Origin of the sequence: Aquabacterium sp. OR-4 (genome assembly GCF_025290835.2) — a bacterium.
Taxonomy (GTDB): Bacteria; Pseudomonadota; Gammaproteobacteria; order Burkholderiales; family Burkholderiaceae_C; genus Pseudaquabacterium.
Genome location: NZ_JAOCQD020000001.1, coordinates 625477 through 681254, shown reverse-complemented (window position 1 = coordinate 681254; position 55778 = coordinate 625477). Strand labels below are relative to the sequence as shown.

The window sequence follows — 55778 nt, the reverse complement described above, 5'->3', positions numbered from 1 at the left end:
ACGGTGTCAGCTCAGGCGGCCGGCCGGCCATCGCCACAGGCAGAAGCACATTCATCAGCGCGGTGCCGGCATTGATCAGCGCAGCACTCAGCAGGTACAGATCCGACCCGATGCTGTGGGCGTAGATCGTGGACGACAGGCTGGTGGCTGCCGCCAGCAGCGTGGAGCGCCGCAGGTTCAGCCGGCCGGCCGGCCGAGCACGCCACAGCGTGCAAAGGTGGTCGACCAACCGGATGACGGCCAGCACCACCGCGATCAAGCCCAGCGGGCTGATCCAAAAACTGTTCATTGACGACCTCACAGACGCAGCGACTCCCATCGAGCCAAAAGAGCCGCGCCGGCACCGACGGGGCGGCCTACGCGGCCAAGGACCGTGGTCTGCTTATGAGGTGGTGGTGAACGTGCATGTGGGAATGGGTGCGATGTGCGTGTGCAGCAGGGGCAATGTAGGGCGTCGCCCGGCAGATCACCAAGACTTTTCATGCGCCGGCCATGGTGCAGATGCAACGCAGCGGCGGCCTCGCATTTCGTGACGTTTCCAGCGAATCGTGATAACGCTCTTCATGAGCGTCACGCTGATCAAACGCAGCAACACACGACGCCGCAAAACTTGCCACCGGCCGCCGGATCCTGGACAGTGACTGCCATCAACGACAACGCCAAACGCGAGGCCGCATGTATTCAACCCTGGGCGATCAGACCAACTTCCTCAACGCCACGCAAGGTGCCGATGCTCTCGTGAACGCTTTCGATGCCGCCATCGCCAACCTCGTCTTCGACAACGAGGACGAGGACGGCTTCGTCTACGTGTCCGACTACAACGCGCTGGTAGAACGGTTCAATCGGCTGGCACAGCACACGGCGTGGCTGCAGCAGCGATGCGCGCAGCTGTCGGTCGAGGATGAGCAAGCGCGACGGAGGTTGGCTGCGGTGCGTGGACGGTAGGCCGGGGCCTCTGAACCACCCGTGACGCATAGTTTTCGATCTCGCTCCAACCAGCAGGTTCGGCTGGGGCAGCTACGCAGCGGTTGCCGCCGGTCGACTCGGACGCGTGAACTCACGCTGACGGCCATCAAGCCGACCTTCGATTTGGCAGCCGGGTCCGCCGTGAATGTCGGCGAACTGTTGGGCAGCGGCTGTTCGCGTTGCCTGGTAGCAGTGTGGCGCTGTGAACGACCGATCCCTGCCGGTGCGGCGGATCCGAATCGACCCTTCTGCGACGTTCGATCCCCTGCATCGGTCGCCGCGAAGCAGTCGCTGTGCCGCGACGGCTTGCTGAAGATCCCCCGGATACTGATGCCTCGCTCAAGCAGATTCGGGAGACCCGATTCGTAGTCCTCATCTAGATTCGATACAACGAGCAGGTCCGACGTGCTTATGTCTGCGACCGCAAGTGGTTCCAGTGGAACCACCGGCCTCGATTGTTGTTCTCATGCCCGCAGTCAATCATCGTCGTCCACGCAAGTCCGTCGTGGGCGCTCTTCAGCAGTGCGCAAACGCCGTGCTGCACGTCGAAGATGGTCAGGCGGTGGTCTGTCACTGCGCTTGCGTCGTTAGTACAGCAGGCCGACCCTGTTTTCCCAGCGAAAGAGAATCCCTCCGTCATCGCGCGTAGTCATCACGTAACGCATGTTCTGTCCGCGCACGTTCGGAACGCCGCGGGCCTGGCAGTAGTAATACGGCACCGTCTCCTGCGACTGGTGCCGCTTGGCGCAGTCCGAGATGATGACAAGCTGCGGCGAACAGCCTTGTTCGTTGAACATTGCTAACGTCTTCGTCGAACGGTTGCGCGGCAGTGCGGGCTGCGGCAGCCGAGCGGGTTGGGCCGGTGCCGGTCGAGTGCCGATGTTGTCGCCCGCCTGGGATACGGCGGTGTGAACCGCCCCGGGTTTTGAGGAGGCTCCAACTCTTGAGAAGATGGAGCCATGAAGAAGTCGAGCAGGTTCTCACCTGAGGTCCGTGAGCGGGCCGTTCGGATGGTGCAGGAGCACCTTGGGGAGTACCCCTCGCTGTGGGCGGCGATCGAGTCGATAGCGCCCAAGATCGGCTTTGTGCCGCAGACGCTGCTGGAGTGGGTCAAGCAAGCTGAGGTGGATACCGGTGTGCGCCCGGGCGTGAGCACGGCCGAGGCGCAGCGGATCAAGGACCTGGAGCGCGAGGTCAAGGAGCTGCGCCGGGCCAACGAGATCCTGAAGCTGGCCAGTGCGTTTTTCGCCCAGGTGGAGCTCGACCGCCGGCTGAAGTGATGTGCGGGCTCGTTGATGAGCACCGCGGTGTCCATGGGGTCGAGCCGATCTGCGCGGTGCTGCAGATCGCCCCGTCTGCGTATCGCCGGTATGCCGCCCGGCGCCGGGGTCACGCCCTGCTCAGCGCCAGGGCGCAGCGCGACGCGACGTTGATGCCCGTGGTCGAGCAGGTGTGGAACGCCAACCTGCAGGTCTACGGCGCCGACAAGGTCTGGAAGCAGATCAACCGCGAGGGCACCGAGGTCGCGCGCTGCACGGTAGAGCGCCTGATGCGGCGCCTGGGCCTGCGAGGCGTCAAGCGCGGCAAGGTGGTGCGCACCACCGTCAGCGACAGCAAGGCGTCATGCCCGCTGGACAAGGTCAACCGGCAGTTCCGTGCCGAGCGGCCAAACCAACTTTGGGTGTCGGACTTCACCTATGTCTCGACCTGGCAGGGCTGGCTGTATGTGGCCTTCGTGGTCGACGTGTTCGCCCGGCGCATCGTGGGCTGGCGCGTGAGCACGTCCATGACCACCGACTTCGTGCTCGATGCGCTGGAGCAGGCGCTGCACGACCGGCAGCCAGAGCGCGACAGCAGCCTGATCCATCACAGCGACCGCGGCTCGCAATACGTGTCGATCCGGTACTCCGAGCGGCTGGCCGAGGCCGGCGTCGAGCCGTCGGTGGGCAGCAAGGGCGACTTCTACGACAACGCCCTGGCCGAGACCATCAACGGCTTGTACAAGGCCGAGGTGATTCACCGGCGCAGCTGGAAGACCCGAGAAGCCGTCGAGCTGGCGACCCTCACCTGGGTCTCCTGGTTCAACAACCACCGCCTCATGGGGCCACTGGGCTACATCCCACCGGCTGAGGCCGAGGCAAACTACTACAGGCAACTCGCCAGTCAGGCCACCGCGGCGGTGTCCTGACTCAACCCAACGAGCCTCCGCGAAACCCGGGGCGGTTCAGTGCCCAGTTTGCCTGCTTGGTTGATTTGCAGGCTGGCCTGCGCACTTGGCATGGGAACTGCGGGTTGCAGCGCCGGATCGAGTTGCTTGGCCCCTGATCTTGCACTGCTCATGGTCGTCCTCCTGCACTCCGAGACCGCACGGGACGGATGCCGACAGCAGCCCTCCCACAGCCTGGTCGCCGACATTCTGGGTCGACATCCGCCCTCGACAATTGCGACTCATCAACCTTGCCGCAGCGCTGCTCCGCCAGCGGTGCGACGCATCAAGGCCGAAGCGGCACGACGAAGCGGCTGTCAGGCCCCAGCGTGGCCCAGTGCAAGGCCTGTCCCACCAGCAGCAAGGTGGCGCCCATCTGCGCAGGCTCGGGTTTTGTGCTGGACATGGCACCGCGCAGAAAGACGAAGTGCATGCGCCGCCCTTCGCGCTTGATCGTCAGTTCGGCCCGCGGCCAGTGCGACGGCAGGCAGGGGTGGAAGCTCAGCGTCTGCGCACCCAGCTTCAGGCCGAAGACCGACTCCACCGCGGCGCGGTGCATCCAGGCCGCTGCGCCGGTGTACCAGCTCCAGCCGCCGCGCCCGGCCTGCGGCGCGGCACTGCAGATGTCGCCCGCCATCACGTAGGGCTCCAGGGCATAGAGCGGCCCGTGCACGGGGTGCGCGGACCGGTGGGCCGGGCTCAGCCAGGTGAACCAGCGGTACACCGTGTCGCGCGCTTGTGTGTCGGCTTGGGTGCCGGCTTGTTCGATGCTCGCTGCCGCCGCCCCGGAGGCCAGTTCCGCCTGCGCCATCAGCGCCCACACCGCAGCGTGGGCATACTGCCCCCCATTTTCTCGCACCCCCGGCGGGTAGGCTTGGATGTAGCCGGCATTCGGCCGGGCCTGCTGCAGCGGTGGGTGCAGCAGGCGCAGCAGGCCGGCATGCTCGTCGGCCAGATGGGTCTGCACCGCGGCCATGGCCTCGCGCTGGCGCTGCGGCGGTGCCACGCCTGACAGCACCGCCCAGGCCTGGGCAATGAGGTCGATGCGGGCTTCCGCACCGGCGTGCCCGCCCAGGGCCCGGCCGTCGTCAAAGAAGGCGCGCAGGTACCAGTGCCCGTCCCAGGCCTGGCCCAGCAGCGCGCCCTGCCAGCCGGCGGCGGCGTCTTCCCAGCGCTGGGCTCGTGCACTGTCACCGCGTTGGCGTGCCAGCGGCGCGAAGCCGGCCACCAGCGCGCAGGCGAACCAGCCGAGCCAGACCGATTCACCCCGCCCGCCGTGGCCCACGCGGTTCATGCCGTCGTTCCAGTCGCCACTGCCCATCAGCGGCAGGCCGTGCACGCCCACGCGCAAGCTGTGGTCGATGGCCAGCGCGGCGTGTTCGTACACGCTGGCCACTTGGTGGCTGACGCGCGGGGTGTCGTAGGCGTCCTCGGCGCCTTCGGGGATGGCGCCGCCTTCGATGAAGGCCACCTGCTGGTCCAGCAGGGCAGCATCCCCCCCGGTCTTCAGGTGGTGCAGCAGCGCGTGCGGCAGCCACAGCAGGTCGTCGCTGATGTGGGTGCGCACGCCCGCGCCGCCGGGCGCGTGCCACCAGTGCTGCACGTCGCCGGCCGTGAACTGGCGTGACGCGCACAGCACGATTTGTTCACGCAGCATGTCGGGCGCGGCCCAGGCCAGGGCCAGCGTGTCCTGCAGCTGGTCGCGAAAGCCGGTGGCGCCACCCGCCTGGTAGAAGCCGGCCTTGGCCCACAGCCGGCACGACACCGCCTGGTACAGCAGCCAGCGGTTCACCATCACATCGAACAGCGGGTCGGGCGTGGCCACCTGGGTGGCGCCCAGCAGCGCGTTCCAGCGCTGGCGCACCGTGCCCACACGCTGCGTCGGTGACTTGGCCGCGGTGCGCGCGGCCAGGTCGCGCGCGGCCTGCGGGTTGTCGGCATGGCCCAGCAGGAACACCCGCTCGGCGGTGCAGCCGCTGGCCAGGCGCAGCCGCAGCGACAGCGCGGCGCAGGGGTCCAGCCCCTTGCCGCTGCGCTGGCCGAGGTGGTCGGGGAGCACGCGGTGGCCGCGTGCGTCCACGGCTTCGCGGCGGTCGCAGGTCCAGTCAGTGTCGACGCCACCCGCAGCTGGGTCGCGCTGGTCGGTGGCGCTGGCCAGGAAGGCGGTGCTGCCGCCGAACCCCCCGGTGCGCTCTCGCTGCGTGCACAGCAGCACCAGGCCCTGCAGCTTGTCGCTTCGCAGTGCGTGCATGCGGGTGGTGGTGGTGGCGCGGTCGGCGCGGCTGGCGCCCATCATCCATTCGACCAGGCCCACCAGGCGCAGGTGTCGGGTGCGTGGGCCGTGATTCACCAGGCGCAGCCGTACTTGCTGCACCGACGCATCGGCGTCCACGCACCATGACGCCAACACCTCCAGGTCACCGCAGCGGTGATGGAAGGTGGTTTCGCCCTGGCCGTGTGTCACGGTGTAGGGCAGGCCCGGCGCGGCCCACGCCGACGGCGTGACGCTCCAGGTCTGGCGCGTGGCTTCGTCCTGCAGCAGCCACCAGCAAGAAGGCGGGTCGGCCACCGGGTCGTTGGACCAGGCGGTCAGCTGGTTCAGCCGGCTGTTGCCGGCCCAGGTGAAGCCACCGCCAGCTTCGGTGACCAGGCTGCCGAAGCGGCGGTTGGCCAGCACATTGGCCCAGGGGCGCGCCGGCCGCTGCGGCGAAGCCACCTGGAATCGGAAGGCGCCATCGGGCGCGATGAATTCACCTTCGGGCGGCGGCATCGGCGCGTGCCCGATGGGCGCGGGCAGCAGCGCGGCGGTGGACACGCCCTGGCGCGCCTGCAGCGCCTGTTCGTGCAGGTCACGCCATGCCTGAACATGGTGCTGCAGCGGCCGCCCGTCGGCATCCAGTTGCACCCGGGCCAGGTGGTGCAGGGTGCTGGCCTCGTCCACCGACAGCTCTTCGGCGCGCAAGACGAACAGGGCTGTGCGGCCCGTGGTACCGGCCGCGGCCAGGTCGGTGGCCAGGTGGTCGCGCAGGGACTGCAGTTCGCCTTGCAGGCCGCTCAGGTAGGACGTGGCTTCGGCGTTCACCACCACCATGTCGCAGGCCACGCCGCCCCAGGCCCACACTCTCAGCGCCTGCGCCAGCGAGCGCAGCAGGCCCAGGCCCTGCGGCGCGCTGGCGGACACCAGCAGCAGCGGGCGGTCACCGGACAGCCCGAATCGCCACAGCAGGCTGCGGTCGCAGATCTCGCCCGCCGCGGCCTGCTGCGGCCGGGTCAGGTTGAACAGCAGCGCGGTGCTCAGGGTCTGGATGTCGGCCCAGGGCTCGGCCGCCAGGCGCAGCGCGCGCCAGCGCACGTCGCTCATGGTGGCCGACATCAGCGACGCGCGCTGCACATGGCTGGGCTGGCGGTACTTGTCCACCACCGCGTTCAGCACCCCGGCGTCGTCGGACGCGGCGGTGCCGAACACCACGCGCACCTGGGCACCCGGCGCCAGCCGCAGCCGCAGGCCCAGCGCGGCCATGGGGTCCAGTCCGGTGTCCAGTGCCACGCCGGGTTCCCCCGTGAGTGCGTCCGGCGGCGGCTGCACCAGCGCCAGCGGGTGGCTGGCCGCGTGGTTACGGCCAGCCCAGCGCTGGCGGTCCGCTTGCACCTGCAGGCCCAGCACCTGGGGGTCGCCCTCGGCCAGGAAGTGCACCACGTGAAGGGGGCTTTCGCGGTCCAGGCGCGGTGTGCGTTCAAACGCCAGGGCCTGCTGCGCGGCGCACCAGGCCGCGCGCACGAACAGGTTGGAAAAGGCCGGGTGGGCTTCGTCCGCGCGCGGCTCGGCCAGCGTGGGCTCGAACGCCGAGATGAGGTCAATGTCCAGCACCCGCTCGCCCAGGTTGTGCAGCTCGACCTGGCGGAACTCAATGTCGTCTTCCGGGCTGACCCACACCGTCAGGCGGCTGTGCAGATCGGGCCAAGCGGCGTCCAGCACCAGGCGGTCGGCGTGGAAGTGGCTGCTGTAGTGCGCCGCCGAATCGGGCGCCGGGTGCTGGGTGATGGACACCGCCTGCGGCTGCCGGTCCCAGCGCAGGTAGAAGAAGTGGCCGCAGGCGTCGGCCAGCGCGTCGTCGCGCCAGCGCGTCAGCCCGAAGCGCCCCCAGCGGCTGCTGCCGGCGCCGTTGGCGCGGAGGTCCACCTGGTAGCGGCCATTCGACAGCAGGTGCGTGGGTTCCACCGCAGCAGCACCGGGCAGCACCTCGCGCGGGCCCCCCGCGGTGCGCGCGCTGGCCGCCGGCACCGGGCGGGGGCCGGGCGGGTCAGGCAGCGCCGGCACCTCACGCGGCACGCGTTCGTGCAGCAGCGACGCCACCGCCTGCACATGGGCGTTGGCCATGCCCCAGCGGCGCGCCACGCCGTCCAGCAGCACATTGGCCAGCGCCACGATGCTCATGCCCTGGTGGTGTGACATGTAAGTGGCCACCGGCACGGCCGACGGGCCGCCGGTGGCGGACGCGGCTGAAAAGTCCAGTGCTTCGATCAGCCCGTAACGCCCGCGCCCTTGCAGCGCCTGCAGCGCCATCAGATTGCGCTGCGCGGCGCGCAGGTCGATCTGTGCCGCCAGCACGCTGGCGTAAGGGGCCATCACCAGTTCGTCCGGTGGGGTGCGGCGCAGCGCCAGCGCCGGCACACCGTGCGGTGCGTACTGGTAGGCGAGCGCATGGTCGCGCCCGGCGTGGGCCGATTCCGACGTGCCCCAGGGCACGCCATGCGCCAGGCCGAAGGCGCGTTGCAGGCCCAGCGCAGCCACACCGGCCTGGCACAGCACCGACTGCGGCGGCTCGTCCAGCACCAGGCTGGGCATCAGGTACTCGAACATCGAACCCGACCAGGACCGCAGGCCCACCCGCGCGCCGTCGGCGAAGAACGGCCGGCCGAGCGCGGCCCAGTGGTTCACCGGCACGTCGCCCTTGGCAATGGCCAGCAGACTGGCCAGGCGCGACTCGGACGCCAGCAGGTCGTAGAAGCCAGAGTCCAGTTGCTGCTCCGCCAGGCGCCAGCCGATGTGGAAGAGGTGGCGCTTGCGGTGGTACAGGAAGCCGAAGTCGGCCTGCCAGGCCAGGGCTTCGCAGGCCCCGGCTGCGGCCAACAGACGTTCGGCGGCGCCCGGCGGGCGCCGCAGCGGCGCCGTGCCGCAAAGGGCAGCGGATGGCGGCAGGGCTTCCAGGGCCCATGCCTGCTGGTCCAAGGCGGCCGAGCGCAATGTGGCCAGGTGGTCGGCCAGCAGCCAGGTTTCGCGGTGCTCGGGCGTGGGCTTGGCCGGCGGCAGGGGCTGTGAACGGGCCACCGGGTCGGCGTCCAGTTCGGCCTGGGCCGCGGCCAGCCAGCTCAGGAAACCCACCGGGTCGGCCCGGCAGGCGGCCAAGGGGTCGGCCTGCGCCAGCAGGCTGGCCATGGCCGGGCCTGGCACGCACTGCCCCGCCCGCGCGGCGTGCGGCGCGCGCAGGCGGGCGTGCGACGCGGCCAGCGCACGCTGGCCGGCGCCTTCATCGAAGGGTGCCGCAGCCAGCGCACGGCAGGCCTGGGCCACGGCCAGCAGGTGGCCGCTCAAGTTGCCGCTGTCAACCGTGGACACATAGGCTGGCAGCAGTGGGGCGCCGCTTTGCGTGTCGTACCAGTTCAGGAAGTGGCCGCGGTGGCGCTGCAGCGTGGCCAGGGTGGCCAGCGTGGCTTCCAGCCGGGCCAACAGGTCCTGTGTGCCGATCCAGCCGAACTGGCGCGCGCAGGCCGCGCTCAGCAGGTACAGGCCGATGTTGGTGGGTGAGGTGCGGTGCGCCAACACGTCCTGCGGCAGCACCTGGAGGTTGTCCGGCGGCAGGTGCAGGTCGTCAGGGCCCACGCAGCGCTCGAACAGGCGCCAGGTGTCGCGGCCCAGCGCTTCCAGATGCTGCTGCTGCGCCAACGACAGGGCCTGGCGCGACGCGGGCCGCCGCACGCGGCTGACCCACCAGTTGCCCAGCGGCGAGCTGGCCCACCACAGTGCCAGCAGCAACGCCCAGCCCATATGCGGGCTGTCCACGGCCCACAGCACGCCCAGCAGGGCCGCGGCCAGCAAGGGTTCGTTGGCATGGCGGCGCAGCAGCGGGCCCAGCTGCCCGCGTGCATCGGCCTGCACGGCGGCGAAGGGTGTCCACTGCAGCAGGTGGCGGCGGCTCACGCCCAGGCGCCACAGGCTGCGCAGCACCGCGTCCATGGCCAGCAGCGCCTGCGCGCCCAGCTGCCACATCCACCACAGCCCGCCGCATAGTGCGCGCAGCCATTCGGTGCCGGCCTGGCCGTAGAAGTGGCGCCTCGCCACGTCGTGGCGGCTGGGCACCAGGCCGGCCAGCGCCCCCATCAATGGGCCCGCGGTGTAGGCAGCGAACACCAGCACCAGCGCCAGGGCCGGCGCCACCGTGCCGCCGGCCAGGGCCAGCCCCAGCAGCGCCAGCGAGGCCGGTGCCACCAGCGAGCGGCGCAGGTTGTCCAGCATCTTCCAGCGGTGCACGGCGCGCAGCGGCCAGCGTCGTGGCTGGAACAGGAAGGGCAGCAACTGCCAGTCGCCCCGTGTCCAGCGGTGCACGCGGGCCGACGCCACGTCGACCTGGAAGGGCTGGTCTTCGATCAGGCTGATGTCGGTGACCGCCGCGCAGCGCGCGAGCGATCCTTCCAGCAGGTCGTGGCTGAGCACGCAGCCTTCGGGCAGGCTGGTGCCCAGCACCGCGTGCACCGCCTGCACCTGCAGCAGGCCCTTGCCGCAGAAGCTGCCTTCGGCGAACAGGTCCTGGTAGACCTCGGAGCTGGCGGCGCTGTAGGGGTCGATGCCGCTGTGGCCGGCGAACAGCCAGTGAAAGGGCGTGGCCTCGCCCTGCGCGGGCAGCGGCATCACCACATGCGGCTGCAGGATGGCGTAGCCGCTGTCCACATGCCGGCCACCCGCACCCAGGCGCGGCTGGTTCCGCGGGTGGGCGGCCACGCCCACCAACGCGCGCAGGCGGCCGGGGGGCAATTGGGTGTCGCTGTCCAGCGTGAGCAGGTGGCGGGTGCCGGGTTCGATGCGTGAGCGCTCGCCCAGCGCGGCAAACGCCGTGCTGTGGCCGGTGGCCAGCGCGGCCAGCAGTTCCAGCAGCTTGCCGCGCTTGCGTTCCCAGCCAATCCAGCGCTGTTCGGTGTCACAGAAGCGGCGCGGCCGGTGCAGCAGCACGAAGCGGGGTGCCGAATCCGGTGGGACGGGGTGTTGGACGTTCAGTGCGTCGATCTCGGAACAGGCCAGGGCCAACAGGGTCGCATCGGCCGGCAGATGTTCCTGGTCAGCGTCTGCATGGTCGGTCAGCAGCGCGAACTGCGAGTGGCGCTCGGGGTTGGCCAGGTGGTGCAGGTGCAGCCGGTGCGCCAGTTCGCGAACTGCGGCGGAGTCGCTCAACATCGTCGGTATGGCCACCATCACCCGGTGTTCAAGCGGGATGCCCGCCATCAACGCCAGGCGCGGCAGCCGGGCGGGCCGCACCCATTCGCTGACCAGGCGGTTCACCACCGCCACCACCGCTTCGCTTGCGGGCAGCAGCATCAGCAGCACGCCCAACGCAGCCCAGAGGCTGTCCGTCAGGCCGGCCCAGGCCAGCGCCACGCCCGGGCTGGCATCGGCCCGCAGCACGGCCAGCACCAGCGCGGCCGTTCCTGCCCCCAGCGCGCCCAGGTAGACCGGCAGCACCGCGTGCTGGCCCACCCGCAGGGCCAGCGACCGCAGGGGTTCGCGCAGCCCCAGGGCGCGGGCCAGCGTGTCGCGGCCAGCGCCTTGCAACCAATGGCCGGGGGTGTGCTTCGGTGTCGCGGTGTCGTGGCCCGACCCGGGCGGGTCGGGGCGCATCAAGGTGAGCAGGGCCTGGGCCACCGCCAGCTCGCTGCGGCCGCTGCGCCGCGCCAGACGTTCGATGGCGTGCAGGGTCTGGTCACGGGTGCCGGCGTGTTCGGCTTCGAACAGCGGGTGTGCCAGCATCAGGCGCATCAGCGTGCTGGCGCGGGCGACCAGGTCGGACCAGTCGGTGTCGCCGATGGCCCGCAGCGAACTCACCGCGTTGCTCATGCTCAGGTTGTCGGCCGCCTGGTCGGCACCGTGCTGCGTCTGCAATGCGGCAGCGTTGGGCAGCGCCTGGTCCAGCCAGGCCCGCACGGCCGCTGCCACCGGGCGGCCGCGCAGGCGCTGCGCCAGGCGGGCCAGGAACGCGTCGCCAACGCCGCGGCGCTGCAGCACCTGCAGCCAGGCGCCCAGCGCTGCCACCAGGGTGGCGGGCCCCTGCGTGCCGGCAATTGAGCCAGCGTCGTCGTGCGCCAGCACGCGGTCGCTGCACAGGTTGGCCACCTCGCGTGCGGCCATCTGCGCGGCCTCGCGCTCGGCCAGGCGGCGCAGGTTTTCCAGCAGCAACACCCGCAAAGTGGTAGGCAGGGCCCACATTTCGGCCAGGGTCAGCGCGCGGCTGTCCTGGTAGGCGCTGAGGAACTGCACCAGCAGGTCCTCGTCGAATGCGCCGTCGGTGTGGGCCACGAAGGCCCAGGCCACGCCATAGATGCGCGGCAACCCGGCCAATGGCGGCTGCTGCAGCACCGGCAGCGCACGCACCGCGTTGCGCGGCAGTTCCCGGTGGATCTGCTCCAGCTGGGTTTCAATGAGTTGGAAGTTGTCCAGCAGCCATTCGGCGGCGGGGCTGACGGCGTAGCCCGCGGCGGCCTGGCCCCCGATGTAGGCGTGGGCCGCGCGCAGCGTGTGCACGTTGTCGGCCAGCCGCGGAAAGAAGGCCACCGAGCGCAGCCCGGCGCGCACCGCGCTGTGAGTGGCGCCCAAGCTGCGGCCGTGCTGCGCAAAGCGCTGCGGCCCGAATGTTTCGGCCCGTATGGGCGGCTGCACCGGCCCGCCCTTGGCGTCCAGCAGGCCGTGGGTGGCCCGTGGCGCGCGGGGCTGCAAGCGCCGCCAGGCGGTGCCCAGCATGGGTCAGGCCGCCCGGGCTAGAGCAGCAACCAGACGCCGCCAACCAGCAGCGCCAGCACCACCAACACGGTGCTGATGAGGCGCGCCGCCACGAAGCCCTGTACCGCCTCGGCGCCACAGCGCAGCGCGAAGTGGCGCCCGGCCACGCAGCGGCAACGCTGCAGATGCTCGCCCAGCGGCGCCAGTTCCGCTGCTTCTGTGCCCTCGCCGCGGCTCAGGGCCGACGTGCTCCAACTCGGTCCGTTCATGCGCATGGCGGGCGCTCAGCGGGTGCCCACCACGTCCACATCCACGCGGCGGTCGGGTGCCAGGCAGGTGACCAGTTGCGCCGTGGCCTTGCTGCCCACGCAGTCCTGCGGCTTGGTCACCGGCGACGATTCGCCCTTGCCGCTGGCCGTCACCTTCATCGGGTCCACATGGCCGCGGGTGACCAGGTAGTTCTTCACCGCGTCGGCACGCTGGCGCGACAGGGTCTGGTTGTAGTCGTTGCTGCCCAGGCGGTCGGTGTGGCCTTCGACTTCCACCATGTCGAACTGCGTGCCCTCCAGCTCACGGGCAAACGTGTCCAGCGCGACCCTGCCCACGTCGTTGACTTCCGAACGGTCGAAGCCGAACTGCGACTCGGCCGAGAAGGTGACGCGGCGGCGCGGCGGCGCCACCGGCGCGAGCGTGGGTGCCGGCAGCACGGGTGCGGCCTGCACGACGATGATGGGGGCCGGGGCGGGTGCCGCAGCCACCGGTGGCACCACATAGGGTGCAGGTGCCTGGGCACGCGGGGCCGGCGCCGGGGCGCTGCCGAACGGGAACACCAGGCCCACCGACACCAGGTTGGTGTTCACATGGCTGCCCACCGCGTCGTTCATGCGGTAGCGCTCGACCTCGGCTCGAACCAGCATGTTCGAACCCATCGCGTACTGCACGCCCAGGCCCACCTTGGCGTTGGTGCCGCGCTTGGACACATCGTTCAGGGTCACAGCGCCCGTGGTGTCATAGCGGGCGCGGGCGCGGCCCGAGGCCATGCCCACGCGGCCCAGCAGCGCGAAGTTGGTGGTCAGCGGCAGCGTGCCCACCAGGTCCAGGCTCAGGCCGTTCAACTTGAACCTGGCGCCCACCGTGCCGGCCGGCGTGGTGGTGGCGTCGTAGCCCAGCTTGCCCAGATCGAAGTAGCCGCCTTCAACGGCGACGTTGCGGTTGAACTGGTAGCCGCCGAAGATCTTGTAGCCGGTGTCATTGCTGTCGCGGGCGAAGCCGGTGACGCTGCCACCCGCACCCACGCCGGCTGCCACCTGCGCCTCGGTGCCGAAGTCACCCTGGGAACGGCCCAGGCCCAGGCCGACGTAGCCATATGGGGCTTCGCGCACCTGTGCCTGTGCCGGCACCGCCGCCAGGCAGGTGAAGCCGGCCAGGCTGGCCAGGCCCAGATTGCGCAGCGTCAATGTTGAAGTGAATGTCATGGGATTCTTTCGAATGTGAGGGGATGGCGTGCTGCCGTTGTGCAGCGTCAACGACGTGGTTTTACGTGGCCGCACGCCCGTCGTCTGTGCGCTGGCGAACTTGGGGCGCACCCCCTGTTGTCCGCCGCCAATGGCCCGGCGCAATGCATTCGTGCGCTGCCGCACCAACGGAGTAGCCTGTGACCACCAAGCTCACGCGCCGCGGGCTGCATCCAGCATCCGGAGCGCCGCAAAGGGCCACCCTCGACCGCACAAAAGGCCCACCATGCCCGCCCCAACGCCATCACCTGACGCCGACGCCCTGCAGAACCAGCTGCTGGCCGCGCTGCCTCCCGCCGAATGGCAGCGCTGGCTGCCGCTGCTGGAACCCGTGGACCTGAAGCTGGGCCAGGTGCTCTACGAATCCGGCAAGCGCATGGGACACGTTTATTTCCCCACCACCGCCATCGTGTCGCTGCTGTACGTGCTGGAAGACGGCGCATCGGCCGAGATCGCCGTTGTGGGCCATGAAGGCGTGGTGGGCATATCGCTCTTCATGGGCGGTGAATCCACGCCCAGCCGAGCGGTGGTGCAAAGCGCGGGGCTGGGCTTTCGCCTGCGCGGCCAGGCGGTGAAGGACGAGTTCGACCGCGCCGGGCCGGTGATGCACCTGCTGCTGCGCTATACCCAGGCGCTGATCACGCAGATGGCGCAGACGGCGGTGTGCAACCGCCACCACACGCTGGACCAGCAGCTGTGCCGCTGGCTGCTGCTGAGCCTGGACAGGCTGCAGGGCAACGACCTGGTGATGACGCAGGAACTCATCGCCAACATGCTGGGCGTGCGCCGCGAAGGCGTGACCGAAGCGGCGCTGAAGCTGCAGGCGGCGGGGCTGATACGTTACGCCCGCGGCCACATCTCGGTGCTGGACCGCCCCGGCCTGGAAGCACGCACCTGCGAGTGCTATGCGGTGGTGAAGGTGGAATACGACCGCCTGCTGCCCCCACGTCTGGCCACCTGAGCCTGCCACCGCGTGGGCGGTGTGCAGGACGTGGGCGTGCTGTGTTCGCTGGCAGACAGTGGCGCGCCGCTTGCCGCCACACACTGGCAGGCCCACCGCAGCGGAGACACGACCTTGGCCGCCACCCCCCAGAACCACCTGATCGAACTGCTGCCGCGGCGCGACAGGGCTGTGCTGCTGGCGCTGTGCCAGCCGGTGGTGTTGAAGCTCTCGGACGTGTTGACCGAACGCGGCCAGGCCGTGCGCCATGTTTGGTTTCCGGTGGACGCGTTTGTGTCGCTGGTGGCGCAGATCGACCAGCACCCGGGCCTGGAAGTGGGCATGGTGGGGCGCGAGGGCATGCTGGGCGCCTCGCTGGCCTTGGGCGTGCAGGTGGTGCCGCTGCGCGCGGTGGTGCAGGGCGGCGGCAGCGCCTGGCGCTTGGGCGCGGGCCCTTTCAAGGCCGAACTGGTGCGCAGCGCTGCCCTGCGCCAGGTGCTGGGTCGCTACCTGTACGTGCGCATGGCGCAGCTGGCGGCGTCGGCAGCCTGCCTGCGCTTCCACCAGATCGGCCCGCGCCTGGCGCGTTGGCTGCTGATGAGCCAGGATCGTGCGCATGCCCAGCACTTTCACGTCACGCACGAGTTCCTGGCCTACATGCTGGGCGTGCGGCGCGTTGGCGTGACGGTGGCCGCGGGTGCCCTGCAACGCCGCGGGTTGATCCGCTACCACCGTGGCGAGCTGACCGTGCTGGACCGCCCCGGGCTGGAGGACGCATCCTGCCCGTGTTACGGCATTGACCAGAGGTCCTACGCCGACCACATGGCCTGAGGCCCAGGTCCCGGCGCTGTGCCCCGCACCCCTCTGTACGACAGCGCACAGAAAGCGGGCCGCCACACGGTTTCAATGTGACGATGGAAAACCGCCCCATCGATCACTGCGAACCCGCGTCCTCACTGGCCAGCCATTCCGGCAACGGCAAGCCTGCCGCGTCCACGGCAAAACCGCCGACGCATTGGCGGGATGGGCGGGACCCGAAGCCGCCGCGATCCTGGACAGACCCATACGCATCGCTCCCGCTGTCCGGGCCGGCCTGGGGCGATCTGCTGGCGGCGGTGTCCTCCCAGCTGCGCAGTCTGTCCGGCGCTCCCGGGCAGGCGCTGGTCTTGAGGCCCAGCGAGCTGACCGAAGGCGTATGGCAGTGCGCCAATGCCTTGGACCGGTTGGAGCGTTCGCTGCGCCATGAAATGGGCCGCGCGCGGCGAATGGAATTGAGCCTGTTCGACGCCCGCGTGGCGCTGGCACGGGCGCGCATGGCGCTGAAGGGCGCACAGGACAGCGAACGCGACGCACGCCGGCGCGCCTTGGAAGACAGCCTGACCGCGCTGCCCAACCAAGAGAGCTTTCGCGGGCGGCTGCACCTGACCATGGGCCGCGCCGCGCCCACCGGTGATTCGCTGGCGCTGCTGTACCTGGACCTGGACGATTTCAAGGCCGTGAACGACAGCCATGGCCACAACGTCGGTGACGAGCTTTTGCGCATCGTGGCTGCGCGCTTGCGCAGCGCGCTGCGCTCGGGGGACTGCGTGGGCCGCCTGGGCGGCGACGAATTCGCCTGCCTGCTGGCCAATGTGCCAGGTCGCCACGAACTGGACGAGGTGGTCAAGAAGTTTGCCCGGGTGTTGTCGGCCCCGGTGCGCATCGGCGCGCTGGACCTGAGGGTGCGGGCCAGCATCGGCATTGCCGTCTGGCCAGGCGATGGCGACAACGGCGACGACCTGCTGCGCAACGCCGACCACGCCATGTACCAGGCCAAGCGCCAGGGCGGCGGTCACGCCTATTTCGACCGCACCGCTTGACGGACTGAACCCCGCAGGCCCAGGCCGATCAACGCACTGTCTCCGGAACACCGGTCGCCGGAGCGGCAGTGCTGGCCCGCGCGCCGCGCAACAAGGCCATGTCCGCGGCCAGCTGGCGGCGCACGCCGGCAAAGACAGGTGACCGCGGGCGTGCACGCCCCGCCCACAGGCAGGCCAGCGCCACCAGGCCAGGCACCAGGGGCACCCCCCACAAGACCCACGGTGCCCGAACCTGCGCCGCTGGCACCACGGCCCACAGCATGAGGGCCACGCCACCCAGGCCGGCGGCGGCCAAGGCAGCGCCCGCGCCCACCAGTTGCAGCAGCGCACGGCGACGCCACAGCGCCAACTCGCGGCCCAGTTCCAGCCCGGCCAGCTGGCCGTAGGCCTGCACATGGGCCGCCAGCAGGTCGCGCGGCAGGGCGCACACGCGCAGCAGACGCCACAGCGCCAACAGGCCGCGCATGGTGTCAGTCGTGGCGGCGACGGCCGGCCACCAGGCTGACCAGGGCCATCAGCGCCGCGCCGGTGGCCGCGGCCATCAGCATGGACTTCACCGGTTCGTGCTGGATGTAGCGCACCGTGCCGTCAGCGGCCTGGCGTGCCTTGTCGGCCAGGCGGTGCGACCCGTTCAGCACCGCGTCCACGCCGCCTTGCGTCAAGGCGCCGGCCTGCGCGGCCACCCGGCTGAGCGCCGGTGATGCCGTGTGGCGCAGGTCCTCCACCGATCCCGCCAGGCCGTCCATGGCCTCGTTGGCCAGACGGCGCGTGGAAACAATGACGTGTTCTGCCTGCAGCGCGGCCTGGTCCACCAGGTGCGCAGCGTTGTCGCCGGTGAGCTTGTTCGTCATGGATATTCCTTGGGAGTTGTGGGGTTGGGGGTTGGGGGTTGGTGAGAGATCACGACATGGGCCAAGGTGCAGCGCCGCACGGGTGAAGGCATGGTGGCCGGGGGCCGTCAAACGCCCCAGACCACGGCCACGTTGGCCTGCTGGGCGCGCCGGAACATGTCCACCAGCGGCCAGGCGCGCTGGCGCAGCGACACCTTGTCTTCTTCCGGCGGGCTGACCACGGTGGCCGCTTCTTCAGCGGCCATCGCCCGCTCCAGCGCCTGGATCGCCGCCGGCAAGGCGGCCGCGGCCACGATGCCCTTGGGCGCCGCAGCCTTGCCGATGATGTCCAGCAACTGGTCGCCACGCGACGCCGTCATGAGAACGTCCCCGGTGGCGCCGGATTTGAAGCGGTACAGCATCACCGGCCTTCGTGGTGCCGGCGACGCAACAGCACAGCCATACCTGCAAAACCGGCCAGCATCAGCGCGGAGGTGTTCGGTTCCGGCACCGGCGACGTGGTGGGGGTCACGCTGGAGCTGATCGAGTAGCCCCCGCCCATGCTGCCGACACCCGTGCCGCTGACCCGGTAGTAGTAGCTGCCCGCATCCAGCAAGCCGAAGGGAAACGAGATGCTGCCGGTGGTGGCCGTAAAGGCGTAGGCGCCCAGCGCAGCGTCGGCGTCCCCGGCTTCCTTGAACAGCGACTCCTGTCCGTCGGCCAGCCCCAGGACACTGCCCAGGTTGTTGCTGACCGTGGTGCTCATCAGGCTGCTCTCGGCGCCGAGGCCGAAGAGGTAGAAGCCCTCGAACACGCCCGTCGGGGTGACGGCCGCAGCCACTTCCGGGGGGGCGTGCACGCCCCAGTCGGTGGTGACCGCCATAGCGGGCAGGGCCATGGTGCCCGCGGCGGCCAGCAGGGCAAGGACAGTCAGTTTGTGGGTCAAGGTAGCTCCAGGTAGGAAAAAGTGGGGCGATCGGCGAAGCAGTTCGCGCCCACCCTTGCGGGCGGTGGTGCTAGCACGGCTCGGCGGGTCAGCCCGCCTCAAAAAGCCTTGGACCGATGCCACGCTCCCATGCTGGGACCCTGTGGCTGGCGGGTCTGTACGCCATGGCACATAGCGCAGCGGTGTGGCTCGATACCGTCGCCACGCGGCCCTTCGGGCCTGAAGAAGCAACACCATGAACCACCGTGTCGCCCCTGCCGAGACCGGCGACCACATGCCGGTGAAGGCGCGCACCGGCGCCGTGTAGCCGGGGGCGCGCTGTTGACCCCTACGCGGGTGCTGCTGGTGCTGGTGCTGGTGCTGGACCTTCCGGCACGCTGAGGCGGCATTCATCGCCGGGCGCCCTGCCGCCCTGTGTACCCCAGCGCACAGACCCACTCCGGCCCAGCACACAGACTGTGATCGAACAGCGCGACCGTCAAGCCCACTCCGGGCGAGCGGCGCCTTGCACAAGGCCACAGCATGAGATATCTGGAACTGGAAAGCAGCAGGACCGCCTACCGCGCCGACTTCGCGCTGTATGGCCTGGCGGTGCTGGGCCTGGGCGCGGCGCTGCTGCTGGGCGCCCCTGGGCCGGCCTGGCCGCTGCTGGCCACCGTGCTGGCGGGTTACCTGATGTGGAGCGTGCTGGAGTACGCGCTGCACCGCTTCGTGCTGCACGGCATGCAGCCGTTTCGCGGCATGCACGAGTTGCACCACACACGACCCGGTGCCCGCATCGGCACCCCCACAGCGGTGAGCGCGCCGCTGTTTGCGCTGTTGGTGTTCGCCCCGGCTTGGGCCCTGGCCGGCCTGTGGCCCGCCTGCGCGCTGACCGCCGGCGTGCTGGCCGGCTACCTGGCCTATGCCGTTACCCACCACCTGTGCCACCACGGCCAGACCCGCAACGCGTGGCGCTTGCGCCACCAGCGCTGGCATGCGCGCCACCACCAGCGCGTTGAAAGCCCTGGCTGCTACGGCGTGAGCCATCGCTTCTGGGACCACATGTTCGGCACCGACCGCGCGCCCTTGCGGCAAGCCGCCGGCCCGTACCGGCGCACCGGTTGAGCGCCCCAACCCCCTTCGGCCTCCGTTCTTCCACTCCCCAAGGAGCATCACCATGAACTTCCGTACTTCGATTGTCGCCATCGCTTCCACCCTGGCCCTGCTCACCGCCACCGGCTGCGCCGTCACCCGCGGCCAGGAATCGGTGGGCGCCTATGTGGACGACACCGCGATCACCACCGCCGTCAAGGGCCGCTTCCTCGACAACCCGGATGTGGACTTCAACAGCATCAGCGTTGAAACCATGAAGGGCACGGTGATGCTGTCAGGCTTCGCCAAGAACAGCACCGAACGCAGCACCGCCGAAACGCTGGCCTGGAAGGTCGCTGGCGTGAAGCAGGTGAAGAACGAAATCGCCGTGCGACCTTGAACGGCCTCACCTTCTTCAACTCACGGAAAGGACACACCATGAACTGGGACCGCATTCAAGGCAACTGGAAACAAGTGACCGGACACGCCAAGGAGCAATGGGGCAAGCTGACCGACGATGACATGGACGTCATCGCCGGGCGCCGTGAGCAACTGGCCGGCAAGATCCAGGAGCGCTACGGCATCGTCAAGGACGAAGCCGAGAAGCAGGTGAGCGAATGGGAACGCAAGGCGACCGACGCCTGGTTTGACGACGTGCCTCCTTCGAAGAAAAACTGACAGGCGGCCTGGGTTCCCCGCGCGCTTGCCGGGGGCCCTGCCGCGGGCCGCCCCTGCCCTTCCAACAGCCCGGGGCGGCATCGCGGCAGGGCCCCACCGGGGCGCAGCCGCCTGAACCTGCCCACCGAACCCACACGCCGCCACCCCGATGCAAGCCACCGCGCTGGTGCTGATGTCGCTGCTGTGCGTGGTGTTGGGCGGTGCGCTGGCGCGCGCCACCGGCTGGCCGGTGCCGCTGGTGCAGATGGCCTTGGGTGCGGCTTTGCACCAGGCGGGATTCGGCACCGCGGTGCTGCAGCCGGAGGTCTTTTTCCTGCTGTTCCTGCCGCCGTTGCTGTTCCTCGACGGCTGGCGCATCCCCAACGACGCGCTGCGGCGCGACGCCCGCTCCATCGTGAGGCTGGCGCTGGGCCTGGTGGTCTTCACGGTGCTGGGCATGGGCCTGTTCGTCCACTGGCTGATTCCGGCCATGCCGCTGGCGGTGGCCTTTGCACTCACTGCGGTGCTGTCGCCCACCGACCCCACGGCGGTGTCAGCCATCGCGGCGCGCTCCCCCATCGCGCCGCGGCTGCTGCACGTGCTGCAGGGCGAGGCGCTGTTCAACGATGCCTCGGGCCTGCTGTGCCTGCGCGTGGCGGTGGCCGCCACGCTGACCGGCAGCTTCTCGGTGACCCAGGCGCTGGCCGGTTTTGTCTGGATGGCGCTGGGCGGGCTGGCCATCGGCGTGGGCGCCACCTGGCTGGTGGCACGCGCCACCGGCTGGGTGTCGGCGCGCTGGGGCGAGGACGGCGGCGGGCAGATTCTGCTGTCGCTGCTGGTGCCCTACGGCGTGTACCTGCTGGCCGAAGCGGCGCAGTGTTCCGGCATCCTGGCCGCCGCAGCCGCCGGCGTGACCATGAGCGCCAACGACGTGTGGCGCTGGAACGCAGCCACCCGCCTGCGCCGCACCGCCGTGTGGGACATGGTGCAGACGGCCGTGAATGGCAGCATCTTCGTGCTGCTGGGTTCACAAATCCCCGCGCTGTGGGCCGCTGCCCCGCACACGGCGCAGGCCAGCGGCCATGCCCACGTCGGCTGGCTGCTGCTGAACATGGCGCTGATCACTGTGGCGCTGGGCGCCCTGCGTTTTGCGTGGGTGTGGATGTCGCTGCCATGGCCCGGCTCTGGCACGCGGCACGATGCCAACGCGACCACCGCCTTCCGCCTGCGCGCGGTGCTGGCCACCACGCTGGCCGGGGTGCGCGGTGCGGTGACCCTGGCGGCGGTGATGACCTTGCCGCTGGCGCTGGCCGATGGCAAACCCTTCCCGGTGCGTGACCTGGCGGTGGTGCTGGCGGCCGGGGTGATCGTGCTGTCCATGGTGCTGGCCACGCTGGTGCTGCCGCGGGTGCTGAGGGGGCTGGAGCTGCCCGCCGAGCCCTGGCAGCCGGCGGCGCTCGACCAGATGCGACAGGCCGCGACGCTGGAGGCCATCACCGCCATCGAGGCCATGCCTGGCGAGCTTGCGCAGCGTGTCGAGGGCACGGAGGTCAATGCTGCCACCGCGCGGCGCCTGGCCAAGGCGACGAAGGTGGTGATCAACGAATACCAGCAGCGCCTGGCCCGCCATGCCGACGGCGTAAGCCCGGCTTCGCGCGGGCGCGACGACCATGTTGAACGCCAGGTACGGTTGGTGGGCCTGCGTGCCGAACGCGACGCGCTGCGGCGCCTGGCCAAGCAGGGTGGTGTCAGTGATCTGGTGCTGCGCCGCCTGGTGCGTGAGTTGGACCACCAAGAGGTACGGCACCTGGTCTGAGGCGCATCCGTGCCCAACGGCGGGCCGGCTTGCGTCAGCCCGGGGCCAGCATGCGGCGGGCGTCCACCCAGGTGTCGAACTCGGCCGCGCTGAGCCCGCCAGCCTTCAGCGCCGCTTCGCGCAGCGTCAGGCCGTGGGCCTGCGCGTGCTGAGCGATGCGCGCCGCGCGTTCGTGCCCAATGTGGGGTGACAGCGCGGTCACCCCCATCAGTGACCGGTCGAGTTGCCACTGCAGGCGCTCAGCGTTGGCCGTCAGCCCCTCCACGCAGTGCGCCGCCAGACCCGTGATGGCATCGGTCAGCAGGCGTTGGCTGTCCAGCAGGTTGAAGGCGATCAGCGGCTTGCCGGTGTTCAGCTCGAACTGGCCCTGCGCGCCGGCGATGCCCACCGCCACGTCGTGCCCCATCACCTGCTGGCACACCATCAGCAGTGCCTCCACCTGCGTGGGGTTCACCTTGCCCGGCATGATGGAGCTGCCGGGCTCATTGGCGGGCAGATTGATCTCGCCCAAGCCCGCGCGCGGGCCGCTGCCCATCAGCCGCAGGTCGCTGCCCAGCTTGGTGAGCGCCACCGCCAGCAGGCGAAAGGCGCTGTGCAGCGCCACCAGCGCTTCATGCCCGGCGGTGGCGGCCAGGCGGTTGGCGGCCACCGTGAAGGGCAGGCCCAGCTGGGTGGCCAGCACCTGCACCACGCGCTCGCCGAAGGCAGGGTGCGTGTTCAGCCCGTTGCCAACCGCGGTGCCACCGATGGCCAGCGCGTGCAGCGCCGGCTGGGCCTGCAGCAGCACCGTTTCGACGAGTGCCAGTTGCGCGTCATAGGCGTCGAACTCCTGGCCCAGGGTCACCGGCGTGGCGTCCTGCAGGTGGGTGCGGCCCACCTTGATCAGGTCCGCCCAGGCGTGCGCCCGCGCCTGCAGCGCCAGGCGAAGACGCTGCAGCGCGGCCAGCAGCGCCGGCATGCGCAGTGCCACCACCATGTGCATGGCGGTGGGGAACACGTCGTTGGAGCTCTGGCCCAGGTTCACGTCGTCATGCGGGTGCACCCACCGTTCACTGCCCAGGCCGCCACCGAGTGCCAGCGAGGCCAGATTGGCCAGCACCTCGTTCATGTTCATGTGGCTTTGCGTGCCCGAACCGGTCTGCCACATGGACAAAGGGAACTGCGCGTCGTGTTCACCCGCGGCCACCTGCAGCGCGGCGTCGGCGATGGCGCTGGCCTTGGCCGGGTTCAGCAAGCCCAATTCGGCGTTCACCAGCGCCGCGGCACGCTTGACCTGGGCCATCGCATGCACCAGCGGGGGCGGCATGCCTTGTTCACCGATGGCGAAAAAGTGCAGGCTGCGCTGCGTCTGTGCGCCCCACAGCGCTCGCAGCGGCACCTCGATCGTGCCGAAGCTGTCCTCTTCGATGCGTGTGCCGCTCATGGGCCCGCCGCAGCAGGTGCCGCGGGCACCCGCAGCAGGCTGCGCATGACATGCGGCAAGAGCCCGCCGTCGCAGAAGGTGGCCACTTCCATCGGCGTGTCGATGCGCAGACGCAACCTGCAGCCGCGGCGCTGGCCGTCGGGTGCGGCAATGCGCAGCGTCACGGCCTGGCCGGGTTGCAAGCCGTCGTCGATGCCCAGCAGGTCGAAGGTCTCGCCGCCGGTCAGCCCCAGCGAGGCGATGCTGTCGTGTTCGCCGAACTGCAGCGGCAGCACGCCCATGCCCACCAGGTTGCTGCGGTGGATGCGCTCGTAGCTGCGCGCCACCACCGCGCGCACCCCCAACAGCTGCGTGCCCTTGGCAGCCCAGTCGCGGCTGGAACCGCTGCCGTAGTCATGCCCGGCGAACACCAGCGTGGGCGTGCCGCGGGCCCGATGGGCCATCGCCGCGTCGTAGATGGACATCCGCGTTCCATCGGGCCGCAGCAGCGTCATCCCACCTTCCACCGGCCGGCCGTTGGGGCCGGCCGGCAGCATCAGGTTGCGCAGCCTCGGGTTGGCGAAGGTGCCGCGCAGCATCACCTCGTGCTGGCCACGGCGTGAACCGTAGCTGTTGAAACTGGCTTCGGCCACGCCCGCGGCCAACAGCCAGACCCCGGCCGGGCTGTCGCGTGCAATGGCGCCGGCCGGGCTGATGTGGTCGGTGGTGACCGAGTCGCCCAGCAGCGCCAGCGCGCGTGCGTTGCGCACGGGCAGCCAGGCAGGTGGTTCGAGTTCGAAGCCATCCAGGAAGGGTGGACGGGCGATGTAGGTGGAACCAGCCCACGCCGCCAGCGGCCCCTGCGGGGTGACGATGGCGGTCCACGACGGGTGGGCCTGTGCGTGCGCGGCGTACAAGCGCTGGTAAGTGGACGGCGGGGCCGCGCTGCGCTGGGCTTCGGCCAGGTCGGCGGCGCTGGGCCATACGTCGCGAAGCAACACCGGCCGGCCCAAGGCGTCGTTGCCCAGGGCTTCGTGGTCCAGGTCGATGTCCACCCGGCCGGCCAGCGCAAACGCCACCACCAGCGGCGGGCTCATCAGGTAGTTGGCGCGAACCTGGGGGTGGATGCGGGATTCGAAATTGCGGTTGCCCGAAAGCACCGATGCCACCACCAGCGCGTGGCCCGCCACGGCGTCGGCCACCTCCTCGTCCAGCGGCCCCGAATTGCCGATGCAGGTGGTGCAGCCGTAGGCCACGACCCGAAAGCCCAGCTGGGCCAGCGGTGCCAGCAGGCCGGCCTGCGCCAGGTAGTCGGTCACCACGCGCGAGCCTGGTGCGAGCGAGGTCTTGATGTGCGCGGGCACGCTCAGGCCGCGCGAAAGCGCATTGCGGGCCAGCAGGCCGGCGGCCAGCATCACGCTCGGGTTGGAGGTGTTGGTGCACGACGTGATGGCGGCGATGAGCACGCTGCCATGCCCCAGGCTTGCCCCCGTGGCCAGTGCCACCCGCTGGCCGGCTGCCAGCACGCTGAGGCCCTGGCCGCCGTCGGTGGCCGGGCGCCGCAGGTCGGCCAGGAAGCGGCGCTTCAGGTCCGGCAGGGCCACGCGATCCTGCGGGCGGCCTGGCCCGGCCACGCAAGACACCACCTGGTCCAGGTTCAGGGTCAGCACCCGGCTGTAGTCGATGTCGCCGGAACGCGGCATGCCGAACATCTGCTGGGCCTGGAAGTAACAGCGGAACGCATCCACCTCGTTGGCGCTGCGGCCCGTGGCGGCCAGGTAGTCGGCGGCCACATCGTCGGGCGGGAAGAAGCCCACCGTGGCGCCGTACTCGGGCGCCATGTTGGCCAGCGTGGCGCGGTCGGGCAGCGACAGCGAGGCCGCGCCTTCGCCGAAGAATTCAACGAACTGCCCCACCACGTTGGCGGCACGCAGCTGCTCGGTGAGCGTCAGCACCAGGTCGGTGGCGGTGGTGCCGGCCCGCAGCCGGCCGGCCAGGTGCACGCCCACCACGTCGGGCGTGAGGATGGACACCGGCATGCCCAGCAGGCCCGCCTCGGCCTCGATGCCACCCACGCCCCAGCCCAGCACGCCGAGGGCGTTGACCATGGTGGTGTGCGAGTCGGTCCCCACCAGGGTGTCGGGGAAGCACAGGTCGCCCTGCCAGTGCACGCCTCGGGCCAGGTGTTCCAGGTTCACCTGGTGCACGATGCCCACGCCCGGCGGTACCACGCGCAGGCGGCGGAAGGCCTGCGCGCCCCACTTCAGGAAGCGGTAGCGCTCGGCGTTGCGCGCGAACTCCAGCTTCATGTTCAGGTCCAGCGCGTCGGCTTCGCGGAAGTGGTCCACCTGCACCGAGTGGTCCACCACCAGGTCCACCGGCACCAGGGGCTCGATCAGCCCGGGTTCGCGGCCAAACTGCAGCGCCACGTCGCGCATCGCGGCCAGGTCGCACAGCAGCGGCACGCCGGTGAAGTCCTGCAGCAGGATGCGTGACACCACGAATGGCAGCTCTTCGGTGCGCTGCGCCTGCGGTTGCCAAGCCGCGAGCGCGCGCACCTGGGCTTCGGTGACGCGTTGCCCGTCGACATGCCGCAGCATGGACTCCAACAGGATGCGCAGCGACACCGGCAAGCGGCTCACATCGCCCAGGCCGAGCGCGGGCAGCGCGCCCAGCGCGTGCATTTCACCCCGTCGCCCACCAGCCAGGGCGAAGGGTCTTCGTGTGTCCTGCGGGGTGAGTGCCATGCCGTCGCGGGCTGATCGGGGCCTGCTGGGCGCTCAGCCGACGGTCTGGTCGATGTTGCGACGCAGCTTCGCCGTGGCAGCGCTGACGCTGGCTTCAAATTCGCGCCAGCGCGCGGCCGGGGCCTGCTTCATTTCGTCCAGCTTGGCCTCGGCGGCTGCACCATCGACGGCCTTCTCCAGGGTCAAGACCCGGTCATTGCCCTCGGCGATGTCGCGCTCGACGGCGGCCAGGAACTGGTCGCGGCGCGCGCTGCCGTTGGTGTCGGCGAAGGCGGGCAGCGCCTTGAGGCTTTCCTTGGTGGCCGTGGGCATCACCAGCTTGCCGGCGCGGTTCTGGATCTGGTTGACCGGGATGGCCACGTCGTGGCGGCCGATGCCGATGAAGCCCCCCGCACCGACGATGACATAGGACACGTTGCGGTCGGGCGAGATGATCAGGTCTTCGACCTTGCCCACCTTGCTGCCGCCGCCGTTGAAGAGGGTCTTGCCCAGCAGCGTCTTCTTCACGCTCCAGCCCAGGGCCAGCTGGGTGGATTCGGTGACGCTGACATCCACCGACGTGGTGGGCCCTGCCACCAGGGTCAAGGCGGGTGCGGCGGCGCCTAGGCTGGCAACCAGGGCCAGGGCTGCCAGGGAAATGGGGTGCAGGACATTCTTCATGATGATGCCTCGGGCGGTTGTTGGGAAGGGGCACCCTGGCCCGAAAGGCCAGCGTGGATGAAGGCTTCTAGGGCCTGGTGCCGATGGCGTCTGTTCGACAGCGCACGCGGGGCAGCGAGTTGCTTCGAAGCACCCGTCCTCCGAGCCTCTGCCGACGGGCTGCAGCAGGCCCCGCAGGTCGTCGCTGGCCGGCACCGCTGGCGCGGCACACGCCCTCCAGCGTGAAGCTCAGCTGCAGTTCGACCCAGATAGCATCGCCCGCGGGCAGTCCCTACGGGCTGGCGTCCAGCGCGGTGTCCCACAGCGTGATGGGCAGTGTGAAGCGGATGTCGCTGCCGTCCAGCTGGGAAAGCGGGGGCGGCTGCAGGCACAGTGCCGGGTACGGGTCGCTCGGCGGCGCAACCTTAGCTTGCCTTCGCGGGCATCGCTGGCGCTCTTCCGAGCCTTGGTCGACTCGGTCTTGGCTTTGGCTTTGTGGCCAGCTGCGCGTCAACCCGGGGCCTCGCGCGACCTCGCCAGCGCCATCGGGTAGTCCTTGTCGGTCATGGCGGCGTTGGCGCGTTGCATCTTGTTGCGCGCCAGTTGCATGTCGGCTGAGGCGAACGCGGTGCCGCCGGCGCCGGCCCCATGGGCCAGCACGGCTGCGGCAGCCGAGATCTGTGCCGCGGGGGGCTGTTGCGTGGCGCAGGCCGCTGCGAACAGCAACATCGATGCCGCCACAGCCAGCTCTGCGAACCGGAGTGCCGACAGAAGGGAGTGGGACCTTGGGGGGGCCTCCTGAAAGGGTGAAACGGGTGGAATGGAAGCGCTTCAGAGCGGGCGTCGTCCCGAGATGACATTGACCAGCACCATCACCAGCGCAATCACCAGAAGGATGGGGATGAAGCCGCCCAGGGTGGTGGACGTCACCAGGCCCAGCAGCCAAAAGATCAAAAGAACGACAGCAATCGTGTACAGCATGGCAATGCCCCGGCAGAGTTGGGTGCCCGCCTTGGGCTTAGCGTGGCGGCACGGGTAGATCGTGTTCGCGCACCATCACGGGTTCGCGCGAGCCGGCCACCACGCGGCGCAGCACCGCCGCGTCGATCAGCGCGCGGTTGGCGGCATACACGCTCACTGCGTCGCTGCCATCGTCTCGACCGTTGAACCGGTAGTGCAGCACTGACCGCGACACGCTGGCCCCCACCGAGGCTTGATCCGCCGTGGACACCCAGAAGCGCAAGGCGTCGGACTCGCCGTGGAATTCGGGAGACGGCAGGGAGCGAGGCGTCAACGGGGGTCTCACTTCTTGACCAGGTGCGGCTTCTGCGAGCCAGTCAGCGTGGGCGCGTTCACGCCACCGGCCGGCTGCGGCGCCACGCGTGGGCCTTGCTTGGGCTTCTTCGCTTCCTTGTTGCCGCGCGTTCGCTTGTTGTTCATGCCGATGCTCCTTGAAAGTGCTGCCGACACCGGTGGGTGCGGCAACAGGCATCTTCAAGGCGGCGGCCCCGCGCGTCGGTGCGCTGGCGCACGCTGCATTGGCAAGTCAAAGTCATCTGTCCGCTTGACGTCGGCCGCATTGCTTCGCCGCCAGTGAACCTGAATGGGGGCAACCGGTCCTCACCGAGGGCATGGACTTCCGAGCCCGGGCTGGTAGGAGGGGTCTTCAGATCGGGTTTCGGCCACGCGCACGGGTTGCAGGTGGTCTGGTTGTTTCTTCGTGCTGCCCAACCGCTGCCAGTGGGCCTTCTTGCGGCCTAGTCGACCCGCAGGACCTCAAACTGCTGCCGGACTAGAGCGATCTGAATCGACACCTCATCACCTTCGCATTTGCCCTGCATGGCTTTGCCCAACGGGGCTTCGCTGCTCCGTGCACCGACCGGCAGGAACTGGCCGACTCCCATTGGCCACGAACGGCTGCTACCAGGATGGCCAGCGCGTAAGTTGTCGCATCCGTCATGCGGCAGCTCTCAGGAAGGACCTATGGCTGCTCGGGGTCGTCAGCGGGTGCAGCGCGCCGCACCCTCGACACCCGCAACCAGTCTAACGCGGACCGAACTGAGGAGGGGTCAGGTTCACGTCTTGCTCCCCGTCTCGATCGCCCTGCAGCTGGGAATCAGTGACCCAGCTCCGCCCGGCCACCGAAACATCCGGCAGGTGCCGGACCCTTCACCCCTACGCCGCCAACCGCAACGTCACCGGCTTGAACGCCGGCAGCACTGCATGCCGCCGCAGATCCGCACGGCCTTCCCGCAGTTCATCCAGGTAGTCGGCCCAGGCCTGCATGATTTCCTGACGCTTCAGGATGTACTCGGCGCGGTTGTAGGCGTCGCCGTTGGCGTCTTTCACCTCGTGGGCCAGCTGCATTTCGACCGCGGCCACGTCCATCGACAACACTTCGGCAATCAGGGTCCGCGCGGTGGCGCGGAAGCCGTGGCCGGTGACCACCTCGGCCGTGTAACCCAGGGCCCGCAGCGCGGCATTGACGGTGCCGTTGGACATGGTCCGGCCCGGCCGGCCCTCGGCGGGAAACACGAAGCCCGTCTTGCCCGTCAGGCAGAAGAGATCCTCCAGGATGTCCACCGCCTGCTTGGGCAAGGGCACATAGTGCGGCGCGCCACTCCTTTTTTCGGCCTTGACGCGCTTCATGCGCATGGACGGCACAAACCACATCCCATGGTCCAGGTCGAACTCTTCCCACCTCGCCTGCCTCAGCTCGCCAGGGCGGAGGAACAGCATCGGCGCCAGCTTCAGTGCAGCCCGAACCACCAGTGTGCCCTGGTACGCGTACGTGGCCTTCAGCAGATCGGCCAGCTCGGCCGGGTCGGTGATGGCTGCGAAGCGCTTGGACACCGGCTTCTTCAGCGCACCGCGCAGGTCACGGCAGGGGTCGCTGGGCAGGAGCCGTTCGGCAATGGCGAGACGGAAGACGTTCGAGCAGTGCTCCAACGCACGGTGGGCCGTCTCGATCGTGCCCTGCTCCTCGACGCGCCGGCACACCTCCAGCACGGCCGGCGGCTCGATGGACGCGATGGGGCGCGCACCGATGTAGGGGAAGACATGGATTTCGAGCCTGCGCAGCACCTTGGGCGCATATGACGCCGTCCAGCCTTCTTCGTTCTTGGCGTACCAGCGTCGCGCCACTTCTTCGAACGAACCGATGGGCGCCTCGCCGGCCTGGGCCCGGCGCTCTGCCTCGAGCTGCGAGGCCTGCGCTGCCTTGACCTGCTTGCGTTTGTCGCTCGGGTTGATGCCCAGAGCCAGCTGCTTGCGGGCATCGAGCGCCTTGCCTCGGGCACCGGCCAGGCTGACCGCGGGGAAGATCCCCAGGCTGATCGTCTTGCGCTTGCCTTCGAAGACGTAGTCGAAGCGCCAGCCATGCTGGCCGCCAAGCTTGGCCGCAGGCAGCAGGTACAGCCCGCCACCGTCGGTCAGCCGCTTCGCGCCGGGCGCCAGCGCCTCGATCACCCGCTCGTTCTTGATCAATTCCAATGCCATCTTCCAGCTCCTGTGCGCGCTGTCCGCGCGCTCTCGGGTTGAGGGCGCTGCAGTAACTTTTTCGCGATGGCCTGATGATTTCAGGACTACTGCAAAAACTACTGCGGCGGCGGCTGGAAGTGGCCTGGAGACTTTGGATCTCCCTGGACGGCTCGGGACAAGAAAAAAGCCCTAACGCGTTGTCACGTCAGGGCTTTTCGGTGGTCTGCCGACGGTCTTGGACCGCGGTGGACAAGGATCTGGTGGCCTGGGGCGGAATCGAACCACCGACACGCGGATTTTCAATCCGCTGCTCTACCAACTGAGCTACCAGGCCAACAGCCCGCCAGTATAGCCTGGAATATTGGGCGCCGGCAAGCGCTGCGGCGATTTTGCGGGCGGCTGACCGGCGGATCGCCCGCCCTGGCACGGCCCTGGCACGGCCTTGGCACCGCCCTGGCACCACCCGGGCCTGCGCGGCGCGCCGGGCTCAGGACAAACCGCGCTTGTTGCGGGTGAGGTCAACGCCCAGTTGCTTGAGCTTGCGGTACAGGTGGGTGCGCTCGAGGCCGGTCTTCTCGGCCACGCGGGTCATCGAGCCGTTCTCCTTGGCCAGGTGAAACTCGAAATAGCTTTTCTCGAAGGCGTCGCGGGCTTCGCGCAGCGGGCGGTCGAGGTCGAAGCTCTGCTCGGCGCGGGGGCCGCTGGCCAGCGCTGGCGCGCCGCCCACGGGCAGGCCTGCGCCATGGCTGTCGTAGCCGATGCCCATGGGCTCCTGGCCGCGTGGCAGCAGGCCGCCGGCGGCGCCGATCAGGCCCCCCGGGCTGCCCAGGCTGCCGCCGATCAGGCCGGCGCCGGGCCCCTGGCCGGCCGGCAGACCGGCCTGACGCGGCACCGGGCGCACCAGCGCCTGCTCCACCGCGCGCAGCAGCTTTTGCAGCGTGATCGGTTTTTCGAGAAAGGCGGTGGCGCCGTACTTGGTGGCCTCGACCGCGGTGTCGATGGTGCCGTGGCCGCTCATCATGATCACCGGCATCGAGAGCTGGCCGTTGGCGCCCCACTCCTTGAGCAGGGAGATGCCATCGACATCGGGCATCCAGATGTCCAGCAGCACCAGGTCGGGCCGCACACGGTCGCGTGCGGCGCGCGCCTCGCTGGCGTCTTCGGCCAGTTCGACGGTGTGACCTTCGTCGGACAGGATCTCGGACAGCAGGCCGCGGATGCCCAGTTCGTCGTCAACTACAAGAATCGTTGCCATGCGTGCTCACTGCCCGGGGGCGTCCTCGTGCGAGGCCGTGGTGTCCTGGGCGGGGTTCAAGGTCCGGGCCTGTGCCGGCATGTGGGGGGCAGGCGATGGGCATGCCGGGGCAAAGCGAGAAAATGATAACGAAACTTGTGCGCCGCGCGCGGCTTCGTGCGCAGCAGCGGTGACCCCCGTCTCGGGGCCCGCCGCCGCGGCCAGATCGCGCAGGTTGACGATGCGCACCCGCGCACCGTGTTCGTCGGCGATTTTCTTCACCACCGCCAGGCCCAGGCCGGTGCCCTTGGCCTTGGTGGTGATGTAGGGCTCGAAGGCGCGCTTGAGCACCTTGTCGCTGAACCCGGCGCCGTTGTCGGCCACCCGCAGGCGCACCGAGCGCAGCGCGCCGTCGTCGGCGCGGGCGGCGGCGGTGCTCACCTGCACCTGGCCATCGGGCAGGTCGGCCACGGCATCCAGCGCGTTCTGCACCAGGTTGTGGATCACCTGGCGCAGCTGGCTGGCGTCGCCGTCGATGCCCGGCAGGCCCGGCTCGAGCCGCGGCACCAGGCGCCCCTGCTCCTGCGCGGCGGCATACAGGCCCAGCACCTCGCGCACCAGGGCGTTGAGGTCCAGCGGCGCCAGCTTGGCCGCCGGCAGGCGGGCGTAGTCGCGAAATTCGTCGACCAGCTTCTTCATTGCCTGCACCTGGGCCACGATGGTGGCCACCGAGCGGGTCAGCATGGCGCGGTCGGCCGGCTCGGGCAGGTGGTCGGCCAGCTTGTGTTCCAGGCGCTCGGCCGACAGCTGGATCGGCGTGAGCGGGTTCTTGATCTCGTGCGCCAGGCGCCGCGCCACCTCGGCCCAGGCCACCGAGCGCTGGGCCGACACCACCTCGGTGATGTCGTCGAAGACCAGCAGGCGCTGCTCGCCGGGCAGCAGGGCGCCGCGCACCAGCAGGTTGACCGATTCATGCGCGCCGGCGCCGTCGCGCATGCTGCCGGCGCTGCCACCGATGGGCAGCTCGAAGGCGTCCTGCCAGTGGTCGCGCTCGCCGGCCTCGGGGTGGGTGCGGTGCAGCTCGCTGCGCTGCCACACCGCGCCGGCAAAGTCGGCCAGGCCGGCCACTTCGTCGAGCCGGCGGCCGCGGTAGGCCGACAGCGGCTGGCGCAGGATGCGCGTGGCGCCGGGGTTGACGGTGTCGATGCGGCCCTGGCGGTCGAGCACGATGACGCCGGCGGTCAGGCTGTCGAGGATGGTCTGCAGCCGCGTGCGCGCACGTTCGAGCTGGCCGACACCGCGCTGCACCTGCTCGCGCGCCTCGGACAGCTGCTCGGTCATCTGCGCGAACGAGCGGGTCAGGCCGCCCAGCTCGTCGCGCGAGGCGAACACCGGCTTGGGCGTCAGGTCGCCCTCGGCCACCTGGCGCACGCCATCGGCCACCAGCAGCAGCGGCCGCACGATCTGGTTGCCCAGCATCACCGCCAGCAGCAGCGCGCCAAACACCGAGAGCACCAGCGCCAGCGTCAGCGTGCCCAGCAGCATGCTGCGCAGGCTGTCACGGGTGATGGCGCGCTGCTGGTAGTCGCGGTAGGCGCTTTGCACCGCCAGCGCCTGGGCCACCAGCGCATCGGGCACCGGCTGCACCAGCATCAGAAAGCGCTCTTCGTTGGCCGAGGCCAGCGAGATGTCGAGGTTGGGCAATTGGGCCACCGCGCGCACCCGGGCACTGGGCGCGTTGCCGGCGCGCGGCTCGTCGTCCAGGCCTTCGAGCACGCCCACGCTGCGCTGCGCGCGGGCCTGGCGCAGCAGGCTGGCGGCCGGCCGCTCGGGCTGCAGGGCTTCGTTGCTGCCGCCGGCCGAGGCGATGACCTGGCCGTTGGCGCCCAGCAGCACGGCGTCGCGCACGTCGAGCTGGGCGCGCACCCGCTCCAGCGCCAGCGGGCCCAGCGCGGCGCGCAGGTCGGCCAGGCGGTCGGCCCCGGTGCGCGCCTTGGCGGCCAGATCGCCGGCGGCACTGTCGAGCGTGCCGCGGCCCAGCGCCAGGCCGGCATCCAGCGCGCTGGCCACGCGGGCGTCGAACCAGGCATCGATGCTGCGGCCAACGAACTGGTAGGACACGCCATAGATCAGCGCACCGGGCAGCACCGCCACCAGCGCAAAGATGCCGGCCAGCTTGACCAGCAGCCGGCTGCCGAACTTGCCGCGCCGCAGCCGCGTGAGCAGGCGGATCAGCGCCAGCCCGATGACCAGCAGCAGCAGGCCGGCCACGGCCACGTTGACCCAGTACAGCCAGACGAAATTGCGCTCGCTGACCAGGCCGGTGCTCGACAGCGACAGCACGAAGGCCAGCACCAGCACGATGCCCAGCACCGCCACCGACGAGACCAGCAGGGCCCAGCGTGCTGATTTGCTCATGCCGGCTGGCCCATGCCGGCCCGGCACCCGAGCTGCGCGCTGCAACGCCTGGCGCCGCCCATCAGTCCACCCGCAGCGTGCGCTCGACGCCCAGCTTCCAGTCGTTGCCGATGTCGACCTGCATGGGCGGCGGCAGCTGGCTGCTGTCGAGGCGGAACACGAAATCGACGTAGTAGCGCTCGCCCGCCTCGAGCTTTTCGCCATCGGCCACGCGCCAGCCGCTCACCCGCGACAAGGGCGCCAGCGCCTCCGACAGCGTGCCGTAGACCTGCGACAGCCCGCCCAGGCTGACCCGCCATTGCGCGGTGAGCGGCTGGTAGGCCACGCGCCAGGTGCGGCTGACGCGGGCCACGCGCTCGTCGCGCCAGTACCAGCGGTTGCGGTAGACGGTGGCCTGGGCGCTGAAGTACAGCGGCACGCCGCGGTGCAGCGCCTCCTCGATTGGCGGCGTCAGCGCCAGCCGGGCCTGGTAGTCGAGTGCCAGTTCGCCATCGGCGCGCTTGACGCGCAGCCCGGCCAGATCCACCCCTTGCGCGTGCAGCGCGGTGCTGAGGCTCAGCAGCGCCAGCAGCGCACCCAGCCAGCGCAGCACACGCTTGAGCGTGGCCGGCAGCAAGGGCGGCGGCAGGTGTCGGCGCATCGGCTGGTGAAACTCAAGGCTTGTGCAGCAGGGCGTAGAAGAAGCCGTCGCCCTGTGTCGGCGCGTCGGCTGGCGTGGGCTCATTGTCCGGCAGGGGCAGCAGATGGCCGGGAGAACCCGTCCACAGCCGCGCCCCGGACGCCCCGTGGCGTTGCAAAAAAGCGTCGATCTGCCGACTGCCCTCGTCGCGAAACAGCGAGCAGGTGGCGTACAGCAGCCGTCCGCCCGGTGCCAGCAGCGGCCACAGGGCGTCCAGCAGGCCGGCCTGGGTGCGGGCCAGCGCGGCCACGTCGGCCGGCCGGCGCAGCCAGCGCACATCGGGGTGGCGGCGCACGATGCCCGAGGCGGTGCACGGCGCGTCGAGCAAGATCGCGTCGAAGGGGCGGCCGTCCCACCAGGCGGCGGTGTCGCGCGCATCGGCGGCGGCCAGCGCGGCCGGCCGGCCCACGCGGGCGAGGGTGTCGCGCACCCGGGCCAGGCGGCCGGCATCGGCGTCCAGCGCCAGCAGGTCGAGATCGGCCAGCTCGAGCAGGTGGGCGGTCTTGCCGCCGGGGGCGGCGCAGGCATCGAGCACGCGCGCGCCCGCGGCCAGCGCCGGCAGGCCGTCGGCCGGGCCCAGCAGCAGCGGTGCGGCGCGCTGGGCCGACAGGTCCTGCACCGACACCGCGCCCTCGGCAAAGCCGGGCAGCAGTTGCACCGCGCAGGGCTGGTCCAGCACGATGGCCTGCGGCGTGGCGGCGTCGTGCACCGCCCGGGCGCCGATGCCGGCCGCGGCCAGGCGGGCCAGGTAGCCGGGCACGTCGCCCTGGCGTGCGTTGACCCGCAGCACCATCGGCGCCGGCCGGTTGGCGGCGGCCAGCAGCGCGGCAAAGCGGTCGGGCCAGTCGGCGCGCACGCGCTCGATCCACCAGGCCGGGTGCTGGTGCAGCGCCTCGGGCCGGGCCTGCGCCGCGGCCACCAGCGCGGCCTGCTCGCGCAGAAAGCGCCGCAGCACGGCGTTGACAAAGCCGGCCGCCTGCGGCGTGCGCTTGCGCGCCGCGCCCACCGCCTGATCCACCAGCGTGTGCGCGGCATAGGGCAGCGGCGCCTCGCCCGGCCACAGCAGGGCCAGCGCGGTGAGCAGCAGCGCGTCGACCTTGGGCGGAGGCGCCTTGGGTGCCAGCGCCGTGCGCAGCACCTGGGCCGCCCCCAGGTGGCGCAGGGTGTGGAAGGCCAGCGCCTGGGTGCCGGCGCGCAGCTCGGCCGGGCAGGCCGCCAGCGGCTCGTTGAGCGAGCGCCCGGCGCGCACCGCGGCCACTGCATCGGCCACGGCATCAAGCAGGCGCGACAGGGGTGGGGCAGGCGCAGACATGGGCGGCGAGTCTAAGCCGGCTGCAAGCCCCGACGGCCGCTTGCGAAGCCACACGCCCACGCGGCCATCGGGCGCCGGCCCACAATGCGCGCCTGCCCACCCGACACCTGTCCACCATGACGGCACCCGATTTGGCCCACCGACCGGCCCTGAGCGAGGAAGAACTGGCGCGGATGCCGGCCTCGGAGCGCATCCGCTGGCGGCTGGTGAACGCCGGCTGCCGCTACCACGCCAACGACAACATCTCGGCCCATGTGCGCGATGGCGAGCTCGACGAGCTGAAGGCCGAGGTGCAGCGCGAGATGCACAAGGTGCTGCAGGCGCTGGTGATCGACACCGCCAGCGACCACAACACCCACGACACCGCCCAGCGCGTGGCCAAGATGTTTGTCGAGGAAGTGTTCCGCGGCCGCTACCACCCGATGCCCTCGGTGACCGAGTTTCCGAACTTCTCGCGCCTGAACGAGCTGATGATCGTGGGCCCGATCACCGTGCGCTCGGCCTGCAGCCACCACCTGTGCCCGATCCTCGGGCGGGTGTGGATCGGCATCCTGCCCAACGAGCACAGCAACCTGATCGGCCTGTCGAAGTACGCCCGGGTGTGCGAGTGGGTGATGAGCCGGCCGCAGATCCAGGAAGAGGCGGTGGTGATGCTGGCCGATGCGCTGCAGGAGCGGGTCAAGCCCGACGGCATGGCCATCGTGATGGAGGCCGACCACTTCTGCATGCACTGGCGCGGCGTGAAGGACAACGACAGCGCGATGGTCAACAGCGTGATGCGTGGCGCCTTCCTGAAGGACCCCAACCTGCGGCGCGAATTTCTCTCGCTGCTGCCCAAGAAAAGCCAGGAGCGCTGAACATGCTCGTTCGCCTGATGTACGCCAGCCGCAGCACCAGCCCGCTCGATGCCGAGGCCATGGCCAGCATCCTGCGCCAGTGCAAGGACAACAACCCGGCGCAGGGCATCACCGGCCTGCTGTGCCACTGCCCGGCCAGCGGCATCTTCATGCAGGCGCTGGAGGGCGGCCGCACCGCCGTCAACCGCGTCTACCTGAAGATCGCCCGCGACCCGCGCCACACCGACGTGGAGCTGCTGCACTATGAAGAGATCAGCGAGCGGCGCTTCTCGGGCTGGTCGATGGGCCTGGTGAACATGGCCCGGCTGAACCCGGCCCTGCTGCTGAAGTACTCGCCCAAGCCCGAGCTCGACCCGTATGCCGTGTCGGGCCAGGCCTCGCTGGCCCTGTTTGACGAGTTGGTGGCCACCGCCTCGGTGATGACCGAGCGCTGACCCGCTGCGCGCGGGCCGCCATCGCTGCGCGGCTACAGCGTGCCGGCGCGCTCGAAGCGGAACACGCCGTTGAGCAGGCGGGTCGGAAACTGGTCGATCGCGGCGTTGTAGCGCAGCACCGCCTCGTTGAAGCTCTCGCGGGCAAAGGCCAGGCGCGGCGCCAGTTCGCCCAGGGCGCGCAGCGAGGGCTGCACCTGCGGGTCGAAGCGCAGCTCGCCATGCGTTTCAACCAGCGCCACCAGGCGCACCAGGGCCGAGGTCAGGCTGATCTCGGCGCGCGCCAGCACCGCGGCGGGCTCCTCGCGCGTGGGCCGCTTGCGCAGCACCTCGGCGGCCGTGGCCACCTGGATCTGCGCGCCGACCACGGCATCGACCGCGCCGCGCTCGGAATCAAGCCGCGGCAGCGCGGCGTCGAGCAGCGCACCGATGAGCTGCTGGCGCGCCTTGACCACGCCATCCACCTGCTGCCAGGCCGCGCTGACCGCACCGCGCAGCGCCACGATGCGGTTGCGCGCCCCCAGCATCCACAGGCCCAGCACCAGCAGCAGGCAGATCCAGCCCCAGGGCAGGCCGGCGGGCATCCAGGCGGCGTCCATCAGCGGGCGGCGTCCATCAACGGGCGGCCTGCCACTGCGCATGGCCCGCGGCCCGCAGCGCGCAGGCCGGGCACTGGCCGCAGCCATGGCCCCAGGCGTGCAGCGCGCCGCGCTCGCCCAGGTAGCAGGTGTGGGTGTGCTCGACGATCAGCGCGTTCAGCGCATCGCCGCCCAGGCCCTGGGTCAGCGCCCAGGTCTGCGCCTTGGTCAGCCACATCAGCGGCGTCTCAATGCTCATCGGCGTGTCCAGGCCCAGCGACAAGGCCACCTGCTGGGCCTTGAGCGTGTTGTCGCGGCAGTCGGGGTAGCCCGAAAAATCGGTCTCGCACATGCCGCCCACCAGCACGCTGGCGCCGCGCCGGTAGGCCAGCGTGGCGGCAAAGGTCAGGAACAGCAGGTTGCGCCCGGGCACGAAGGTGTTGGGCAGGCCATTGGCCTGCAGCGCGATGGCGCGCTCGCGGGTCAGCGCGGTGTCGCTGATCTGGCCCAGCAGGCTCAGGTCGAGCAGATGGTCGTCACCGAGCCGCGGCGCCCAGTGCGGAAACTGCGCGGCCAGTTCACGGCGCAGCACCTGGCGGCAATCGAGCTCGATGCGGTGGCGCTGGCCGTAGTCGAAGCCGATGGTCTCGACGCGGGCGTAACGGTCCAGCGCCCAGGCCAGGCAGGCGGTGGAATCCTGGCCGCCGGAGAACAGAACCAGGGCAGTGCGCGAATCCATGCGGCCGCCGCTCACGCCAGCAGCCCAGCGGCCATCGCGGATCCGGCTCTGCCGGGCCAAGGGTGGCGCCCCCTGGGGGGAGGCGCCGAAGGCGCTTCGGGGGGGGTCATGTCCTCACCTCGCCCTGGCCCAGCACCACCCACTTCATCGACGTGAGGCCTTCCAGCCCCACCGGCCCGCGGGCGTGGAACTTGTCGGTGCTGATGCCGATCTCGGCGCCCAGGCCGTACTCGAAGCCGTCGGCAAAGCGCGTGCTGGCGTTGACCATCACGCTGGCCGAATCGACCTCGCGCAGAAAGCGCATCGCGTTCGGGTGGTTGGTGGTCAGGATGGCATCGGTGTGGTGGCTGCCGTGGCGGTTGATGTGGGCGATGGCCTCATCGAGGCTGTGCACCACCTTCACGCTGATGATCTTGTCGAGGTACTCGGTGGCCCAGTCGGCCTCGGTGGCGTCCACCACCACCGCGCCGGGCACGCCGGCCAGGATGGCCTTGGCCGCGGCATCGCAGCGCATCTCCACGCCCTTGGCCGCAAACACCGCGCCGATGCGCGGCAGAAAGGCCTGCGCCTGATCGGCATGCACCAGCAGGCCCTCGGTGGCGTTGCAGGGGCTGACCTTCTGCGTCTTGGCGTTGTCGGTGACCTTCACCGCCAGATCGAGGTCGACCTGCGCATCCACATAGGTGTGGCAGTTGCCATCGAGGTGCTTGATCACCGGCACGCGCGCCTCGGCGCTGATGCGCTCGATCAGGCCCTTGCCGCCGCGCGGGATGATCACGTCCACGTACTCGGGCATGGCGATCAGGCGGCCCACGGCGGCGCGGTCGGTGGTCTCGATCAGTTGCACCGCGTCGGCCGGCAGGCCGGCCTGCACCAGGGCGGCCTGCACCAGCTTCCACAGCGCCAGGTTGCTGTGCAGGGCCTCGCTGCCGCCGCGCAGGATGCAGGCATTGCCGCTCTTGATGGCCAGGCTGGCGGCCTCGATGGTGACGTTGGGCCGGCTCTCGTAGATCATGCCGAACACGCCCAGCGGCACCCGCATCTGGCCCACGCTGATGCCGCTGGGCCGGCGCTTGACGCCGCTGATCTCGCCGATCGGGTCGGGCATGGCGGCAATCTGCTCGCAGCCTTCGGCCACGGTGTCGATGACGGCCGGCGTGAGCTTCAGCCGGTCGACCATGGGCTCGGCCAGGCCGGCGGCACGCGCCGCCGCCAGGTCTTTGGCGTTCTCGGCCTGCAGGGCCGGGCCGGCCTCGCGCAGCGCCGTGGCCAGCGCGCGCAGCGCGGCGTTCTTGGCCGCCGTGGAGGCGGCGGCCATGGCGGTGGCGGCGGCGCGGGCGGCCGCGCCCACGTGGGCCATGTAGGCCGGAAGCTCGTTCGGGTTCATGCCCTGATTGTCCCAAACTCGCCGGCACCGGCCGCCGGCCGGCGTTTCAGCCTGTGCGGCCGCTCAGCCCGGCGCGGCGCGGCCGCTCACAGCCGGGCCAGCACCGCCAGCCACAGCGGCACGGTGAACGCGAAGCCCAGCGTCGACAGCACGCTGGCCGCGGTGGCCTCGGCCTCCTGCGAGCGGTAGCGCTGCGCAAAGATCAGCGCATTGCTGCCGGTGGGCAGCGCGGCCATCATCGTCACCACGGCCAGCGGCACGCCGCCCAGGCCGAAGCCCCAGTGCGCCACCACCAGCACCACGGCCGGCATCAGCAGCAGCTTGGCCAGCGTGATGCCCAGCGCCGTGCCCAGGGCGCCATGCAGGCGCGTGTAGGCCAGCGACAGGCCGATCAGCACCAGGCACAGCGGCGCCACCGCGGTGCCCAGCAGCTGCAGCACCTCGTCGGCCAGCACCGGCAGCGGCCAGCCGGTCAGGTTCCAGGCCAGGCCCAGCAGCACCGGCAGCGTCACCGGGTGGATCACGGCATTGCGCACCGTGATGCGCACCGTGCGCAGCAGGCTGGCCGAGGCCTCGTGCGCCGAGCGGGCGCGCGCCAGGTCCAGCTCCACCAGCACGGTCAGCAGGGTCAGCAGCACCAGCGCATGCAGGCTCACCAGGGTGACGTGGATGCCCAGCCCGGTTTCGCCAAACAGGGCCGTGGCCACCGGAATGCCCACCTGCACCGAGTTGCCGAACACCACCGCAAAGGCGCGCACGGCCGGCATGGCGGCGCGGCGCTCGGCCTCGTCCAGGTTGCCGGCGGCGGCCGGCAGGCGTGCGGCCTGCCAGCGCGCCAGCGCATAGACCCCCAGCGTCACCGCGATGGCCGGCACAAAGAAGGCCAGCAGCGTGGTGCGCGGCAGCGCCGCCAGATCCAGCCGCGCGGTGGTGCGCATCAGCAGCGCCGGCACAAAGATGTAGAAGGCCGCGTTGCCCAGCATGCGCGCCGGATCGGCATCGCCCGCACGCGCGGCCGGCTCGCCCAGCCAGCGCATGCGCCCGGCCAGCCAGCCGAGCGCCACGGCCAGCACGATGGACAGGAGCTTGTAGGCGATGAGATGCGTCATGAAGCGCCGATGATGCCGCGGCCCGGGGCGCTGGCGGTGTGGATCACCGCAGCGCCGGCGGGCGGGTCATTCGGGCCTGGGCAAGCCCAGCTTCGCCAGCCACGCAGCCAGCTCGGCCTCGGGCCGCTCGATGCGCAGCTGCTTGCGGCGCGCGGTGTCGCCGCGCAGCAGGCTCACATCGCGCCTGGGGCAGCCGATGGCTTCCGCCAGCCAGGCCAGCAGCGCGGCATTGGCCTTGCCATCCACCGGCGGCGCGGCCAGGCGCACGCGCAAGGCACCGTCGTGCCAGCCCTCGGCAGCCGTGCGCCTGCCGTTGGGCGAGACGCTGATGTCGAGCACGCAGGCCTGCGCACCGGCGGCGCGCAGGCAGGGCCAGGTCACGGGTCAGGCGGCCTTCTTCGCGGCCACCTTGCGGCCGGCGGTCTTCTTGGCGGCGGGGGCGCCCTTGGCACCCTTGTCGCCACGCGGCTCGAACTCGAAGCCCACCTTGCCCTCCTTCTCGTCCCACACCAGCATGGCCTTGAACTTGCGCTTGGTGCGGTTGGAGACGAAGCCGTCGAACAGGGCGGTCTTGCCGGTGCGCAGCAGCTTGCCCACCTCGTCGTGGCTGATCGGCTGGGTGAGGATGATCTTGCCGGTCTTGAAGTCGCAGGTCACGTTGGCGCCCACCGCGTGCTCGCACAGGTAGTTGCTGCCGTACTCGTAGACATGGCCCTTGCACTTGGGGCAGTTGCCCAGCGATTCCTGGCCCGAGAAATCCACCGCCTCGCCCTCGCCCTCGCCGGCCTTGGCATCGTCGCCAAAGTCGAACTCGAGCTTCCAGTTGGCGATCTCGTCGTCGCGCACCAGCTTCAGCTCGGCGGTGAAGGGCCAGCCGGCCTTGGAGCGGAAGCCCTCCAGCGGGCCCACCTTCTTGTCGGTCAGGAAGGTTTCCACCTCGGCCAGCTCGAAGCTGCGGCTGGCCGGGATCTTGGTGATGCTGAACCCGCAACCCTCTGATTCGGCGCCCCCAGGTGCCGGAATACCGGCCCCGCCCCCCGAGGGGGTTCGACCGGCTTGGGACGGCCCGGCGCCGGTCGAGCCCTCGGCCCCCGTGCAGGTGAAGCGGCGGTAGTTCTCTTTCACCACGCCGCCGCAGTTGGGGCACCGCGCCTTCAAGGTGGCGTAGTCACCCGGGATGGTGTCGCGGTCGTACTCCTTGGCCTTCTTGACGATGCGCTCGGCCATGGCGGCGATGCCCTCCATGAACTTCTCGCGGCTCAGGCGGCCATGCTCCATCTCGGCCAGCTGGTGCTCCCAGGCGCCGGTGAGCTCGGGCTTGGTGAGGTCTTCCACGTCCAGGCCGCGCAGCAGGGTCATCAGCTGGAAGGCCTTGGCCGTGGGGATCAGCTCGCGGCCCTCGCGCAGCATGTACTTCTCGGTGATCAGGCCTTCGATGGTCTGCGCGCGCGTGGCTGGCGTGCCCAGGCCCTTCTCGGCCATGGCCTCGCGCAGCTCGTCGTCGTCGATGGTCTTGCCGGCGCCTTCCATGGCGCTGAGCAGCGTGGCCTCGGTGTAGCGGGCCGGCGGCCGGGTTTTCAGCGCGTTGACGCTGATGTGCTCGTTGGCCACCGTCTCGCCGGGCTGCACCGGCACCAGGGTGGTGTCCTTGTCGTCGTCGGTCTGCGCTTCCTTGCCGTACACCGCCAGCCAGCCGGCGTTGACCAGCACCTTGCCGTTGGTCTGGAAGTGATGGGTGTGGCCCATCGCCTCGACCTGGGTGATGCGGGTGGTGACCTGGAACTCGGCCGACGGGTAGAACACCGCGATGAAGCGCTTGACCACCAGGTCATAGAGCTTGGCCTCGGCCTCGCTGAGGCTCTTGGGCGCCTGCAGCGTGGGGATGATGGCGAAGTGGTCCGACACCTTGGCGTTGTCGAACACGCGCTTGCTGGGCTTCACATAGCCCTCGTTCAGGCCCTTGCGGGCATGCTGGGTGAGCGCGCGCAGCGGACCGGGCAGGTCTTCGTCGGCCAGCATCTTGAAGGTGTCTTTCACCACCGCCAGGTAGTCCTCGGGCAGGTGGCGCGAGTCGGTACGCGGGTAGGTCAGCACCTTGTGCTTCTCGTACAGCGCCTGGGCCAGGCTCAGCGTGGTCTTGGCGCTGAAGCCGAAGCGGCCGTTGGCCTCGCGCTGCAGCGTGGTCAGGTCGTACAGGCCGGGGCAGCTCTGGCTGCTGGGCTTGCTTTCCTCGGTGACCGTGCCGCTCTTGCCCAGCACCGCGTCGGCAATGGCGTTGGCCTGGGCCTCGTTCCACAGGCGGTCGGCGCGCGCATCGGGGTCGTCGCCCTTCTTGTACTTGGGGTCGAACCACTTGGCCTCGTAGTCGCCGGCGGCCGCGGCAAAACCGGCCTTGATCTCCCAGTAGTCGCGCGCCACGTGCTTGCGGATCTTTTCCTCGCGCTCGACCACGATCGACAGCGTGGGCGTCTGCACCCGGCCCACGGTGGTGAGGAAGAAGCCGCCGTCGCGCGAATTGAAGGCCGTCATGGCCCGCGTGCCGTTGATGCCCACCAGCCAGTCGGCCTCGCTGCGGCTGCGCGCGGCATGGGCCAGGCCCTGCATCTGCTCGTCGCTGCGCAGCTTCTCGAAACCGTCGCGGATGGCCTGCGGCGTCATGCTCTGCAGCCACAGGCGGCGGATCGGCTTGCCCAGCGTGGTCTTGGCGCCGGCCGCGTACTGCTCGATCAGGCGGAAGATCAGCTCACCCTCGCGCCCCGCGTCACAGGCGTTGATCAGCTCGCTCACATCCTTGCGCTTGGCCAGCTTGACCACCGCGCTGAGCCGGCTCTTGGCCTTGTCGATGGGCGCCAGGTCAAAGTGCGGCGGCACCACCGGCAGGTGGGCAAAGCTCCACTTGCCGCGCTTGACGTCGTACTCCTCTGGCGCCTTGATCTCCACCAGATGGCCCACCGCGGAGGTGACCACGTAGCGCTCGTTCTCGAAGTGCTCGGCCAGCTTCTCGAACTTTCCGGCCGTGGGCGTGAGCGCGCGCACGATGTCCTGCGCCACGCTGGGCTTCTCGGCAATGATGAGGGTCTTGGTCATGTCTCGGGTCGGCAAACTCGCTCGGGTGGGAGTCCAGGCCGTGCCTTGCCCTGTGCCAGGGAGGCCGTGCCTACAATCCGCGCCGCAGTCTCGCACGCGCGCACGCCCATGTACGGGTGTGCGCACGCGCCCATGAATTCACTTTACCCAATGAAGTTTGCCGTGCAAGCCAACGATCACGATCCCGACTCGCACGCACCGGCCGCCCGCCATGTGCCATCGCAGGCCCATGCCGACACCGCGGCCACGGCGGCGCCCAGGGGCCATGGCCGCCGGCTGCAGGTGCGCCGCAGCGGTGTGCACGGCAAGGGCATGTACGCGCTGCAGCCCATTGCCGAGGGCGAATTCGTGATCGAGTACACCGGCGAGATCATCGGTTGGGATGAGGCGGTGCGCCGCCACCCGCACGATCCGTCGCAGCCCGACCACACCTTCTACTTCCACCTCAGCGACGAGCTGGTGATCGACGGCCGCCTGCACGGCAACTCGGCCAAGTGGATCAACCACTCCTGCGACCCCAACATCGAGGCCGACGATGCCAGCGGCCGCGTGCTGCTGCATGCGCTGCGCGACATCGCCGCGGGTGAAGAGCTGTTCTTCGACTACGGCCTGGTGATCGACGAGCGCATGACCCCGGCACTGAAAAAACGCTTTGCCTGCCGCTGCGGCGCCGCCGGCTGCCGCGGCCACATGCTGGCGCCCAAGCAGCCGCGCAAGAAGGCCACCCAACGCTGAAAAAGAGCGGCTTCAACAACTGACGGCCAATGAAACCTGCAGTTTCAAGCAGCGTGCGCGGCACGAGCGCCGGGCCGCTCCCGAGCCGGCCCGCGATCCCCTCGGGGGATTGGCCGGCGTTCTCGGCGGCCGAGGGGCTGACATGATCCATTGGGGCGCCGAGGCGCTGTGGCAGCAGCTCGAGCCGCTGCTGCCGGGCCTGAGCGTGGAGGTGGTGGCGCGCATGGGCTCCACCAACACCGAGCTGCTCGAGCGTGTGCGCCGCGGCCAGCGCCGCAGCGACGACCGCCCCGACACCCGCGGCGGACAGCACCGCCACGACGACACCCTGCCCTGCCTGCTGGTGGCCGAAACCCAGACCGCCGGGCGTGGCCGCCAGGGCAAGGCCTGGGTCACGCCGCCGGGCAGCGCGCTCACCTTCTCGCTGATGCTGCCCTATGCGCCGGCCGACTGGTCGGGCCTGTCGCTGGCCGTGGGCCTGGCGGTGGCCGAGGCGCTCGATCCGCCCGCGGCGCGTGCAGCGGGCAGCGCGCCCCGCATCGGCCTGAAGTGGCCCAACGACCTGCTGCTGGCCGATGCCGGCTGCGTGGGCCGCAAGCTGGGCGGCATCCTGATCGAGACCCTGCCGTTGGGCAACGAGCGGGTGGCCGTGATCGGCATCGGCCTGAACCTGCAGCCGCGCCCGGCCGCAGCGCCGGGCAACGAGGCCGCGGCCCTGCCCTGGGGCTATGCCTGCGCACAGGAGTTCGCGCCCGGCCTCGACGCGCCACAGGCCCTGGCCCGCGTGGCGCCGGCCCTGGTGCAGACCCTGCTCGACTTTGCCCGCCACGGCTTTGCCCCGCTGCAGCCGCGTTATGCCGCGCGCGACCTGCTGGCCGGCCTGGCGGTGAGCACCACGCTGGCCGAGGCCAACCGCGGCGTGGCCGATGGCGTGGACGCACAGGGCACGCTGTGGCTGCGCCTGGACGACGGCAGTGGCCGCCGCGTGGCGGTGAGCAGCGGCGAGGTCAGCGTGCGCCGCCTGATGGCGGGTGGCGCGCCATGCTGAGGCCGCTGCTGATCGGCCTGCTGCTGGTCAATGCCGGCCTGCTGACCGCGCACCTGAGCGGCAGCGCCCGCTGGCTGGACGGCGATGGCCCGCGCGAGCACGAGCCCGAGCGCCTGCAGCGCCAGGTCAACCCCGACGCCTTGCGCGTGCTGCCGCTGGGCGCCCCGCCGGCTGCTGCCGCATCTGCCGCATCTGCCGCCTCCGCCGCCAGCGCACCGGCGGCCTCGGGCCCGGCCGCTGCCGGCGTGGGCGCTGCTGGCTCGGGCGCCGCATCGGCCGGGCCCCTGCTGGCCCTGCGCGCGCCGGCGCCGCTGTGCCTGGAGGCCGGCCCGTTCGAGCCGGCGCGCCTGGCCACCGTGCAGCGGGTGCTGCGCACCGCCGGCGTGCCCGACAGCGCCTGGCAGCTGGCCAGTGCGCCGGCCGCGGCCCGCCATGTCATCCTGATGGCGCGTTATGCCGATGCCGAGCAGTTGCAGCGCAAGGTCGGCGAGCTGCGCCGCCGCGGCGTGGCCTTCACCGAGCTGCAGGCTTCGCCCGACATCCCGGCCCGCCTGCTGCCCACTTTGATGCTGGGCCGTTTTGCCGACGCCCGCAGCGCCGAGACCGCACTGGCGGCCTTGCAGGTGCGCGGCGTGATCAGCGCGCGGGTGGTGACGCTGGAGGCGCGCCCGCCGGCCAGCCTGCTGCGCGTGGCCGATGCGGCCAGCCACCAGCTGGCGGCCCGCAGCGCCACACTGGCCCTGCCCGCGGCCCAGGCCTGGCGGCCGTGCGCCGTGCCGGCCGGTGCGGCCAACGCCGCCTCGGCGGCGCTGCAGCCGCCGGCCTCAGCCTCGCGCGCCTGACGCTGCCGCGCCGGCGGCCCGGCCCCGGGCCAGGGCCAGCACCGCCAGCAGCAGGCCGGCCAGCCAGCCGGCACCCAGGGCACCACCACCACCGCCACTGCCGCCACTGCTGCCGCTGCTGGTGGTGGCGCTCGACCCGCTGCCGCCCGCGGCCGCCGCCTGCACCGTGATCACCTGCGTGCTGCTGGCGGTGGCGCCGGCACTGTCGGTCACGGTCAGGCTCACGGTCACGCTGCCCGCGCCGGTGGTGAGCAGCGTGGCGCTGGCGCTGTTGGTGGCGCCGCTGAAGCTGGCCAGGCTGGCGCCGCTGCTGATCTGCCATTGCCAGCCGACCAGCGTGCGCACGCCGTTGGCCTGCGAGGCCGCGGCGCTGAGCGCCACGCTGTCGCCGAGGGTTGGCGTGGTGGCGCCGGCCGTGATCACCGCCGTGGGCGCCGCGGCCGCGGCCACCAGCGCCTGCGCCTGGACCACGGCAGCGGCGGTGTCGAGCATGCCCGCGCCGCAGGTGCTGGTGGTGCAGTAGCACTCCAGCTGGTCGGTGGCGGTGGGGGCGCGGCAGCTGGTCACGGTGCTGTCGGTGCCGCCGGTGCTGGGAAAGGCGCGTGCCGAGCCCTGCAGCGCGGTCTTGAGCTGCGCCGGCGTCATGCCCGGCGCCAGCGAGCGCATCAGCGCCACCGTGCCGGCCACCAGCGGCGATGCGAAGCTGGTGCCCAGCGAGGTGGTGAAGCTGTCGCTGTAGCCGTTGCTGCCCGGTGCGGTGCTGCCCAGGTTGGTGGTGGTCATCAGCGGATACAGGCAGGCCGAACCGGTGCTGACGTTGACGCAGTTGCCGGCCGGTGCGGCCAGTGCGATCTGCGGGCCCAGATTGGAGTAGCCCACCTTGGTGCCGGCATGGCGCACGCCGGCCACGCCGATGGCACCGGTGCAGTTGGCCGGCGAGTTGACGGCATGGCCGGCGTCGTTGCCCGCCGCCACCACCACCGCCACGCCGGCGTTGACCAGTTCGGTCAGCGTGGTCTGGTACGAGCTGCTGCAGCTGCCGCTGCCGCCCAGGCTCATGTTGATCACCTTGGCCGGGTTCGGGTTGCAGGTGGCCGAGGGCGTGGACGCGCTGGTGCAGCTGCTGTCGTTGGACAGGCCGGCGGCCCAGCGCATGCCGGCGATGATGTCGCTGTCGTAGCCGCTGCCGCACTGGCCCAGCACACGCACCGGCAGCACCATCACGTTGCGGCCGATGCCGGCCACGCCCAGGCCGTTGTCGGTGGCCGCGGCCACCAGGCCGGCCACCTGGGTGCCGTGCCAGCTGCTCTTGCTGCTGGTGCTGCAGCCGATGGCGTCGCCGGGGTCGCTGGCATCGCCGTCGGCGCCGCTGCTGCTGTCGGAATCGATGGCGCTGCGCACGAAGTCGTAGCCCGGGTGCAGCTTGCCTGCCAGGTCGGGGTGGTCGAAGCGCACGCCGGTGTCGAGCACCGCCACGGTGACGCTGGCCAGGCCGGTGGTGATGTCCCACGCGGCCACGGCGTTGGTGGCCGAGACCAGGGTGCTGTCGGCGGCGCGCAGATACCACTGGCCCACCACCGGGGTCACGCTGGTCTGGTTGTCGCCAAAAAACGGGTCGTTGGGCACCGCGGCGGTGCTCTTGCGGCCATCCACCACCGCCCATTCCACATCGGCCTGGACGGCCAGGCGGGCCGCCAGCGCGCTCGAGCTCAGGCCCTTGCCGCGCAGGCCCTGCATGCGCTCGCCCAGCGCGCGGCCATCGGTCAGCGGCAGCGACAGGCGCCGGCCCATCGCGGCCGCATGCTGGGCGCGGCGCGGCGAGGCCGCCAGCAGCGTGGCGCCGCGGCGGTACTGCACGATCACGCGGCCTTCGTTGGCGTCTTCCAGCGCCGTGGCCTGGGCGCGGGCCGCGCGCTGCGCCAGCGCCTGGGCAGCCGGGTGCCCGGTATCGGCCTGCACCACAGCGGCCCAGGGCCCCAGCAGGGCCAGCGCAAGGGCGGGCAGCAGGCCGCGCCAGATCGAGATGGGATGGCTCATCGGCGGATCATTCCAGAAGCTGGCGCCGGGCAAAGCGCCTAAAAGGCCGTCACGCGCCCCATCGGCCACAGCCCCGAAACGCACGTGGCCGGCATGCTATGCCGGCCACGTGAAGAAATGCTGCCTGTCGGTAACGCTGCGATACCGGCCGGGCGGCGCACTGCCGCCCGGGCCCAGGCCGCGCCGATCAGGCGATCACGCGCACCATCTCGAGCACCTTGTTCGAATAGCCCCACTCGTTGTCGTACCAGCTCACCACCTTGACGAAGGTCTTGTCCAGCGCAATGCCGGCCTCGGCGTCGAACACGCTGGTGCAGCTTTCACCGCGGAAGTCGGTGGCCACCACCTTGTCCTCGGTGTAGCCGAGCACGCCCTTCATGGCACCTTCACTGGCCGCCTTCATCGCGGCGCAGATCTCGGCGTAGCTGGCTTCCTTCTCCAGCTCGACGGTCAGGTCGACCACGCTCACGTCGCTGGTCGGCACGCGGAAGGCCATGCCGGTGAGCTTCTTGTTCAGCTCGGGGATCACCACGCCCACCGCCTTGGCCGCGCCGGTGCTGCTGGGGATGATGTTCTCGAGGATGCCGCGGCCGCCGCGCCAGTCCTTGTTGCTGGGGCCGTCCACGGTCTTTTGCGTGGCGGTGGCGGCGTGCACCGTGGTCATCAGGCCGCGCTTGATGCCCCAGGTGTCGTTCAGCACCTTGGCCACCGGTGCCAGGCAGTTGGTGGTGCAGCTGGCGTTGCTGATGATGGCCTGGCCGGCATAGCTCTGGTGATTGACGCCGTAGACGAACATCGGCGTGTCGTCCTTGCTGGGCGCCGAGAAGACCACCTTCTTGGCACCGGCGGCCAGGTGCTTCTCGCCAGCGTCCTTGGTCAGGAACAGGCCGGTGGCCTCGACCACGATGTCGGCGCCGATCTCGCCCCACTTCAGCTCGGCGGGGTCCTTCACGGCCGTCAGGCGGATCTTGTTGCCGTTGACGATCAGGTGGTTGCCCTCCACCGACACCTCGCCCTTGAAGCGGCCGTGCACGCTGTCGTACTTGAGCATGTAGGCCAGGTAGTCGGGCTCCAGCAGGTCGTTGATGCCGACCACCTGGATGTCGGAGAAGTTGGCGATGGCGGCACGGAACACCATGCGCCCGATGCGGCCGAAACCGTTGATGCCGATCTTGATGGTCATGTCTGTCACTCCTTGTTGGTGGATGGGGTTGATTCGATTTTGTAGCAGGGCACCTGGAAATGGGTGGTGTCGCCGTAGACCGCGTCGAGCAGCCGGGTCGGACCTTCCAGCTTGAGCGCTCGCAACCAGGCCATGAACGGCTGCCGCTCGGCGCGCCAGTTGTCGCGCTGAACCACGTGGTTGGGCAGCTCGGGCTGCCGCGCAGTGAAGCTCACATTGAACGGGCAGCCCATGCCGGTGCTGTCGGGCGGCATGCGCTCGCGTTGCTCGGACTGCACCGGGCGGTCGGCCTCGGGCCGGAACACGTAGTCGAAGCGCACGGTCGACGGGCCCTCGCGCGCCTCAAGGCAGGGCACGCGCAGGTGCTGCACATGGTCGCGCACGGCCTCGACAAAGGTGCTGCCCCCCTCGTGCGACAGGATCTCGAGCGCCGGCCTGAGATCGGCGCTGGTGAACCGCAGCTCCACCAACACCTTGCCGGCCTTGCCGCGCTTGAACGGCTCGAAGGGGTAGACCGGCTGATCGCCGGGGGCGCCGGGCAGCACGGTCAGGCAGCGCTGGGCGGCGGTGGGCTCCTGCGTGGCCACGGCCTGCGCCCGCGCCGCGCCCGATGCCAGCATCGCCAGCAGCGTCAGGGCGATGGCGGCATGGTGGCGCATAGGTGTCGGTCGGACGAAACGGCTTCAGCCAAGATCTTTCAACCGCGCCGGCCTTGCCACCGAGCTGTTGAACGCTACCAGTGCATCCCAGAGAACCTCGCCATCGTCACCCACAAAGTGCAGCATGAACTGCTTCAACAGGCGGCACTGCGCCCGCTCAAACTGAGCGCGGTATGCCGCGCCATGCTCGGTTGCGAATGGCGCCATGGCCCGGCTGATGCGAAGGTAGAAGTCCTCTTCTCCCGAGAGCTCGCGCCAGAACGCCTGGCCCGCGAGCTTCTCTACGGCGGACTCCGCGCGTACGGCCTTGCGGCCATAGCCATAGCCGATGATCGGCCTGAACATCTTGTTGAGCTTTTTCAAGCGGGCCTGCAAAGCCTTGAATTCGGCCGACTGCCCCTTGTCACTCTGCGAATTGAAGATGTTCTTGCCTGATTTGACCGACACCGCCAGATAGGCGTCCGGCGTTTCAATTGCAATGTCCTGTCCCGCGCCAGCGCCCACATTGACCTGCACACCCTTTTTGTGCCCAACGCCATGCCTGGCCGCAAAGACTGCCAAAGGCTCCAGAAAATCATTGCCGAAAATCGTCTCGTCAGAACTGGAAACGCGAGCAATCAGCAACTGTTCGATGAAATTTGACGGCTTGGTCAGCCCGAGTGCGCGATACAGATAGGGATTCTTCGCGAGCAGATCACTCAAGGTCAGGCGGTCGAGCGCCGCGAAGCGCTTCTGGTAGAGCACTTCGAGGAGACGGCCGACCTCTGCGCCAAGCGCCGCGTCACTGATCATCGTTGCCCCCTGGCAACCATGCCATGCGTTTGTGCACCGACGTTCCTCGCATTCGCTTGACCTTGACCTCTGCATTGCCCTGCGCCACGGCGAGCAGCATCTGGCCCAGGGCTCGCCCCAACGGCACCGGGACAGCATTGCCAATCTGCCGATACGCTTCGGCCGAACGCCCCTCGAACACCCAGTTGTCAGGGAATTGCTGAATGCGGGCGTATTCCCTCACCGACAAAGTTCGAAGTTCGGTGGGGTGACAAAGCATGGTCGCCTTCTGATTGGGCGACGTGACCAAGGTCGGCGAAGGCTCCGAGAAGCTCAAACGGCGGAAGAAGCCCACCTTGCCTCCGCCTGACTCAAAGGCGCCGCCCATGGCTTCGCGCGCGACGTGCGACGGCAGGCTCTTCCAGTTTCCCCCGGCAGGCACCATGGCGAGGTATCTCCTGGCCTGGGCAGAAAGACTGGCACAGGGCCCGGGATCACCCAGCTCGCGCAGTGCATCCTCCAGGGTGCGCCAGCGGCACTCTGGGTTTTGATGCCGGTGGAAGTGCGTGGGGATCGGTAAAAAGATGTCCTCCGCATCTCGGCTGCCGACGATGACCAGCCGTTCGCGGAACTGTGGCGTGCCGTAGTGCACCGCATCCAGCACGCCATGCACTGTCTTGTATCCCGCGTCCCCGAATGCCTCCAGGATCTCATCCAGCAAGGGCGGCGAGTCAGGATCATCGGCACGGCTTGGCATGCTGGCGAGGCCCTTGACGTTCTCCATGATGAAGAAGCGCGGCCGCAGGGCTTCGACCACAGCGACGAAGTGTTCGTACAACTGGCCGCGTTCGTCTTCTGCGCCCAGGCGCTTGCCGGCCGTGGAAAACGGCTGGCAAGGCGGACCGCCCACAACGGCGAACACCTTCTTGGGCGAGATGCCCGCCACGTCAGTCAGGAAGCGACAGTGCGGGTCATCTGCCAGCAGGTCACGGATATCACCTTCCACCGCGACGTGCCCGTTTCGACGCATGGTTTCCACGCACCAGCGGTCAATGTCCTGCGACACAGCAACCCGCAGACCGGCTTCGTTGAGTCCGAGATCCAAGCCCATCGCGCCGGAGAACAGCGACACCACCGGGTACGAATGAAGCGCATTCTCCCGGCGTGTCTCATCCGACGCCTGAAAGAGCGGCAGCGCAACATTCATCTCTGCGCCCCTGCGCTTACTTGCCCAGCACCTTGCGCACCGTGGCCACCAGGTTGTCGGCCGTGAGGTGGAAGTGCTTGAACAGTTCGGGCGCCGGTGCGCTCTCGCCGTAGGTGTCGATGCCGATCACCGCGGCGCAGCCGTATTTCCACCAGAAGTCGGTGATGCCGGCCTCGATGGCGATGCGCGGCAGCTTGGCTGGCAGCACGCTCTGCTTGTACTTCATGCCCTGGCGGTCGAACACCGTGGTGCTGGGCATCGAGACCACGCGCACCGCGATCTTGCGCTGGGCCAGCGCGGCCTGGGCGTGCAGCGCCAGCTGCACCTCGGAGCCGGTGGCGATGATCACCGCCTGGGCCTTCTTCTTCAGGCCCACTTCGCTGGGCTCGGCCAGCACATAGCCGCCCTGGGTGATGACGTCGGCATCGGCCTTGGGCGCGTAGGGCAGGTTCTGGCGGCTCAGCAGCAGCGCGCTGGGGCGCTGGCGGTTGGCCAGGGCCATGCTCCAGGCCACGGCGGTTTCGGTGGTATCGGCCGGGCGCCACACGTCCAGGCCGGGGATCAGGCGCAGGCTGGCGGCATGCTCCACGCTCTGGTGCGTGGGGCCGTCCTCGCCCAGACCGATCGAATCGTGGGTGAAGACATGGATCACGCGCAGCTTCATCAGCGCGGCCATGCGGATGGCGTTGCGGCTGTAGTCGCTGAAGGTGAGGAAGGTGCCGCCGTAGGGGATGTAGCCGCCGTGCAGGGCCACGCCGTTCATGATGGCGGCCATGCCGAACTCGCGCACGCCGTAGTTGATGTGGCGGCCGATGCGGCCGTCCGCACCCTCGCCGGCCTCGGTCTTGACCACCGAGCCATCGGCGGCCATGCGCAAGGCCGGCGTGCTCTTGGTGTTGGTGAGGTTGCTGCCGGTCAGGTCAGCCGAGCCACCCAGCATCTCGGGCAGCTTGGCGGTGAAGTGCTCCAGCGCGATCTGGCTGGCCTTGCGGCTGGCCACGGTCTCGGCCTTGTCGTGGGCGCTGCCCACGGCCTCGACGGCCACCTCGGCAAAGCCGGCCGGCAGATCGCCCGCCATGCGGCGCGCGAACTCGGCCGCCAGCTCGGGGAAGGCGGTCTTGTAGCTGGCAAAACGCTGCGCCCACTCGGTTTCGGCGGTGTCGCCGGCGGCCTTGGCGTCCCAGGCGGCGTAGGCGGCCTCGGGCATCACGAAGGGCTCATGCACCCAGCCCAGGGCCGCGCGGGTGAGCTTGATCTCTTCAGCGCCCAGCGGCTCGCCGTGGGCCTTGCTGGTGCCGGCGCGGTTGGGCGAACCCTTGCCGATGGCGGTCTTGCAGATCACCAGCGTGGGCTTCGTGGCCGAGCCCTTGGCCTGGGCGATGGCGGTGCTCACCGCGGCAGCGTCGTGGCCGTCGATCGGGCCGATGACGTTCCAGCCATAGGCCTCGAAGCGCTTGCCGGCGTCGTCCACGTACCAGGGCTGCACCTGGCCGTCGATGGAGATGCCGTTGTCGTCGTACAGCGCGATCAGCTTGTTGAGCTTCCAGGCGCCGGCCAGCGCGCAGGCCTCGTGGCTGATGCCCTCCATCAGGCAGCCGTCGCCCAGGAAGGCGTAGGTGTGGTGGTTGACCACGCTGTGGCCGGGGCGGTTGAACTCGGCGGCCAGCAGCTTCTCGGCCAGCGCCATGCCCACGGCATTGGTGATGCCCTGGCCCAGCGGGCCGGTGGTGGTCTCGATGCCCGGGGTGATGCCCACCTCGGGGTGGCCGGGGGTCTTGCTGTGCAGCTGGCGGAAGTTGCGCAGCTCGCTCATCGGCAGGTCGTAGCCCGACAGGTGCAGCAGCGCGTAGATCAGCATCGAGCCGTGGCCGTTGCTGAGCACGAAACGGTCGCGGTCGGGCCACAGCGGGTTGGCCGGGTTGTGCTTGAGGTGCCCGCCCCACAGCGCCACCGCGATGTCGGCCATGCCCATGGGCGCGCCGGGGTGGCCGCTGTTGGCCTGCTGCACGGCGTCCATCGCCAGCGCGCGGATCGCATTGGCCATCAGGCCGAGGGTGTCGGGGGAGGTCGGGAGGGCCATGCGCGGTGCCGGGGTGGTGCTTGGAGGGGTGCTGGCGCCCGCAGGGAGGGCAGGCGTCAGGGCGGGAAAACGCCGGATTTTAGACGCGCGCGCCAGCGCGCCGGCTGTTGACGGCACGCCGGCGCCTGCGCGAGCGCGCTTGATCCTGCGCAAGGTGCGGCGGCCGCACTGGCGCGAGCCTTGGGCCTGACCCGACCACTGCAGCCCGCCGCCCGCGGCCCCACCATGCGACACCCCTCTCTCCACGTGATCCAGGACGAGCACCAGGCGCTGGCCGCCATGCTGCGCTCGATGGTGCTGCTGGTGCAGCAAACCCGCCGCGATGGCAAGGCGCCCGATTTCGACGTGCTGCGCGCCATGCTGCTGTACGTGGACGAGTTTCCCGAGCGCCTGCACCACCCGAAGGAAAGCGAGCTGCTGTTTCCGCTGGTGCGCGCGCGCTGCCCGGCGCTGGCCGACACGCTGGACAAGCTGGACGCCGACCACGCCCGCGGCGAGGCCGCCATCCGCCGCCTCGAGCATGCGCTGCTGGCCTACGAGGTGCTGGGCGAGCCGCGTCGCCAGGCCTTCGAGACCGCCCTCGACCGCTATGTCGATGCCTACCTGTTGCACATGGCGGTGGAAGAGCGCGAGATCCTGCCTGCCGCGCGCGAGCACTTCAGCCCCGAGGACTGGCTGGCGCTGGACGAGGCCTTTGCCGCCAACCGCGACCCGCTGACCGGCCATGCCGCCGACGGTGCCTACGAGCCGCTGTTCCGCAAGATCGTGCAAAGCGCGCCGGCACCCATCGGGCTGGGGTGAGCCAGGCCTGCAGGCCTGGCCGTGGGCCGCGGTGGCCTGCGGCAGGCCCCCTACACTGCCGGCCCGATGAGCCAAGCCCCCAACCTCAAGGCCCTGATCCTGGCCGCCGGCCGCGGCGAACGCCTGCGCCCGCTCACCGATCACACGCCCAAGCCGCTGCTGCCGGTGCATGGCCAGCCGATGATCACCTGGCACCTGGCCGCGCTGGCGCGTGCCGGCGTGCGCGAGGTGGTGATCAACACCGCCTGGCTGGAAGACCGGTTTGCACCCGCGCTGGGCGATGGCCAGCGCTGGGGCCTGACCCTCCATTACTCGATGGAAGGCCGCGACCACGGCGGCGCGCTCGAGACCGCCGGCGGCATTGCCAAGGCCCTGCCGCTGCTGGGTGAGTGCTTCTGGCTGGTGTCGGGCGACATCGTGGCGCCGGGCTTCACCTTCGACGCCGAGACCGCGCAGCGTTTTGCCGCCAGCGGCGACGACGCCCACCTGTGGCTGGTGCCCAACCCCGACTTCCACCCGCGGGGC

General features: G+C 70.1%; 49 protein-coding genes, 1 tRNA gene, 1 pseudogene and 1 other annotated feature (2 of these 52 only partly in view). Of the genes and pseudogenes, 16 read left to right on the top strand and 35 right to left on the bottom strand.

Going from position 1 to position 55778, the window contains the following annotated elements; genetic code table 11:
• Nucleotides 1–289: the 5' portion of a hypothetical protein gene (locus N4G63_RS02775; RefSeq protein WP_314599319.1), read on the bottom strand. The gene continues 38 nt to the left of window position 1, outside the view; only the first 289 of its 327 coding nucleotides appear in the window; it begins with the start codon at nt 287–289; its stop codon lies off the left edge, out of view.
• A 386-nt stretch (nt 290–675) separates the two neighbouring features.
• Between N4G63_RS02775 and N4G63_RS02770 the strand changes: the two genes are divergently transcribed.
• The gene (locus tag N4G63_RS02770) at nt 676–945 is read left to right on the top strand and encodes a hypothetical protein (RefSeq protein WP_260788881.1); all 270 of its coding nucleotides are present in this window, start codon (nt 676–678) and stop codon (nt 943–945) included.
• A 608-nt stretch (nt 946–1553) separates the two neighbouring features.
• On the opposite strand, the gene N4G63_RS02765 is transcribed toward N4G63_RS02770, so the two are convergent.
• Entirely contained in the window at nt 1554–1763 is a 210-nt protein-coding gene (locus N4G63_RS02765) for a hypothetical protein (RefSeq protein ID WP_260788882.1), read from the bottom strand.
• Between the two features lie 162 nt (nt 1764–1925).
• Here N4G63_RS02765 and N4G63_RS02760 point away from each other — a divergent pair.
• Nucleotides 1926–3154 (top strand): IS3 family transposase gene (locus N4G63_RS02760; RefSeq protein ID WP_443111994.1). Its coding sequence is split into 2 segments (ribosomal slippage): nt 1926–2217 and nt 2217–3154, totalling 1230 coding nucleotides; the frame shifts between segments, so codons are not numbered across the junction.
• Nucleotides 2204–2320: a sequence feature (AL1L pseudoknot), on the top strand. (Overlaps the previous gene by 117 nt.)
• Nucleotides 3155–3458: 304 nt before the next feature.
• On the opposite strand, the gene N4G63_RS02755 is transcribed toward N4G63_RS02760, so the two are convergent.
• Genes N4G63_RS02755 through N4G63_RS02745 form a run of 3 tightly spaced genes read right to left on the bottom strand, consistent with a single transcriptional unit; the run spans nt 3459 to nt 13630 of the window.
• A complete protein-coding gene (locus tag N4G63_RS02755; RefSeq protein WP_314599318.1) occupies nt 3459–12176 on the bottom strand; it encodes a GH36-type glycosyl hydrolase domain-containing protein in 8718 nt (2905 codons plus the stop codon).
• A 17-nt stretch (nt 12177–12193) separates the two neighbouring features.
• Nucleotides 12194–12430 (bottom strand): hypothetical protein, encoded by a 237-nt coding sequence (locus N4G63_RS02750; protein ID WP_260788887.1) that lies wholly within the window; start codon nt 12428–12430, stop codon nt 12194–12196.
• Between the two features lie 9 nt (nt 12431–12439).
• Nucleotides 12440–13630 (bottom strand): outer membrane beta-barrel protein, encoded by a 1191-nt coding sequence (locus tag N4G63_RS02745; RefSeq protein ID WP_260788888.1) that lies wholly within the window; start codon nt 13628–13630, stop codon nt 12440–12442.
• A gap of 265 nt (nt 13631–13895) precedes the next feature.
• Here N4G63_RS02745 and N4G63_RS02740 point away from each other — a divergent pair, with 265 nt between their 5' ends.
• From N4G63_RS02740 to N4G63_RS02730, 3 genes are all read left to right on the top strand, one after another.
• On the top strand, nt 13896–14630 hold the full coding sequence (locus tag N4G63_RS02740) for a Crp/Fnr family transcriptional regulator (RefSeq protein WP_314599317.1): 735 nt from the start codon (nt 13896–13898) through the stop codon (nt 14628–14630).
• 114 nt (nt 14631–14744) lie between these two features.
• Nucleotides 14745–15440, top strand: a complete 696-nt coding sequence (locus N4G63_RS02735; RefSeq protein ID WP_314599316.1) for a Crp/Fnr family transcriptional regulator — start codon at nt 14745–14747, stop codon at nt 15438–15440.
• 83 nt (nt 15441–15523) lie between these two features.
• On the top strand, nt 15524–16468 hold the full coding sequence (locus N4G63_RS02730) for a diguanylate cyclase domain-containing protein (protein ID WP_314599315.1): 945 nt from the start codon (nt 15524–15526) through the stop codon (nt 16466–16468).
• Between the two features lie 28 nt (nt 16469–16496).
• Here N4G63_RS02730 and N4G63_RS02725 read toward each other — a convergent pair whose 3' ends face one another.
• The 4 genes from N4G63_RS02725 to N4G63_RS02710 all read right to left on the bottom strand — a co-directional run bounded on the left by N4G63_RS02725 (nt 16497) and on the right by N4G63_RS02710 (nt 18244).
• Nucleotides 16497–16934 (bottom strand): hypothetical protein, encoded by a 438-nt coding sequence (locus N4G63_RS02725; protein WP_260788890.1) that lies wholly within the window; start codon nt 16932–16934, stop codon nt 16497–16499.
• 4 nt (nt 16935–16938) lie between these two features.
• Nucleotides 16939–17319, bottom strand: coding sequence for a hypothetical protein (locus tag N4G63_RS02720; protein ID WP_314599314.1), 381 nt, complete (start codon nt 17317–17319; stop codon nt 16939–16941).
• Between the two features lie 107 nt (nt 17320–17426).
• Nucleotides 17427–17720, bottom strand: coding sequence for a DUF1840 family protein (locus N4G63_RS02715; protein WP_260789529.1), 294 nt, complete (start codon nt 17718–17720; stop codon nt 17427–17429).
• On the bottom strand, nt 17720–18244 hold the full coding sequence (locus N4G63_RS02710; RefSeq protein WP_260788892.1) for an FxDxF family PEP-CTERM protein: 525 nt from the start codon (nt 18242–18244) through the stop codon (nt 17720–17722). Before N4G63_RS02710 ends, N4G63_RS02715 begins: the two co-directional genes overlap by 1 nt.
• 522 nt (nt 18245–18766) lie before the next feature.
• Between N4G63_RS02710 and N4G63_RS02705 the strand changes: the two genes are divergently transcribed.
• The 4 genes from N4G63_RS02705 to N4G63_RS02690 all read left to right on the top strand — a co-directional run bounded on the left by N4G63_RS02705 (nt 18767) and on the right by N4G63_RS02690 (nt 21791).
• Complete coding sequence (locus N4G63_RS02705; protein ID WP_260788893.1) at nt 18767–19351, top strand: sterol desaturase family protein; 585 nt, start codon at nt 18767–18769, stop codon at nt 19349–19351.
• A gap of 52 nt (nt 19352–19403) precedes the next feature.
• Nucleotides 19404–19718, top strand: a complete 315-nt coding sequence (locus tag N4G63_RS02700) for a BON domain-containing protein (RefSeq protein WP_260788894.1) — start codon at nt 19404–19406, stop codon at nt 19716–19718.
• 38 nt (nt 19719–19756) lie between these two features.
• Nucleotides 19757–19996 (top strand): CsbD family protein, encoded by a 240-nt coding sequence (locus N4G63_RS02695; RefSeq protein WP_314599313.1) that lies wholly within the window; start codon nt 19757–19759, stop codon nt 19994–19996.
• Between the two features lie 148 nt (nt 19997–20144).
• Nucleotides 20145–21791, top strand: a complete 1647-nt coding sequence (locus tag N4G63_RS02690) for a Na+/H+ antiporter (RefSeq protein WP_314599312.1) — start codon at nt 20145–20147, stop codon at nt 21789–21791.
• Nucleotides 21792–21825: 34 nt separating this feature from the next.
• On the opposite strand, the gene N4G63_RS02685 is transcribed toward N4G63_RS02690, so the two are convergent.
• The 14 genes and pseudogenes from N4G63_RS02685 to rsmB form a co-directional block, all read right to left on the bottom strand.
• On the bottom strand, nt 21826–23214 hold the full coding sequence (locus tag N4G63_RS02685; protein ID WP_260788895.1) for a class II fumarate hydratase: 1389 nt from the start codon (nt 23212–23214) through the stop codon (nt 21826–21828).
• Nucleotides 23211–25940: an aconitate hydratase AcnA gene (acnA, locus tag N4G63_RS02680; RefSeq protein WP_314599311.1), complete on the bottom strand. Its 2730-nt coding sequence runs from the start codon at nt 25938–25940 to the stop codon at nt 23211–23213. Before acnA ends, N4G63_RS02685 begins: the two co-directional genes overlap by 4 nt.
• A gap of 33 nt (nt 25941–25973) precedes the next feature.
• Nucleotides 25974–26600, bottom strand: a complete 627-nt coding sequence (locus N4G63_RS02675; RefSeq protein ID WP_260788896.1) for a PRC-barrel domain-containing protein — start codon at nt 26598–26600, stop codon at nt 25974–25976.
• A gap of 489 nt (nt 26601–27089) precedes the next feature.
• Complete coding sequence (locus tag N4G63_RS02670) at nt 27090–27308, bottom strand: hypothetical protein (RefSeq protein WP_260788897.1); 219 nt, start codon at nt 27306–27308, stop codon at nt 27090–27092.
• Nucleotides 27309–27410: 102 nt separating this feature from the next.
• On the bottom strand, nt 27411–27560 hold the full coding sequence (locus N4G63_RS02665; RefSeq protein WP_260788898.1) for a lmo0937 family membrane protein: 150 nt from the start codon (nt 27558–27560) through the stop codon (nt 27411–27413).
• Nucleotides 27561–27597: 37 nt separating this feature from the next.
• The gene (locus tag N4G63_RS02660; RefSeq protein WP_260788899.1) at nt 27598–27873 is read right to left on the bottom strand and encodes a hypothetical protein; all 276 of its coding nucleotides are present in this window, start codon (nt 27871–27873) and stop codon (nt 27598–27600) included.
• A gap of 8 nt (nt 27874–27881) precedes the next feature.
• Nucleotides 27882–28019 carry a hypothetical protein gene (locus tag N4G63_RS02655; RefSeq protein ID WP_260788900.1) on the bottom strand — a complete coding sequence of 46 codons (138 nt, stop codon included), beginning with the start codon at nt 28017–28019 and terminating at the stop codon, nt 27882–27884.
• A 317-nt stretch (nt 28020–28336) separates the two neighbouring features.
• Nucleotides 28337–28447, bottom strand: a pseudogene (locus N4G63_RS02650) (transcription elongation factor GreAB); the annotation flags it as partial.
• Nucleotides 28448–28754: 307 nt separating this feature from the next.
• Complete coding sequence (locus N4G63_RS02645) at nt 28755–30077, bottom strand: tyrosine-type recombinase/integrase (protein ID WP_260788901.1); 1323 nt, start codon at nt 30075–30077, stop codon at nt 28755–28757.
• Nucleotides 30078–30317: 240 nt separating this feature from the next.
• Nucleotides 30318–30393: transfer RNA gene (locus N4G63_RS02640), tRNA-Phe, on the bottom strand.
• Nucleotides 30394–30546: 153 nt separating this feature from the next.
• A complete protein-coding gene (locus tag N4G63_RS02635) occupies nt 30547–31314 on the bottom strand; it encodes a response regulator (protein ID WP_260788902.1) in 768 nt (255 codons plus the stop codon).
• A 6-nt stretch (nt 31315–31320) separates the two neighbouring features.
• Nucleotides 31321–33711, bottom strand: coding sequence for a sensor histidine kinase (locus N4G63_RS02630; RefSeq protein WP_260788903.1), 2391 nt, complete (start codon nt 33709–33711; stop codon nt 31321–31323).
• Nucleotides 33712–33772: 61 nt separating this feature from the next.
• Nucleotides 33773–34351: a DUF4390 domain-containing protein gene (locus N4G63_RS02625; RefSeq protein WP_260788904.1), complete on the bottom strand. Its 579-nt coding sequence runs from the start codon at nt 34349–34351 to the stop codon at nt 33773–33775.
• Nucleotides 34352–34364: 13 nt separating this feature from the next.
• Nucleotides 34365–35702, bottom strand: coding sequence for a 16S rRNA (cytosine(967)-C(5))-methyltransferase RsmB (gene rsmB, locus N4G63_RS02620; protein ID WP_260788905.1), 1338 nt, complete (start codon nt 35700–35702; stop codon nt 34365–34367).
• Between the two features lie 116 nt (nt 35703–35818).
• Between rsmB and folE the strand changes: the two genes are divergently transcribed.
• Together folE and N4G63_RS02610 are read left to right on the top strand one after the other, a co-directional pair.
• The gene (gene folE, locus N4G63_RS02615) at nt 35819–36559 is read left to right on the top strand and encodes a GTP cyclohydrolase I (protein WP_314599310.1); all 741 of its coding nucleotides are present in this window, start codon (nt 35819–35821) and stop codon (nt 36557–36559) included.
• A gap of 2 nt (nt 36560–36561) precedes the next feature.
• Nucleotides 36562–36993: a BLUF domain-containing protein gene (locus N4G63_RS02610; RefSeq protein ID WP_314599309.1), complete on the top strand. Its 432-nt coding sequence runs from the start codon at nt 36562–36564 to the stop codon at nt 36991–36993.
• 32 nt (nt 36994–37025) lie between these two features.
• Here N4G63_RS02610 and N4G63_RS02605 read toward each other — a convergent pair whose 3' ends face one another.
• From N4G63_RS02605 to N4G63_RS02580, 6 genes are all read right to left on the bottom strand, one after another.
• On the bottom strand, nt 37026–37589 hold the full coding sequence (locus N4G63_RS02605) for a LemA family protein (protein ID WP_260788906.1): 564 nt from the start codon (nt 37587–37589) through the stop codon (nt 37026–37028).
• Nucleotides 37590–37605: 16 nt separating this feature from the next.
• Nucleotides 37606–38307 carry a 7-cyano-7-deazaguanine synthase QueC gene (queC, locus tag N4G63_RS02600; protein WP_260788907.1) on the bottom strand — a complete coding sequence of 234 codons (702 nt, stop codon included), beginning with the start codon at nt 38305–38307 and terminating at the stop codon, nt 37606–37608.
• Nucleotides 38308–38413: 106 nt separating this feature from the next.
• The gene (locus tag N4G63_RS02595) at nt 38414–39694 is read right to left on the bottom strand and encodes a glutamate-5-semialdehyde dehydrogenase (protein ID WP_260788908.1); all 1281 of its coding nucleotides are present in this window, start codon (nt 39692–39694) and stop codon (nt 38414–38416) included.
• An 86-nt stretch (nt 39695–39780) separates the two neighbouring features.
• Nucleotides 39781–40803: an AEC family transporter gene (locus N4G63_RS02590; protein WP_260788909.1), complete on the bottom strand. Its 1023-nt coding sequence runs from the start codon at nt 40801–40803 to the stop codon at nt 39781–39783.
• Nucleotides 40804–40869: 66 nt separating this feature from the next.
• A complete protein-coding gene (locus N4G63_RS02585; protein ID WP_260788910.1) occupies nt 40870–41184 on the bottom strand; it encodes a DUF167 domain-containing protein in 315 nt (104 codons plus the stop codon).
• Between the two features lie 3 nt (nt 41185–41187).
• Entirely contained in the window at nt 41188–43890 is a 2703-nt protein-coding gene (locus tag N4G63_RS02580; protein ID WP_314599308.1) for a DNA topoisomerase III, read from the bottom strand.
• A 213-nt stretch (nt 43891–44103) separates the two neighbouring features.
• On the opposite strand from N4G63_RS02580, the gene N4G63_RS02575 reads away from it, so the two are divergent.
• The 3 genes from N4G63_RS02575 (at nt 44104) to N4G63_RS02565 (ending at nt 46515) form a co-directional block, all read left to right on the top strand.
• Nucleotides 44104–44625, top strand: coding sequence for an SET domain-containing protein (locus tag N4G63_RS02575; RefSeq protein WP_260789532.1), 522 nt, complete (start codon nt 44104–44106; stop codon nt 44623–44625).
• Between the two features lie 142 nt (nt 44626–44767).
• Complete coding sequence (locus N4G63_RS02570) at nt 44768–45673, top strand: biotin--[acetyl-CoA-carboxylase] ligase (protein ID WP_260788912.1); 906 nt, start codon at nt 44768–44770, stop codon at nt 45671–45673.
• Entirely contained in the window at nt 45667–46515 is an 849-nt protein-coding gene (locus tag N4G63_RS02565) for a hypothetical protein (protein ID WP_260788913.1), read from the top strand. The genes N4G63_RS02570 and N4G63_RS02565 overlap by 7 nt, the downstream gene beginning before the upstream one ends.
• On the opposite strand, the gene N4G63_RS02560 is transcribed toward N4G63_RS02565, so the two are convergent.
• The 6 genes from N4G63_RS02560 to tkt form a co-directional block, all read right to left on the bottom strand.
• Nucleotides 46498–48552 (bottom strand): S8 family serine peptidase, encoded by a 2055-nt coding sequence (locus N4G63_RS02560; protein ID WP_260788914.1) that lies wholly within the window; start codon nt 48550–48552, stop codon nt 46498–46500. The genes N4G63_RS02565 and N4G63_RS02560 overlap by 18 nt on opposite strands.
• Nucleotides 48553–48739: 187 nt before the next feature.
• On the bottom strand, nt 48740–49735 hold the full coding sequence (gap, locus tag N4G63_RS02555) for a type I glyceraldehyde-3-phosphate dehydrogenase (RefSeq protein ID WP_314599307.1): 996 nt from the start codon (nt 49733–49735) through the stop codon (nt 48740–48742).
• A 5-nt stretch (nt 49736–49740) separates the two neighbouring features.
• Nucleotides 49741–50394 carry a hypothetical protein gene (locus N4G63_RS02550; protein ID WP_260788916.1) on the bottom strand — a complete coding sequence of 218 codons (654 nt, stop codon included), beginning with the start codon at nt 50392–50394 and terminating at the stop codon, nt 49741–49743.
• A gap of 24 nt (nt 50395–50418) precedes the next feature.
• A complete protein-coding gene (locus tag N4G63_RS02545) occupies nt 50419–51186 on the bottom strand; it encodes a PmeII family type II restriction endonuclease (protein WP_260788917.1) in 768 nt (255 codons plus the stop codon).
• On the bottom strand, nt 51176–52372 hold the full coding sequence (locus N4G63_RS02540; protein WP_260788918.1) for a DNA cytosine methyltransferase: 1197 nt from the start codon (nt 52370–52372) through the stop codon (nt 51176–51178). The genes N4G63_RS02545 and N4G63_RS02540 overlap by 11 nt, the downstream gene beginning before the upstream one ends.
• A 16-nt stretch (nt 52373–52388) precedes the next feature.
• Nucleotides 52389–54452: a transketolase gene (gene tkt, locus N4G63_RS02535; protein ID WP_260788919.1), complete on the bottom strand. Its 2064-nt coding sequence runs from the start codon at nt 54450–54452 to the stop codon at nt 52389–52391.
• A gap of 225 nt (nt 54453–54677) precedes the next feature.
• On the opposite strand from tkt, the gene N4G63_RS02530 reads away from it, so the two are divergent.
• Nucleotides 54678–55253, top strand: coding sequence for a hemerythrin domain-containing protein (locus tag N4G63_RS02530; RefSeq protein ID WP_260788920.1), 576 nt, complete (start codon nt 54678–54680; stop codon nt 55251–55253).
• Between the two features lie 66 nt (nt 55254–55319).
• A protein-coding gene (locus N4G63_RS02525; protein WP_260788921.1) for a nucleotidyltransferase family protein crosses the window boundary here: on the top strand, nt 55320–55778 show its 5' portion. The gene runs 246 nt beyond the window's last position; the window shows 459 of its 705 coding nt (coding positions 1–459); the start codon lies at nt 55320–55322; its stop codon lies beyond the right edge, outside the window.

What these genes read in the sequence shown, in the direction of transcription:
- N4G63_RS02770 (WP_260788881.1), top strand. Translation starts at nt 676, where the DNA reads ATGTATTCAACCCTGGGCGATCAGACCAACTTCCTCAACGCCACGCAA.
- N4G63_RS02765 (WP_260788882.1), bottom strand. Translation starts at nt 1,763, where the DNA reads ATGTTCAACGAACAAGGCTGTTCGCCGCAGCTTGTCATCATCTCGGAC.
- N4G63_RS02755 (WP_314599318.1), bottom strand. Translation starts at nt 12,176, where the DNA reads ATGCTGGGCACCGCCTGGCGGCGCTTGCAGCCCCGCGCGCCACGGGCC.
- N4G63_RS02750 (WP_260788887.1), bottom strand. Translation starts at nt 12,430, where the DNA reads ATGCGCATGAACGGACCGAGTTGGAGCACGTCGGCCCTGAGCCGCGGC.
- N4G63_RS02745 (WP_260788888.1), bottom strand. Translation starts at nt 13,630, where the DNA reads ATGACATTCACTTCAACATTGACGCTGCGCAATCTGGGCCTGGCCAGC.
- N4G63_RS02740 (WP_314599317.1), top strand. Translation starts at nt 13,896, where the DNA reads ATGCCCGCCCCAACGCCATCACCTGACGCCGACGCCCTGCAGAACCAG.
- N4G63_RS02730 (WP_314599315.1), top strand. Translation starts at nt 15,524, where the DNA reads ATGGAAAACCGCCCCATCGATCACTGCGAACCCGCGTCCTCACTGGCC.
- N4G63_RS02725 (WP_260788890.1), bottom strand. Translation starts at nt 16,934, where the DNA reads ATGCGCGGCCTGTTGGCGCTGTGGCGTCTGCTGCGCGTGTGCGCCCTG.
- N4G63_RS02720 (WP_314599314.1), bottom strand. Translation starts at nt 17,319, where the DNA reads ATGACGAACAAGCTCACCGGCGACAACGCTGCGCACCTGGTGGACCAG.
- N4G63_RS02715 (WP_260789529.1), bottom strand. Translation starts at nt 17,720, where the DNA reads ATGCTGTACCGCTTCAAATCCGGCGCCACCGGGGACGTTCTCATGACG.
- N4G63_RS02705 (WP_260788893.1), top strand. Translation starts at nt 18,767, where the DNA reads ATGAGATATCTGGAACTGGAAAGCAGCAGGACCGCCTACCGCGCCGAC.
- N4G63_RS02700 (WP_260788894.1), top strand. Translation starts at nt 19,404, where the DNA reads ATGAACTTCCGTACTTCGATTGTCGCCATCGCTTCCACCCTGGCCCTG.
- N4G63_RS02695 (WP_314599313.1), top strand. Translation starts at nt 19,757, where the DNA reads ATGAACTGGGACCGCATTCAAGGCAACTGGAAACAAGTGACCGGACAC.
- N4G63_RS02690 (WP_314599312.1), top strand. Translation starts at nt 20,145, where the DNA reads ATGCAAGCCACCGCGCTGGTGCTGATGTCGCTGCTGTGCGTGGTGTTG.
- N4G63_RS02685 (WP_260788895.1), bottom strand. Translation starts at nt 23,214, where the DNA reads ATGAGCGGCACACGCATCGAAGAGGACAGCTTCGGCACGATCGAGGTG.
- acnA (WP_314599311.1), bottom strand. Translation starts at nt 25,940, where the DNA reads ATGGCACTCACCCCGCAGGACACACGAAGACCCTTCGCCCTGGCTGGT.
- N4G63_RS02675 (WP_260788896.1), bottom strand. Translation starts at nt 26,600, where the DNA reads ATGAAGAATGTCCTGCACCCCATTTCCCTGGCAGCCCTGGCCCTGGTT.
- N4G63_RS02670 (WP_260788897.1), bottom strand. Translation starts at nt 27,308, where the DNA reads ATGTTGCTGTTCGCAGCGGCCTGCGCCACGCAACAGCCCCCCGCGGCA.
- N4G63_RS02665 (WP_260788898.1), bottom strand. Translation starts at nt 27,560, where the DNA reads ATGCTGTACACGATTGCTGTCGTTCTTTTGATCTTTTGGCTGCTGGGC.
- N4G63_RS02655 (WP_260788900.1), bottom strand. Translation starts at nt 28,019, where the DNA reads ATGAACAACAAGCGAACGCGCGGCAACAAGGAAGCGAAGAAGCCCAAG.
- N4G63_RS02645 (WP_260788901.1), bottom strand. Translation starts at nt 30,077, where the DNA reads ATGGCATTGGAATTGATCAAGAACGAGCGGGTGATCGAGGCGCTGGCG.
- N4G63_RS02635 (WP_260788902.1), bottom strand. Translation starts at nt 31,314, where the DNA reads ATGGCAACGATTCTTGTAGTTGACGACGAACTGGGCATCCGCGGCCTG.
- N4G63_RS02630 (WP_260788903.1), bottom strand. Translation starts at nt 33,711, where the DNA reads ATGAGCAAATCAGCACGCTGGGCCCTGCTGGTCTCGTCGGTGGCGGTG.
- N4G63_RS02625 (WP_260788904.1), bottom strand. Translation starts at nt 34,351, where the DNA reads ATGCGCCGACACCTGCCGCCGCCCTTGCTGCCGGCCACGCTCAAGCGT.
- rsmB (WP_260788905.1), bottom strand. Translation starts at nt 35,702, where the DNA reads ATGTCTGCGCCTGCCCCACCCCTGTCGCGCCTGCTTGATGCCGTGGCC.
- folE (WP_314599310.1), top strand. Translation starts at nt 35,819, where the DNA reads ATGACGGCACCCGATTTGGCCCACCGACCGGCCCTGAGCGAGGAAGAA.
- N4G63_RS02610 (WP_314599309.1), top strand. Translation starts at nt 36,562, where the DNA reads ATGCTCGTTCGCCTGATGTACGCCAGCCGCAGCACCAGCCCGCTCGAT.
- N4G63_RS02605 (WP_260788906.1), bottom strand. Translation starts at nt 37,589, where the DNA reads ATGGACGCCGCCTGGATGCCCGCCGGCCTGCCCTGGGGCTGGATCTGC.
- queC (WP_260788907.1), bottom strand. Translation starts at nt 38,307, where the DNA reads ATGGATTCGCGCACTGCCCTGGTTCTGTTCTCCGGCGGCCAGGATTCC.
- N4G63_RS02595 (WP_260788908.1), bottom strand. Translation starts at nt 39,694, where the DNA reads ATGAACCCGAACGAGCTTCCGGCCTACATGGCCCACGTGGGCGCGGCC.
- N4G63_RS02590 (WP_260788909.1), bottom strand. Translation starts at nt 40,803, where the DNA reads ATGACGCATCTCATCGCCTACAAGCTCCTGTCCATCGTGCTGGCCGTG.
- N4G63_RS02580 (WP_314599308.1), bottom strand. Translation starts at nt 43,890, where the DNA reads ATGACCAAGACCCTCATCATTGCCGAGAAGCCCAGCGTGGCGCAGGAC.
- N4G63_RS02570 (WP_260788912.1), top strand. Translation starts at nt 44,768, where the DNA reads ATGATCCATTGGGGCGCCGAGGCGCTGTGGCAGCAGCTCGAGCCGCTG.
- N4G63_RS02565 (WP_260788913.1), top strand. Translation starts at nt 45,667, where the DNA reads ATGCTGAGGCCGCTGCTGATCGGCCTGCTGCTGGTCAATGCCGGCCTG.
- N4G63_RS02560 (WP_260788914.1), bottom strand. Translation starts at nt 48,552, where the DNA reads ATGAGCCATCCCATCTCGATCTGGCGCGGCCTGCTGCCCGCCCTTGCG.
- gap (WP_314599307.1), bottom strand. Translation starts at nt 49,735, where the DNA reads ATGACCATCAAGATCGGCATCAACGGTTTCGGCCGCATCGGGCGCATG.
- N4G63_RS02550 (WP_260788916.1), bottom strand. Translation starts at nt 50,394, where the DNA reads ATGCGCCACCATGCCGCCATCGCCCTGACGCTGCTGGCGATGCTGGCA.
- N4G63_RS02545 (WP_260788917.1), bottom strand. Translation starts at nt 51,186, where the DNA reads ATGATCAGTGACGCGGCGCTTGGCGCAGAGGTCGGCCGTCTCCTCGAA.
- N4G63_RS02540 (WP_260788918.1), bottom strand. Translation starts at nt 52,372, where the DNA reads ATGAATGTTGCGCTGCCGCTCTTTCAGGCGTCGGATGAGACACGCCGG.
- tkt (WP_260788919.1), bottom strand. Translation starts at nt 54,452, where the DNA reads ATGGCCCTCCCGACCTCCCCCGACACCCTCGGCCTGATGGCCAATGCG.
- N4G63_RS02530 (WP_260788920.1), top strand. Translation starts at nt 54,678, where the DNA reads ATGCGACACCCCTCTCTCCACGTGATCCAGGACGAGCACCAGGCGCTG.